This window comes from Desulforhopalus glucosivorans (assembly GCF_054397165.1).
In genome coordinates, this window is the sequence record NZ_AP044854.1 from 2648015 (window position 1) to 2705685 (window position 57671).

General features: G+C 42.7%; 50 protein-coding genes (1 of these 50 cut by a window edge). 29 read left to right on the forward strand and 21 right to left on the reverse strand.

From position 1 onward, the window contains the following. Positions 1-353 precede the first annotated feature (353 nt). Positions 354-2240, forward strand: a complete 1887-nt coding sequence (locus ACX6CI_RS11505) for a GNAT family N-acetyltransferase (RefSeq protein WP_458778301.1) — start codon at positions 354-356, stop codon at positions 2238-2240. Positions 2241-2351: 111 nt separating this feature from the next. On the opposite strand, the gene ACX6CI_RS11510 is transcribed toward ACX6CI_RS11505, so the two are convergent. Then, positions 2352-2759, reverse strand: coding sequence for a bacteriohemerythrin (locus ACX6CI_RS11510; protein WP_458778302.1), 408 nt, complete (start codon positions 2757-2759; stop codon positions 2352-2354). Positions 2760-3099: 340 nt separating this feature from the next. Here ACX6CI_RS11510 and ACX6CI_RS11515 point away from each other — a divergent pair, with 340 nt between their 5' ends. Continuing rightward, a complete protein-coding gene (locus ACX6CI_RS11515) occupies positions 3100-4197 on the forward strand; it encodes an RtcB family protein (RefSeq protein ID WP_458778303.1) in 1098 nt (365 codons plus the stop codon). Between the two features lie 77 nt (positions 4198-4274). Here ACX6CI_RS11515 and ACX6CI_RS11520 read toward each other — a convergent pair whose 3' ends face one another. From ACX6CI_RS11520 to ACX6CI_RS11550, 7 genes are all read right to left on the reverse strand, one after another. Further along, positions 4275-4448 carry a hypothetical protein gene (locus ACX6CI_RS11520; protein ID WP_458778304.1) on the reverse strand — a complete coding sequence of 58 codons (174 nt, stop codon included), beginning with the start codon at positions 4446-4448 and terminating at the stop codon, positions 4275-4277. 71 nt (positions 4449-4519) lie between these two features. Further along, on the reverse strand, positions 4520-4738 hold the full coding sequence (locus ACX6CI_RS11525; RefSeq protein WP_458778305.1) for a DUF1653 domain-containing protein: 219 nt from the start codon (positions 4736-4738) through the stop codon (positions 4520-4522). 77 nt (positions 4739-4815) lie between these two features. Further along, complete coding sequence (locus tag ACX6CI_RS11530) at positions 4816-5814, reverse strand: adenosine deaminase (protein ID WP_458778306.1); 999 nt, start codon at positions 5812-5814, stop codon at positions 4816-4818. A 171-nt stretch (positions 5815-5985) separates the two neighbouring features. After that, the gene (locus ACX6CI_RS11535) at positions 5986-6411 is read right to left on the reverse strand and encodes a C-GCAxxG-C-C family (seleno)protein (protein WP_458778307.1); all 426 of its coding nucleotides are present in this window, start codon (positions 6409-6411) and stop codon (positions 5986-5988) included. A 56-nt stretch (positions 6412-6467) separates the two neighbouring features. Beyond that, positions 6468-7127, reverse strand: coding sequence for a zinc metalloprotease (locus ACX6CI_RS11540; protein ID WP_458778308.1), 660 nt, complete (start codon positions 7125-7127; stop codon positions 6468-6470). Positions 7128-7294: 167 nt separating this feature from the next. After that, positions 7295-9325, reverse strand: a complete 2031-nt coding sequence (gene acs / locus ACX6CI_RS11545; protein ID WP_458778309.1) for an acetate--CoA ligase — start codon at positions 9323-9325, stop codon at positions 7295-7297. A gap of 74 nt (positions 9326-9399) precedes the next feature. Continuing rightward, positions 9400-10716: an L-lactate MFS transporter gene (locus ACX6CI_RS11550; RefSeq protein ID WP_458778310.1), complete on the reverse strand. Its 1317-nt coding sequence runs from the start codon at positions 10714-10716 to the stop codon at positions 9400-9402. Between the two features lie 1157 nt (positions 10717-11873). On the opposite strand from ACX6CI_RS11550, the gene ACX6CI_RS11555 reads away from it, so the two are divergent. Continuing rightward, positions 11874-13346 carry a phospholipase D family protein gene (locus ACX6CI_RS11555; RefSeq protein WP_458778311.1) on the forward strand — a complete coding sequence of 491 codons (1473 nt, stop codon included), beginning with the start codon at positions 11874-11876 and terminating at the stop codon, positions 13344-13346. A 65-nt stretch (positions 13347-13411) separates the two neighbouring features. Here the strand turns inward: ACX6CI_RS11555 and ACX6CI_RS11560 are convergent, their stop codons facing one another. The 3 genes from ACX6CI_RS11560 to ACX6CI_RS11570 are packed head-to-tail and all read right to left on the reverse strand — an operon-like array spanning position 13412 to position 16952. After that, positions 13412-13858 (reverse strand): thioredoxin family protein, encoded by a 447-nt coding sequence (locus ACX6CI_RS11560; RefSeq protein WP_458778312.1) that lies wholly within the window; start codon positions 13856-13858, stop codon positions 13412-13414. Positions 13859-13868: 10 nt separating this feature from the next. After that, positions 13869-16121 (reverse strand): VWA domain-containing protein, encoded by a 2253-nt coding sequence (locus ACX6CI_RS11565; protein WP_458778313.1) that lies wholly within the window; start codon positions 16119-16121, stop codon positions 13869-13871. 15 nt (positions 16122-16136) lie between these two features. Further along, complete coding sequence (locus ACX6CI_RS11570; protein ID WP_458778314.1) at positions 16137-16952, reverse strand: AAA family ATPase; 816 nt, start codon at positions 16950-16952, stop codon at positions 16137-16139. 631 nt (positions 16953-17583) lie between these two features. On the opposite strand from ACX6CI_RS11570, the gene ffh reads away from it, so the two are divergent. The 13 genes from ffh (at position 17584) to ACX6CI_RS11635 (ending at position 27272) form a co-directional block, all read left to right on the forward strand. After that, positions 17584-18939, forward strand: coding sequence for a signal recognition particle protein (ffh, locus tag ACX6CI_RS11575; RefSeq protein ID WP_458778315.1), 1356 nt, complete (start codon positions 17584-17586; stop codon positions 18937-18939). 62 nt (positions 18940-19001) lie between these two features. Further along, the gene (gene rpsP / locus ACX6CI_RS11580; protein ID WP_458778316.1) at positions 19002-19247 is read left to right on the forward strand and encodes a 30S ribosomal protein S16; all 246 of its coding nucleotides are present in this window, start codon (positions 19002-19004) and stop codon (positions 19245-19247) included. Between the two features lie 2 nt (positions 19248-19249). Then, entirely contained in the window at positions 19250-19480 is a 231-nt protein-coding gene (locus tag ACX6CI_RS11585) for a KH domain-containing protein (protein ID WP_458778317.1), read from the forward strand. A gap of 19 nt (positions 19481-19499) precedes the next feature. Then, positions 19500-20045 carry a ribosome maturation factor RimM gene (gene rimM / locus ACX6CI_RS11590; RefSeq protein ID WP_458778318.1) on the forward strand — a complete coding sequence of 182 codons (546 nt, stop codon included), beginning with the start codon at positions 19500-19502 and terminating at the stop codon, positions 20043-20045. A 19-nt stretch (positions 20046-20064) separates the two neighbouring features. Beyond that, the gene (gene trmD / locus ACX6CI_RS11595) at positions 20065-20832 is read left to right on the forward strand and encodes a tRNA (guanosine(37)-N1)-methyltransferase TrmD (RefSeq protein ID WP_458778319.1); all 768 of its coding nucleotides are present in this window, start codon (positions 20065-20067) and stop codon (positions 20830-20832) included. Continuing rightward, the gene (locus tag ACX6CI_RS11600) at positions 20832-21398 is read left to right on the forward strand and encodes an RNA methyltransferase (protein WP_458778320.1); all 567 of its coding nucleotides are present in this window, start codon (positions 20832-20834) and stop codon (positions 21396-21398) included. The genes trmD and ACX6CI_RS11600 overlap by 1 nt, the downstream gene beginning before the upstream one ends. A 183-nt stretch (positions 21399-21581) precedes the next feature. Beyond that, complete coding sequence (gene rplS / locus ACX6CI_RS11605; RefSeq protein ID WP_458778321.1) at positions 21582-21935, forward strand: 50S ribosomal protein L19; 354 nt, start codon at positions 21582-21584, stop codon at positions 21933-21935. A gap of 80 nt (positions 21936-22015) precedes the next feature. Further along, positions 22016-22654: a ribonuclease HII gene (locus tag ACX6CI_RS11610; protein WP_458778322.1), complete on the forward strand. Its 639-nt coding sequence runs from the start codon at positions 22016-22018 to the stop codon at positions 22652-22654. After that, a complete protein-coding gene (locus ACX6CI_RS11615; RefSeq protein ID WP_458778323.1) occupies positions 22647-23018 on the forward strand; it encodes a YraN family protein in 372 nt (123 codons plus the stop codon). Before ACX6CI_RS11610 ends, ACX6CI_RS11615 begins: the two co-directional genes overlap by 8 nt. 105 nt (positions 23019-23123) lie before the next feature. Next, positions 23124-24143, forward strand: a complete 1020-nt coding sequence (gene pdxA / locus ACX6CI_RS11620) for a 4-hydroxythreonine-4-phosphate dehydrogenase PdxA (RefSeq protein WP_458778324.1) — start codon at positions 23124-23126, stop codon at positions 24141-24143. A 4-nt stretch (positions 24144-24147) separates the two neighbouring features. Further along, positions 24148-24771 carry a dTMP kinase gene (gene tmk / locus ACX6CI_RS11625; protein ID WP_458778325.1) on the forward strand — a complete coding sequence of 208 codons (624 nt, stop codon included), beginning with the start codon at positions 24148-24150 and terminating at the stop codon, positions 24769-24771. A gap of 1 nt (position 24772) precedes the next feature. After that, positions 24773-26470 (forward strand): tetratricopeptide repeat protein, encoded by a 1698-nt coding sequence (locus tag ACX6CI_RS11630; protein ID WP_458778326.1) that lies wholly within the window; start codon positions 24773-24775, stop codon positions 26468-26470. Continuing rightward, positions 26451-27272 carry a hypothetical protein gene (locus ACX6CI_RS11635; RefSeq protein ID WP_458778327.1) on the forward strand — a complete coding sequence of 274 codons (822 nt, stop codon included), beginning with the start codon at positions 26451-26453 and terminating at the stop codon, positions 27270-27272. Before ACX6CI_RS11630 ends, ACX6CI_RS11635 begins: the two co-directional genes overlap by 20 nt. 134 nt (positions 27273-27406) lie before the next feature. Here ACX6CI_RS11635 and ACX6CI_RS11640 read toward each other — a convergent pair whose 3' ends face one another. Beyond that, positions 27407-28483, reverse strand: coding sequence for an AMIN domain-containing protein (locus tag ACX6CI_RS11640; RefSeq protein ID WP_458778328.1), 1077 nt, complete (start codon positions 28481-28483; stop codon positions 27407-27409). Positions 28484-28672: 189 nt separating this feature from the next. Here ACX6CI_RS11640 and ACX6CI_RS11645 point away from each other — a divergent pair, with 189 nt between their 5' ends. From ACX6CI_RS11645 to ACX6CI_RS11660, 4 genes are all read left to right on the forward strand, one after another. Further along, a complete protein-coding gene (locus ACX6CI_RS11645) occupies positions 28673-31207 on the forward strand; it encodes a TIGR03960 family B12-binding radical SAM protein (RefSeq protein WP_458778329.1) in 2535 nt (844 codons plus the stop codon). Between the two features lies 1 nt (position 31208). Next, entirely contained in the window at positions 31209-32486 is a 1278-nt protein-coding gene (gene dacB, locus ACX6CI_RS11650) for a D-alanyl-D-alanine carboxypeptidase/D-alanyl-D-alanine endopeptidase (protein ID WP_458778330.1), read from the forward strand. 137 nt (positions 32487-32623) lie between these two features. After that, positions 32624-32947, forward strand: coding sequence for a c-type cytochrome (locus ACX6CI_RS11655; protein ID WP_458778331.1), 324 nt, complete (start codon positions 32624-32626; stop codon positions 32945-32947). Positions 32948-33101: 154 nt separating this feature from the next. Continuing rightward, entirely contained in the window at positions 33102-33764 is a 663-nt protein-coding gene (locus ACX6CI_RS11660; protein ID WP_458778332.1) for a hypothetical protein, read from the forward strand. Positions 33765-33862: 98 nt separating this feature from the next. Here the strand turns inward: ACX6CI_RS11660 and ACX6CI_RS11665 are convergent, their stop codons facing one another. Genes ACX6CI_RS11665 through ACX6CI_RS11680 form a run of 4 tightly spaced genes read right to left on the reverse strand, consistent with a single transcriptional unit; the run spans position 33863 to position 38640 of the window. After that, the gene (locus tag ACX6CI_RS11665) at positions 33863-35104 is read right to left on the reverse strand and encodes an ABC transporter permease (RefSeq protein WP_458778333.1); all 1242 of its coding nucleotides are present in this window, start codon (positions 35102-35104) and stop codon (positions 33863-33865) included. A 1-nt stretch (position 35105) separates the two neighbouring features. After that, positions 35106-35783, reverse strand: a complete 678-nt coding sequence (locus ACX6CI_RS11670; protein WP_458778334.1) for an ABC transporter ATP-binding protein — start codon at positions 35781-35783, stop codon at positions 35106-35108. Then, positions 35783-37216, reverse strand: coding sequence for an efflux RND transporter periplasmic adaptor subunit (locus ACX6CI_RS11675; RefSeq protein ID WP_458778335.1), 1434 nt, complete (start codon positions 37214-37216; stop codon positions 35783-35785). Before ACX6CI_RS11675 ends, ACX6CI_RS11670 begins: the two co-directional genes overlap by 1 nt. Continuing rightward, on the reverse strand, positions 37216-38640 hold the full coding sequence (locus ACX6CI_RS11680; protein ID WP_458778336.1) for a TolC family protein: 1425 nt from the start codon (positions 38638-38640) through the stop codon (positions 37216-37218). The genes ACX6CI_RS11675 and ACX6CI_RS11680 overlap by 1 nt, the downstream gene beginning before the upstream one ends. Positions 38641-39120: 480 nt before the next feature. On the opposite strand from ACX6CI_RS11680, the gene ACX6CI_RS11685 reads away from it, so the two are divergent. The 5 genes from ACX6CI_RS11685 (at position 39121) to ACX6CI_RS11705 (ending at position 49001) form a co-directional block, all read left to right on the forward strand. Beyond that, positions 39121-39351, forward strand: a complete 231-nt coding sequence (locus ACX6CI_RS11685) for a hypothetical protein (protein WP_458778337.1) — start codon at positions 39121-39123, stop codon at positions 39349-39351. A gap of 170 nt (positions 39352-39521) precedes the next feature. Next, positions 39522-40760, forward strand: coding sequence for an exonuclease SbcCD subunit D C-terminal domain-containing protein (locus ACX6CI_RS11690; RefSeq protein ID WP_458778338.1), 1239 nt, complete (start codon positions 39522-39524; stop codon positions 40758-40760). A gap of 188 nt (positions 40761-40948) precedes the next feature. Next, positions 40949-44608, forward strand: a complete 3660-nt coding sequence (locus ACX6CI_RS11695) for an AAA family ATPase (RefSeq protein WP_458778339.1) — start codon at positions 40949-40951, stop codon at positions 44606-44608. Positions 44609-44874: 266 nt separating this feature from the next. Next, on the forward strand, positions 44875-46977 hold the full coding sequence (locus ACX6CI_RS11700; RefSeq protein WP_458778340.1) for an HDOD domain-containing protein: 2103 nt from the start codon (positions 44875-44877) through the stop codon (positions 46975-46977). Between the two features lie 77 nt (positions 46978-47054). After that, a complete protein-coding gene (locus ACX6CI_RS11705) occupies positions 47055-49001 on the forward strand; it encodes a hybrid sensor histidine kinase/response regulator (protein ID WP_458778341.1) in 1947 nt (648 codons plus the stop codon). Between the two features lie 37 nt (positions 49002-49038). Here ACX6CI_RS11705 and ACX6CI_RS11710 read toward each other — a convergent pair whose 3' ends face one another. Genes ACX6CI_RS11710 through rfbB form a run of 3 tightly spaced genes read right to left on the reverse strand, consistent with a single transcriptional unit; the run spans position 49039 to position 50963 of the window. Next, positions 49039-49266, reverse strand: a complete 228-nt coding sequence (locus tag ACX6CI_RS11710) for a hypothetical protein (protein WP_458778342.1) — start codon at positions 49264-49266, stop codon at positions 49039-49041. A 30-nt stretch (positions 49267-49296) separates the two neighbouring features. Next, positions 49297-49842: a dTDP-4-dehydrorhamnose 3,5-epimerase gene (rfbC, locus tag ACX6CI_RS11715; RefSeq protein WP_458778343.1), complete on the reverse strand. Its 546-nt coding sequence runs from the start codon at positions 49840-49842 to the stop codon at positions 49297-49299. A 44-nt stretch (positions 49843-49886) separates the two neighbouring features. After that, positions 49887-50963 carry a dTDP-glucose 4,6-dehydratase gene (gene rfbB, locus ACX6CI_RS11720; RefSeq protein ID WP_458778344.1) on the reverse strand — a complete coding sequence of 359 codons (1077 nt, stop codon included), beginning with the start codon at positions 50961-50963 and terminating at the stop codon, positions 49887-49889. A 109-nt stretch (positions 50964-51072) separates the two neighbouring features. On the opposite strand from rfbB, the gene ACX6CI_RS11725 reads away from it, so the two are divergent. Continuing rightward, positions 51073-52659 carry a peptide chain release factor 3 gene (locus ACX6CI_RS11725; RefSeq protein WP_458778345.1) on the forward strand — a complete coding sequence of 529 codons (1587 nt, stop codon included), beginning with the start codon at positions 51073-51075 and terminating at the stop codon, positions 52657-52659. 51 nt (positions 52660-52710) lie between these two features. Here ACX6CI_RS11725 and ACX6CI_RS11730 read toward each other — a convergent pair whose 3' ends face one another. After that, entirely contained in the window at positions 52711-53001 is a 291-nt protein-coding gene (locus ACX6CI_RS11730) for a DUF134 domain-containing protein (RefSeq protein ID WP_458778346.1), read from the reverse strand. Positions 53002-53435: 434 nt separating this feature from the next. Beyond that, positions 53436-53825 carry a NifB/NifX family molybdenum-iron cluster-binding protein gene (locus ACX6CI_RS11735; protein ID WP_458778347.1) on the reverse strand — a complete coding sequence of 130 codons (390 nt, stop codon included), beginning with the start codon at positions 53823-53825 and terminating at the stop codon, positions 53436-53438. A gap of 345 nt (positions 53826-54170) precedes the next feature. Here ACX6CI_RS11735 and ACX6CI_RS11740 point away from each other — a divergent pair, with 345 nt between their 5' ends. The 3 genes from ACX6CI_RS11740 to ACX6CI_RS11750 form a co-directional block, all read left to right on the forward strand. Beyond that, positions 54171-54746 (forward strand): DUF4390 domain-containing protein, encoded by a 576-nt coding sequence (locus ACX6CI_RS11740; RefSeq protein WP_458778348.1) that lies wholly within the window; start codon positions 54171-54173, stop codon positions 54744-54746. 5 nt (positions 54747-54751) lie between these two features. Beyond that, positions 54752-57034, forward strand: a complete 2283-nt coding sequence (locus tag ACX6CI_RS11745) for a sensor histidine kinase (RefSeq protein WP_458778349.1) — start codon at positions 54752-54754, stop codon at positions 57032-57034. Positions 57035-57114: 80 nt separating this feature from the next. Next, on the forward strand, positions 57115-57671 hold the 5' portion of the coding sequence (locus tag ACX6CI_RS11750) for a sigma-54-dependent transcriptional regulator (protein WP_458778350.1). 814 nt of this gene lie beyond the right edge of the window; the window shows 557 of its 1371 coding nt (coding positions 1-557); it begins with the start codon at positions 57115-57117; its stop codon lies beyond the right edge, outside the window.

Consider the following 57671-nt stretch of genomic DNA (forward strand, 5'->3'; position numbering starts at 1 on the left):
CATCCAACCGACCTGAGTGTGAAGCGACAAGTAACCAGAACGCCCCTTTTTTCAAGACAATCCCGGAATGAAACCCTCCAGTTCATTCCGGGATTTTTTATTTTTTTCCTTTCTCACCATACTTCAACAAGTTGGCAAAAAGGGATTAATGTCAAAACAACTCGACGTCGTGCCGTATATAGTTAAACCTTTTGCAAGTGGCTCAGTTTTGAACTAATCCCCTAAGAGCACCTTACACATCTCCTATTTTCAAAAGAAGTTGTACTTGGAAAATTCCTAAGCTAAGATATAAACATAGCTACATTTTTATCTTACATTCAGCAGTGTAACAATCCCATCACAAGGAGCTGATCATGCCAAATACTGAGTACTGGGCAGATACCTACCTGGAAAAGTCAGTAACAGCCGAAAAAGCAATTTCTACAATCCGTTCTGGTCAGCGTGTCTTTATTGGCTCTGGATGTGGAGAACCGCAAATCCTGATCCAGACACTCGTAGAAAAAACCAACAACTTCAGTGGACTTGAAATCGTTCGTCTCCTGGGTCGTGAAACTGCCTCGCTTACCGCCATTGCAGACAGAACCAAAGATACAAACTTAAACATCCGCTCCATCTATCTGGGGTCAATGCGACCTGAGTCCATTGCTAAACAGCAGCGTTTCATCACTCCGATGAATATGTCTGATGTGCCTATGCTTTTTACCACAAGAAAACTTCCACTCAATGTGGCCCTTATTCAGGTGTCACCTCCAGATGATTTTGGCTGGATGAGCCTTGGGATTTCAGTTGATGTCACTATGGCTGCAGCTAGATCTGCCGACTTTGTCATAGCCCAGGTAAACCCTATGATGCCTAGAGTCATGGGACAGAGTTTTATCCATGTCAACGACGTTAATCTCCTGGTCGAGCACGAAGAGGAAATCCTCGCTATCCCGCCCAAAGAGGTTTCTTCCCCGGCGGCCCTTGAAATTGGCAGACATATTGCAAAACTTATTGAAGACGGTGCCACCTTACAGATTGGCCTTGACGCCGCCTCCCAGGCTACAGTTCAGGCATTGTCCAATAAAAATGATCTCGGTGTACACTCACAGTTTTTCACCGATGATATCATGCACCTCTACGCGACCGGCAATATCAACAATAAAAAAAAGGGCTTAAATGAGGGTAAAATGGTCTCCTCCATGGCCATTGGCAGCAGCAACCTCTACGAATTTCTCAATGACAACCCTGCCATCGACTTTCACCCATCAGATTACGTCAATGATCCATTTATCATTGGTAGACATAACAAAATGGTCTCCATGAACATAGCCAGCACTATGGACCTCACGGGGCAGGTTTCCACAGCGGCATCTGCCGCCACAAGATTTGCTGGCGTCTCCGGAATCCCAGATTTCGTTCGGGGTGCAAGACGATCTCCCGGCGGCAAGTCTATTCTCATGCTCTTTTCAACCTCAGCGACAGAAAACGGAATTCAATCAAACATTGTCCCACAACTCAACAATGAAGTAACTGTGGTTCCCCGAGGCGATGTACAATATGTGATATCTGAATATGGTGCGGTGAATCTTTTTGGAAAAAGCATCCAGGAACGAACCATTGCGATGATCAGTATTGCCCACCCTGACTTTCGTGAGGAACTGTTTGAAGCCGCTAAAGAACAAGGTTTTATTGGCTCAGAGAGAAGCCTTGGCGAGGCTTCAAGGGCGATTTACCCCATTCAACTTGAAGAGACTCTTGATATTGATGGGGAAAAAATCCTCGTCAGACCTGCGAAACCCGTTGATGAGAGACGCATACAGGAACATTACTACAGCTTACCAAAAGAGGATGTTCTCACTCGTTTTTTCTGCCAGAAAACTATCTTCGGCAGAACAGAAATGGAAACACGATCCAATGTTGATTACATCAACGACCTCACCCTGGTCGCAGTTGTCGGAGAGTTTGGATTTGGCAAGGTTGTGGCCGTTGCTGAATCCATGAAACTTGAAGGAAGCAACATTGCAGAGGTTGCTTTTTCTGTTAGTGAGGACTATCAGGGGAAAAGGCTGGGCTCCTACTTTATCAAAAAACTGGCGGCTGTTGCCCGCGAAAGCGGCATCAGTGGTCTGACCGCCTACACATTCCCTTCAAACAAGGCGATGATTGCCCTATTTAAGACTCTTCCATATAAGGTAAAGACCGTATACGAAGATGGAGATCTCGTCTTAAGTTGTATGTTTAACGAATTAGCGGAGTAACCAGCGCCTGCTTTTAATTATCCACTGAGTTCTAAAATCTGCTCTATCAGGACCAGTGGATTGTTGTTTCCCTATCTCTTGTGCTGCTAAAAAGAGCTCCCTTTGGGGCTTTTAGTCAGCCGTTGCAGATACTATGAACTCACCATACTTTTTATCTTCACCAACAATATGCTCCATCCACCACTGACGAAGAAAAATATATGTCGCTTTCATCTGTTTATCCTCTTCCATTCCGGCTCCATCCATGAGGGATTTTACCTTTTCCCGGTAACTCTGGTGTAAAGCTATATGGTTTTCATACCCGGGATAATTATTATCTTTTAGAAGTTTCTCTTCCTCTGCAAAATGGTACTCTGCATATTTACTCATCTCTTCAAGTACATCTTTAATGACTGCTTCCGATTCCCTATCACGCATAACCCTATAGAGCTTATTGATAAGTTCAATAAGCTTTTTATGTTGTTCATCCAAGACACTTACCCCTGTATCATAGGACTCCCGCCATTTGAAAATATCCATGCAGCATCTCCTTAAGTAAAATAACAAAGAGGCTGACAGTTTTACCAGCCCAAAGGAATGTGTAACTATCAAGGGCAGAATTACCCTACTCCACCAACCTATACTACACAGTGTATATCAACGGTAACTCCCATTGCAAATTTACCCGACCATGGAAGACGTGCCGGCTATAAGCCAAAGTCATAATAAATGGCACAAGTCTACATTTAAGGTGACCCAAATTGTTTTTCATCCTTAAATTTTGGTACTATTATACCTAGATATAACTATTCTACTAAGATCAATGCAGAGTCACGACTACTCTATTCAGCAATAGAGGTTTTGAAATATACAAACAGGTATGAAGAAAACAAAGATATTCGCAGATCATCTGGACCCTTCAGCTCTTCAACAATTTACAAGCGCAATGGAACAGAATTTCAGTATTCAGGGCGCTTTGATGCCGGACGCTCACACTGGATATGTGCTTCCAATCGGTGCTGTTATTGCAACGGACGGTGTGGTTATACCCGCCTGGGTTGGTTATGACATAGGATGTGGCATGTGCGCACTTCCCACCTCTTTTGATCCATCCCGAGTAACAAGTAAAAGTAGATCCATCTTCAAAGAGATTTACCAAGCCATTCCGGTCGGTTTTAATGTCAACAAACACCCTGTCGACACGTCACTCAATCCGGACAAACTCACAAATCGAGGATTAAAAGTCTTCAAGAAAAGAAAAGAATTCAGGGCTCTTGGTTCGCTTGGCAGTGGCAATCACTTTATCGAGATAGGCAAAGATGAAAAGTGCAGAACATGGATCATTATACACTCTGGTTCCCGCGGCGTTGGCCATGGAATAGCTTCAGAATATATGCGACTCGCCTCGGATTCCACCAAAGCTAAAGAGGGACACTTTGGCCTTAGAATCGACAGTGATAAAGGTAAGGCATACATCAATGATATGAACTGGGCCTTAGAATTTGCTCTTGCCAACCGTAGAGAAATGATGAAACGGGTAATTAGAGTAATAGCAGAACACTGTGAAGGTGATGCTAACTGGGACCTTCTGATCAACAGAACCCACAACCATGTGGAGAAACGCGAAGACCTGTGGATACACAGAAAAGGTGCCACCCACGCCGAAGATAAGATGATGGGTGTCATACCCGGCAATATGCGTGATGGCTCATTTATTGTCCAGGGTAAAGGAAACCCTCACAGCCTCTACTCAAGTTCCCATGGAGCAGGACGTGTACTTGGACGTAAACAGGCCAAGCGTCAACTTAACACCAATGAGTTCAAGGCAGCCATGCAGGGAATAACTGCAAAGGTGGGCGGGAGCACTCTCGATGAATCACCAATGGCCTATAAAGATATTTTTGACGTTATGTACCTTCAGACCGACCTCATTGACGTAATTCACCATATAAGGCCAATTATTAATGTAAAAGCTTAAAACCCTTTATCCAAGTTGCAGCCCGGCTATACACTAACTCAGATGAATGGGGTAAGAATTTGCTGAGTCGGCTGTATTTATGAGAGACCGAGCTCTTGTTCTATCTGATCAATTTCACTTTGCAATTTTCTCTTATCCGATTCAGATAACTCTGTATTTTTCAATTGCTGACGTATACCAAGAAGTCTCATCTCCGCTCTGTAGTCATCACAGGTGTACTTAGCAGGTTTGGATGTTTTTTTATCGTTCATACATTGATAATTACAGACAAGAGGCAAAAAGGATCATAAGCGGTTACGCTTAACATTATCAGCAGAGATAGTTAAAGATCAGATTCAAACGTAAAGCGCTGAACTTGCTTACCATTTACCTCAACCAACTCGGTGAACATTGATTTTGGTCGAACCCACATGTCAAAATCACCATATAGACACTGATAAACAACCATCTTCTCCTCAGTTTCGGAGTGAGTGGCTTCACAAATAACTTTATACTTTTTGTTCTTATAATGGGTGTAAATTCCTGATTTCAACTCACTCATAACGGCTTATATTCTCTCAATGCTTAGTGGTATGTATGGGCAAACTCTGCCCACTTCACAGTATTCATTTCACCCCATTATTTCAACATATTACGCATTTCTTCTTTCCTATCATCATCTGCAAAACTTGCTTCAACACTATTCAATGTCAGTTGATGGGCTTGAGCCTTCGTCATACCAAGCTCACGGGATAATCCCATAAAGTTTTCGGTCATATAGCCACCAAAATAGGATGGGTCATCCGAGTTAACAGTTACGCAAAGACCAGCATCAAGCATTTCCAGTATAGTATGTTCAGCCATCGTATCAAACACCCGTAGCTTCACATTTGATAATGGGCATACTGTAAGCGGTATTTGGGCCACAGCAAGATGGCTCATCAACTTTGGATCTTCAACAGATCGTACCCCATGATCTACACGTGATACCTGAAGATCATGAATCGATGTCCAGACATTCTCTGCAGGCCCTTCTTCTCCGGCATGTGCAACAGTTAACAAACCTAATTCCCGGGCTCTTAAAAAAACCCGACTAAACTTTTCAGGAGGATGTCCCTGTTCAGAACTATCGAGTCCTACAGCCTCAATTCGATCAAGATATGGTTCGGCCTCTGCCAGGGTTTTGAAGGCATCATCCTCGCTCAGATGCCGCAAAAAACACATGATCAGCTTACTTGTTATGGCAAACGTATCCTCCCCATCTTTTAACGCCCTTGATATACCACCTATAACAACCTCAATGGGAACATTCCGATCAGTATGGGTTTGTGGATCAAAAAACGGCTCGACGTGAACTACATTTTGCTGCTTACACTGCGTCAAATAGGACCAGGTCAGGTCATAAAAATCCTGCTCAGTCCGTAGTACATTTGCTCCCTGATAGTATATATCGAGAAAATCCTGCAGATTACTAAACTCATATGCGCCACGAACTTGCTCCACAGTATCAAAAGGTAACTCAATATTGTTCCTATCAGCCAGTTTAAACATTAACTCTGGCTCAAGGCTCCCTTCCAAATGCAGATGTAACTCCACCTTCGGAAGTGAATTTAACCAATCAAAGGTAACTTCTGACATATAGTTCCTCTTTATTCTTTTTGACTCAAGTACGTTAAGCTGCACAAATTTTACGTTTTCCAATTAACCAGTCAGATGAGCTATAGTAAAACGTTAAAACAGGTCGGCAAAATATCTATTTGATGAGTTCCATGCAGTGCCCCAGCCCCTCCCAATACCCTCCTCAACAAGTCAGGAATACGTCTCCAGCCAGCTTGCAATTTGTTTAATGTTATGACTAATCCCTCTAACTGTTAAATCTTCACAAAGATGAGGAGGATCATCAGCATTAAAGCCGCCGGGACGCAGGTTGCTACAACTAAGACTTGAAAACGCTTTTTCAAACGAGTGGGCCAGTTCCTTGCACAGGTCGATAATACTATCTTCAGGGATGTTTCTTGCTCTACCTATTACACCTACTGACATAAGCGTTCCTTCAACAATACCACACTGGGCTCTATAGCCTCCAGCTCCATGCATACCAATTGCCGCATCAACCACCTGTTTATCAACACTAATATCAAAGTATTCTGAGATAATGAGGATTGCAGTCGTTGCACAATTTAAATCCTGGTCGCCAAAGTATGTCCTCACCCTAGTTTTTACAAAATGATCCATTTTCCTATTCAAACCTTAAAGGATTAACCTAATGTATTGTTACAGTTTCGTGTTGTTCATATATCGAGCGCAAACCCGGTCAACCATAATATGACTGGATTTATGAGCGAAGAAACACCCTCGAAGCCGGTTACTCTAAATAACAAAAACAGTCCTATAATAAGATATGGTCCTGCCATATAGAGGCCACGCCAAATTTTATCAAGCCCACCATCACCCGCCATAACACTTTCAGCAAAAGCGCCTCCAGGCATAGGTGGAATAGGTATGAGGCTATATACAGCCATAGTCACATTAACGAGTACAATTGTGGAAAAGACCTCGTCTACCACACCATACCTACCCAAAATCCAGGATAAGCTCGCTGCAATATTAGCCATAAGTAAATTCGCAACAGGACCAGCCAACCTACTTGTAATCAGCGATAATTTCTGATGATTTTTAAAATTGTCAGCATTGATTTTTATCTCTTTTACCCAACCAAAACCCGCCACAAAAAAACAGAGTGTTCCAAGAAGACTCATGTGTAAAAACACATTGAAGTGATGCCGATCTTTGGCCCCGGGAACGGAGTCACCAAGAAAAGTAGCAGCAAAGCACTGCCCCTCAGCATTTACCACAATTGCCGTAAACATGGCCACACAGAAAATGGCAATATCTTCAACAACCGGTTGTGAATAATTGAGCAGATACGGTAGATACAGTTCCCCTTCCATATGACCTCTTTGGTTATAGGTTTTTACTTTTGTTAGGTTTTTTTTACTGTACCCCATATTGTAACTGTGGTGTAAAAAAAAATGGCGGAAACCATACGGTTTCCGCCATTTTTACAGACACTGATGGATGGAATGTCTGTATTACTTCCCAATAAACTACAGTATTACTAGCCTACCATTTTCTGGATTTCGTCCACAATTTCAGGATTCGCAAGTGTCATAACATTACCCACATCTCCATTATTAGAAATTGCACCTAAAACCCTCCTCATGATCTTACCGGATCTCGTCTTAGGCATATCTGGCACTATCCAAACATTTCTACATTTAGCAATTTTACCGATCTGAAATGTAATAGCATCGGCAATTTTTTGCTGAATTGCTTCTGAGGGTTCAAATCCAGGCTTCAAAGAGACATAAACCTCTGGCTCCTTGCCTTTAATTTCGTGATTAACCGGAACAACAGCTGCTTCAGCAACTTCGTCCACAGTCAGACACACAGACTCAATCTCTTTGGTTCCAAGACGGTGACCGGAGACATTAATTACATCATCTATCCTGCCGAGGATTCTGACATAACCATCGTCTGCAACAACCGCAGCATCACCTGTGAGATATGGCCAATCTCTCCAGTCTTTACTATTTGGGTCCTTATTATACATACCAAAGTAGGTATCGACAAAACGTTGCCTGTCACCCCAGATTGTCTGGAAACAACCTGGCCATGGATTCTGAATACAGATGTTACCTGCCTTTCCTGCGCCAGCTGGAATCTCAGCACCATCTTCATCAAAGACAATCGGGTGAATACCAGGAACTCCAGGCCCTGCACTACCAGGCTTCATTGGCTGCATACCAGGAACAGTGGAGCAGAGAAAACCACCTGTTTCAGTTTGCCAGTAGGTATCAACAACTACAGCCTTTCCTTTACCGACTTCCCTCTCATACCACTTCCATACCTCAGGCTCAATTGGCTCACCAACTGTTGTCATATGCTTGAAGTTGTAGTTGTACTTGGCAGGCTCATCCGGCCCGATCTTTCTGAGAGCTCGAATAGCTGTAGGTGCCGTATGGAAGATATTAACATCGAGTTCCTGAGCAATTCTCCAGGATCTTCCAGCATCCGGATATGTCGGAACACCTTCATAAATTACAGACGAGGCACAAAGTGCCAGCGGTCCATATACAATAAAGGAGTGTCCTGTTATCCAGCCAATATCTGCCATACACCAGTACACATCCTCAGGGTGGATATCCTGAATATACTTTGACATTGCAGTAACATAGGAAAGATATCCGCCAGTACCATGCTGAGCACCTTTTGGTTTTCCTGTGGTTCCACTAGTGTACATTAAAAAGAGAGGCTCTTCAGCTAGCATCTGCTCGGGCTCAACTCTTGCCCCGTAATATTTTTTCAATTCATTATTTACGATGACATCACGGCCTTCCACAAGTTTTGAGTCAGTTGACATCTTACCTGGATAACGCTGCCAGATAAGAAGTTTATCAACATTTTGCCCATCTTTTGCAGCAAGCTCACACGCCTCATCATCAACAGCCTTATGGTTGAGCAATTTACCTGCACGGTAATAAGCATCCATGGTGATGAGAACACGACTATTTGAATCAACAACCCTATCTGCACAGGCACTCGATGAAAAACCACCAAAAACAACTGAGTGAATAACACCAAGACGAGCACAGGCAAGCATGGTGATGGGGAGTTCAGCCGACATAGGCATATGAATTGTAACCCTGTCGCCACGCTTTAATCCTGCAGAATCACGTAAGAGTGCAGCAAACTCATTTACCCGAACATAGAGCTCTTGATACGTAATGTGCTGAACCCGCTCTTCTTCCAATTCTGGCACAAAGTGGATAGCAGTCTTATTTTTGTTATCCTTAAGATGTCTGTCAATGCAGTTATAACTTGCATTTAACTTACCACCCTTAAACCACTTCCAACACGGGGCATCACTGGTATCGAGAACTTCATCCCAGTACTTATACCAGGTAAGAAGGTCCGCGAACTCAGTATAGTAGTCAGGAAAATTATCGAGACTAAATCTTTCAAAGATCTTTTCGTCTGTTAAATTTGCCTGAGCAATAAACGATGGTGATGGATGGTAATACTCTTCTTCTTTCCAGTGTACAGCAATTTCAGCTTCTGAGGTTTCAACTGATTTTTGCTCGCTCATATATTTTTCTCCTCAAAAAGTTCGAAAAATGTGGGACAGCTCACTGTCCCCCCCAGTTAACAACTCAAACTTTATCAGCTCTGAGCTGGTGCAGTTTCTCCCTCGACCTCAGCCGAATGGATCGGACGTGAAGTCATTTGAGCCAGGATAACGCCCGCTACAAGCAGTGCACCTGAAAGATAGAAAGCATAGTTCAAACTACCGGTTACATCTTCAATAGTTCCGGCAAGCCGTGTTACAAAAACACCGAGGCCCCAACCGATAAAGATAAGACCGTAATTCATACCGAGATTTTTCGGTCCAAAGAAATCTGCTGCAAAAGACGGCATAAGTGCAAGTCCACCACCATACTGCCAGTATGCGATACCGACGGCGAGGAACAATAGGCCAACACTTTGTGTTCCAATGATATACGGCAGTGCAAAGAGACAAAGAGCAGAAATACCACAGTTGAGACAATAGGCATTCAGACGACCAATCTTATCTGAATAAAAACCTGTTCCCACTCGACCGGATGCATTAACAAGCCCACCATAGGATACAAGAATCCAGGCATTAGCAGCAAAAAATGGCATATTCTTAGCAGCGGCAACCATCAAACCTTTTGCGTTACCAATAATCAATAAACCGGATTGAGTAGTAAGAATAAACATCACAACCAGCGCATAAAACTGCCAGGTTTTTATAACATCGGCAGGTTCCCAGTTGGTAACAGTTGAGTTGGCAGTAGCTACCCCGGCTCCAGCAACAGTTGGTGCAACATATCCCTCTGGTGGAGACTTCAACATCTGCCCTGCAATGACAACAACTATAGCGAAAAAGCTACCAAGACCTACAAAACTACCTGTAATACCATAATTGTTAATGAGATACTGACCTAGCCCACCAATATACAGTGCTGCACCACCATAACCACCAACAACAATACCTGCGATGAGGCCTCGCTTATGAGGACCAAACCATTTCAGGGCTGCGGGAGTTGGAGCTGCATAGCCAATACCCATACCGAGTCCACCAATAATACCAAAACCGAGCACGATACCTGTATAGCTTTTCATTAAACCCGCAATAATACAACCAGCAGCAAGGGTCAATCCGCCCATAGTGGCTCCAAACTTAGGACTGATCCTATCCTGAATACGCCCACCAGGGATCATCATCAGGGCAAACATAATTACGCATAGTGAGAAAGGTGTAGCGGCTTGCGCATTATTTAGATATGTCCATCCTGCATTGATACCGGTCATCTGTTGACCGGCTAAATCCACATTGACGAGAGCAGATTTCCATATACTCCATGCATATAAGATTCCTAGACATAGATTTATTGCCATACCTGCAAAAACCGTAACCCAAGCTTGGGTCGGTACCGATTGATTTTGTTGCGACATCTGTATCTCCTTATGAAAGAGTGATAACAAGATTGTCAACCATCCGTGCCTGGGCCTGTCTAGCCTTAGTTTTCTGCAGTTTCATCGTTAAAACGGATGACCGAATAAGTTCTCAATGAATTGCAAATTCACATTTTACCTTAGCGCTATGTCCTCCTTAATTAAGATTAATATCTCGACAGGCTTCACAGAAGTGTTCATATGACTTCTCCGCAGAAATGCTATATAAATTCCCCTTATATCAATTTTATTTATCAACAATTCCAGTTTTACTCAAGCATAAAATCGTTTTGAGGTCTATTTAAAATCCACTATCCATTACGACTGTGTCGCACCCACCACAACCACCCCAGCACTCATCCCCCTATTTTTTCGTATTTTAATATATCATACCAATGAATTATGTCATATCCATCTATGTAGCAATTGCTCTTTCTATTACATTTTCCACCATCAAATTTTTTTTAATTATCTATGAATAAATACTATTTTTCATGCACATATTAACGGCAAGACCACTTCATATAGGTTTACTTAAAATACCAGAGTCAATCTTTTTTTAAAAAAATGCTAGTCAACAAGGCACTTTCCCCCCTGGATTCATAACGAGAGAAACATTTTTACTTGAGTTTTCTCGATAGAGCAGCACAACATTCTCCAGACTTACAAGTGTATTTTCAAACACTTACACAAAAAGCCACCAATAAATATTATACAATATAGTATGATATTATATCAAACCTCATACACTATTCCTTTCTCTAATGAATCGCCCTCATCACCACTCACTCTATTGCAAACATTTCCATTCAATAATCTTGCGAAAGAATACTTCAAAAACAACTGAAGCTAACGGATTCCTATCTTGACAGAGAGCTATTATGAAAATATACCTGAGGTATTACCCACGGATACCTTGAAAAATTAGGTAATTGGTTCAAGCCCAAGACTTGCAAAAAGAATTACACCACAGGTATACACCTAATATTCCAGGATAAATACCTGAGTGCAACGATAAAACTGTGCGAATCAACAATTTTTCAAAGTGGCCTTAAAGTAGTGATACAGCCAACTTTCTCTAACCTCTACCCGTGAACCAATTGCCGATGACCTCACCACACAATTCACTCCACAGAATATTTATTGCAGTCACTTTTATGTTTATCATCGTAGGTTTACCTTCAGAAAGAGCTATATCAGCTGAATTGATAAGTCACAAAGACATAAGTCTCCGACAGGCTCTGGAAGCAATCTCTTTCCCTGATGGTGAAAAGAGTGGTGCCTATATCTTTGAAAAGGGTGAGGAAGCCCTACTCTCCAGAGCCTGGTTGACTGAAAAAGCCACAGAAAAAATCGATGTTCAATACTTCATATGGAGTACTGATAATATCGGAATATTAGCAGCTGAAGCTTTACTACGGGCAGCCGATCGGGGAATTAAAGTTCGCGTTATTATCGACGATCTGTTAATCGATGCACCCGACAAATCTATGTTAGCTCTTAATAAACACCCAAATATTGACATCAGGATCTATAATCCAAAACACTCAATGGGGGTTTCAGTACTTGAGCGTGTAAAAAACATTGCTCTCAACTTTCGCTCGTCAAATCAGCGGATGCACGACAAGACCTTTAGTGTTGACGGTCAGGTTGCCATAACTGGCGGAAGAAATATGGCCGATGAGTACTTTGACTTTAACAAAACCTACAATTTTAGAGATCGGGATGTCTTGCTGATCGGCCCCGTAGTCAAAGCTATCGAGAATAATTTTGACACTTTTTGGAATTCTGATTTTGTAGCATCTATTGATGAACTACTCAAAGACCAGACTCCAAGTCTCTCAGCACAAGATCAACAGGACATATATACATATCTGTACAACTACGCTTTAAAACAGGAGAATTTTGAACTATCAATACGAAAGGCAATCTCCAACCTTCCTGAAAAACTCCCCCTACTCAATAAGGCGATGACTTGGGGGGAGATTTCATTTTCCCACGACATTCCAGGGAAAAACAAAACTGGTTCTCTCTCGGGGGGAAGCAAAACATATAACCGCCTCATAAAAGAAGTATCTCAAGCCAAAAAGAGCATCATCATCCAATCCCCCTATCTGATCATACCTGAAGGGGGCATTGAACTTTTTAACGAGCTCACCAGTCGAGGAGTCAAAATTGCTATAAGCACAAACTCACTCGCCTCCACAGACAACCTGCAGGCATTCAGTGGTTATGCAAAACAACGGAGAGCGATCCTCGACGCGGGAGTAGATGTGTTTGAATTTAAACCTTCTCCAGACATTCAGCGCGAACTCATTGAAAGATATAAGGTTCTTGAAAAAGCAGTACCTACATTTGCAATCCACGCAAAAACCATGGTGATAGATGGAGTGACACTCTTCGTTGGGACATTCAACCTCGACCCGCGCTCAGCCCATCTCAATACAGAAGTTGGCGTCCATATAACCAACAAGGATCTTGCCAGAAAAGTCGAGGACGCCATCCGCAAAGATATGCAACCGGGGAATAGTTGGAATAGCCAGAAAGATAACCCAAATCAATACGCATCTCTGAGCAAAAAGATCAAAATGTACTTTTGGAAACTGTGGCCCCTTACCCCGATATTATAACAACACTGTCATCTGGCATTTAAAGGACAAGCTCTACCGTAAACCAAGGGTAATTCAGATATACGTTATTTGCTTGCGTAATACTCTATTTTGGAATCGAGCAGGGACACATCCGGCAAGCCCTCTATCTGATCCACGACGGTACCGTTTTTGAAAAATATCAGAGTCGGTACCCCCTTTATTTTATAATATGCAGGGCAGCCCGGATTCTTAGAAGTATCGACAGTACAAACGATTATCCGTTTAAAGTATTTCCTCGTCATGTTCTTTAAGACAGGAGCAAGTGTACCACAGGGTCCACAGGTTGGTGAGAAAAAGTCGACGAGAACAGGAAGCTTTTCAGCTTTTATAAAACTATCCATTGTACCATCAGTTAGTTCTACGGGGACAACATAATCTTTAAGTTCAAGATCAGATTTACACTTGCCGCACTTTGGTCCCAGGTGCTGCTTCATATCCGGAATTCTACTTTTTACTCCGCACTCAGCACAAGGTACAACAATACTTGCCATAACGTCTCCTTTAGCAGGTTAATAATCTATACATTTCTACAAGTTTCCCCGGAAGGGCTTCAACATTATCAATAAATACAAACTGTCCCAGACCGAACATATGTCCAAGATATTCATGGGCTGACTTATCAATAGTGACACAAAAAACCTGTACCCCCATCCCCCTGGCCTCGAGGATTGCCTTTCTGGTGTCTTCTATGGCGTACTTCCCTTTATAGTCGTCATAATCTTCAGGCTTTCCATCTGAAAAGACAATAAGCAGCCGAACTCGACTGTCAGTCCCCATCATTTTTTTCGTCATATGGCGAATAGGCGGTCCCATTCGGGTATATTCCCTAGGACTAATCCCTGCAATGCGTCCTTTTACTACACTATTATACGGTTCCAGTAGCTCTTTTATGGGATATACCTCATTTTTTGAGCGGCGCATTCCTGAAAACCCATAAATTGAATACGGATCTCCGACAATATCCATTGCTTCAGCCATGAGTACCAGGGATTCTTTAACTGCAGTTCCTACCCACCCTTCAGTTGAATTTGACATATCTACAAGAAAACAGGTGCTAATCTCACGACTATCCCGAAGAAGGCGTAGAAAGAGTCGATCCGATGGAACGAGTCCTGCCTTTGCATCGCCTTGTGCATCTACAAGTGCATCAAAATCTATATCATCACCGTGACGGCGCCTGCGAACAAATCTATTTTGATTACGCAACATCTCAAACTGCCTTCGTATCCTGTGCATCTGCCCCTTATATTTTATGAGCGTATCAGGGATAAATGTAGATTTAACAGGACTCACTGGCTTTTCATATAATGTGCACCAGCCCTGCCTGTATCCCCCTCTCCTATAATCCCATTCATCGTATGGATAACCGACAAGTCCGGGAGGAGTATTGCACCAACTATCGCCTGTTTTTATAGCTTCTCTATCATTGACTCCTCGACCAGCCATACCGGATGCGGCCTGAACATAGGCCTCCGGAAGTTCGCCTACATCGGACTCAATAGATTGAATAATAGTTTTAAGTTCTTCTGAGAGCTCAAATTCACCATTCTCTAACAGGAAATCATCTCGATTCTTTTGATCGTTAATGTTCTCATCAGCAGAGAGGATAAGATGTGTTCCTCCAGATTTTTGTTCACTCTCTGCTACGGACTTATCATTTTTCCTCTCATGCTTTTGTTCAATGGCTTCCGCCAGAAGTGTAAGGAATACATTTTTATCCTTCAGCCTTCGCTTATGAATCAGCGTGAATGCTCTGTCAAAATCAAAGTTGCCCAGGATAATTGAAAACCCTCCAAAATCACAGTCTCCATCAATTCCATGAAACGATCTATACAGATCCGGCAAGACATCAATCACGCCCTCACTACCCAACCTTTCCACAACTGAAATGAAATCATGCCCACGATTTAGGGTGGTCACACCTTGTTCGCTACCATCACCAATTGCATCCCTTAATAGGCCTTTAATAGCTTGAAGGTAATCTGAACAGGCAGAAGCAGTGAGCGTTTCAAGTAACTGGATATAGAGCGGTCTCACACTCCTGATGAGACCGGGCAGATTAGTACGCAACCATCTAATAGAAGAAATACACTGAGCAACTGTAAAGAGTTCTTTGCCACGATCCTGGTCAGACAAACTCTTAAAAAGGGCTGATTCATAAAGAGATACACCAGATACATCCAGGGCAGCTTCAAAGAGCCTGGACTGCACATGGGCCCACTGCAAAGATATGATAAATTTATAAAGAAGGCTATTTCCTGCCTGGTCTGGAAACAGGTCAAGAAACTCAGGAACAAATATTTTTTCGGTGTCAGTCTGAGGTATTGAAGCGATCCCAAGTTCGATATTAACGCCAGAGATTCCGTTCAAGTAGAGTTGCATCTTTTCCTGAATTTCAGAAAACGATAGGCCACATAACCCTTCCATGGGACGAAGAAACAGACGCTTAGGGTCGGCCATAAATTTTCTGGCGGAAACAAGACCGCCAGTTTCGTAGAGACCAAGAATCCTCCTCGTCCATTCAGCAACCAAACTATCAGGGATACAGGAGATACACTTCCCCCCATCCTGTAAAAAAGCAAAACAGAGACTATGGCTGACAGGCCAGATAACTGTAATCTGCGCAAAAAGAGCTTCAATGTGCTTACTGGGCAGATCACAAATATCTGTAAGCACATCCTCAACCTCCCAGTCATTTGGAAGAGATGGTGCGACAATCGTGAAAAACCTTTCTTTGAGTGTCGTGAGCTGCATCCCCTGGAATCCCAACTAAAATAATGAAAGTATCATTTCATCCATTGCCGAGAGAAGTTCAGCATCGTCTGTCAAACTCTCTGTCATCCCGGCACGGCAAGCATCTATTTCAGAGATACCACTTTCAACAAGTCTGGCAGTTTGGATTACAAGCCGCGTAGATGCACCTTCCATAAGACCTGAATCTTTAAGCCCTCTTGTCATCACGGCTAACTGTACGAGCCTGTGGACAAGTGTCTCTTCAGCACCGCATTCACCGATGACAATTTTCTCTTCGAGATCTCTTGGGGGATAACCAAAATTCAGTGAGACAAATCGTTGTCTGGTGGATGGTTTAAGATCTTTTAAAACACTCTGATAGCCGGGGTTATATGAGACAGCGAGCATGAAATCATCAGGTGCTTTAAAGATATGACCTAATTTTTCTATGGGCAACTCCCTCCTGTCATCAGTTAGTGGGTGTATGACCACCGTAGTATCTTTTCTTGCCTCAACCACCTCATCGAGATAACAGAGCCCCCCGGCTTTTACAGCAAGTGTGAGCGGCCCATCCTGCCAGACGGCCTCGTTACCTCTTACCAAAAACCTGCCAACAAGATCCGAGGTAGAAAGATCATCGTGACATGACACAGTTATAAGTGGCAACTGAAAACGCCAGGCGAGATATTGCATAAACCGACTTTTCCCACACCCGGTTGGCCCCTTCAACAACAGCGGCAATTTATTATTTCTTGCCGCCATGGCGATTTCTACTTCATTGCCCTGGGGCATAAAAAAAGGTTCACTAACAATTCTATTTTCATCTATCTTAAACCCTTCACTTAAATCCATTGCAAAGTCCTTTTTGGGCTTTAAAACCAGAAATTCCAATAACTCTTTGTGAGTCTATATTGTATGAGAAATATGAATTATTAACTTGCCACAACACAATTAACCTCAGTGCACATATGCAAAACCAACCATATTGTTGAATAATCCATTTCTTTGTATCAAAAATATGACATATTAAGGCGCGACACAAGTATCTGAGTAATATGTGTAGGATTGGCCAGAATTAGGCAGAATGAAGACCAACATTACAAGCGCGAGACCATATCAAAGACCACAAAAAACCACAGTGAACCAATTTTTTAACTCGATTGCGTTCCTTTCTTGACAACCTTACATATATAAAGTATTTTTCTTCTCTTTTGATCTTTCGCCAACCAAAGGAATACTGCTTATCATATATAGGCTGTTTCCCACAATGTGCGTGGACTTTTAAGAACAAAATGGACAATCATCAGCTCGATACGATCCTATCTACTGAGTGGGATACTTCGAAGCAGGTGACGTAAAAACAATAAATATAATTGACGAGTGCTCCAAAATAATCCCATCCACCGGGTCATGAGCAGAGAGTTTCAGAACTCATATTTTTTGTTTATCGGGGCTAGAAACTATTTAATGGCAAGAAAGTACTATGTTTGAAAATTTATCCGACAGACTTGAAGGCGTATTTAAAAAGCTACGAGGCCATGGCAAGCTCTCTGAGGAGAACATTGCTGAAGCTATGGCTGAGGTCCGTAAGGCCCTCCTTGAAGCAGATGTAAATTTTAAGGTTGCCAAAAATTTCGTCGCCACCGTTACTGAGAAATCTGTCGGTAGAGATGTTTCAAAGAGCCTCTCACCTGGACAGCAGGTCATCAAGATTGTTCACGACGAACTCGTAGAACTTCTTGGCGGTAAAACAGAACAGATAGAGCTTGATGGCCGTCAGCCAGTCACCATCATGATGGCAGGTCTTCAGGGGTCGGGTAAAACTACTACCACTGGAAAGATCGCAAAGCTCTTAAAAGCAAAAGGTAGAAAGCCGTATCTTGTGCCCGCGGATGTGTACAGGCCAGCCGCTATTGAGCAGCTACAGATACTCGGCGAAAAAGTAGGTGTACCAGTTCACCCGTCCACGACAGATGCCAGACCAGTAGATCTCTGTCAGCAGGCCCTTATTGAAGCTGCAAAGCAGAACTGTGACACGATACTCATTGATACTGCAGGTCGCCTGCATGTTGATGAAGCCCTCATGGGCGAGTTGAAAGATATTCAGACTGCAATTCCACTCTCTGAAGTGCTCTTTGTTGCGGACTCCATGACGGGTCAGGATGCGGTCACTGTTGCTGATAAATTTAACAGCGACCTTGAAATTACCGGTGTTGTCCTTACTAAGATGGAGGGTGATGCCAGGGGTGGTGCTGCGTTATCGATTAAAAACGTTACTGGTAAACCAATTAAGTTTGTTGGTATCGGTGAAGGACTCGATGACATTGAAGTGTTCCACCCGGAGCGTGTTGCTTCACGTATTCTTGGTATGGGAGATATTCTCACCCTTATCGAGAAAGCAGAAGCTGTTGTCGATAAAAAAGAAGCTGACAAGATTGCCAAAAAACTGAAGAAGAATCAGTTTACCCTTGAAGATTTTCTCGATCAGATTCAACAGATTAAGAAAATGGGATCGCTCGATCAGATTCTGGAAATGGTTCCCGGCATCAACAAGCTTAAAAAGATGAAGGATGTCCCTAAGCCGGATGAAAAAGAGCTTGCTAAAACTGAAGCTATTATCCGCTCGATGACAGCCAAAGAAAGGAAGAATCATACCATCATCAACCCAAGCAGGCGCAAAAGAATTGCTGCGGGTTCCGGTACTCAGGTCAGCGAAGTAAACAGAGTACTGAAGAGTTACTCTGAAATGCTGAAGATGATGAAAAAAATGCGCGGTAAGCCTGGTGCTATGTCAGGCGTTAAACGTAGGAAGTTGCCTAAGGGCATGAAAAGAAGATAAACTGTTCCTGAAGATCTTTTCAGGAAATTTTAACCGACATATTAACCGGAGGATATACCGGAATGGCAGTACGTATTCGACTAACTCGACTTGGCAGAAAGAAGCAACCCTTCTATCGTATTATCGTTGCTGACAGCGAAAGCAAACGTGATGGAAAATTTCTTGATATTCTTGGAACCTACGATCCACTTCAGGATCCAGTTGTAATCAAGATTGATAACAGTAAGCTCCAGGACTGGATGGGTAAAGGTGCTCTTCCTACCACTACTGTTAAAAGCCTGATCAAAAAAGCTGCTGCTGAAGCGTAAAGATGGAAGAGCTAATAGCCGTTATTGCCAGATCTCTGGTAGATAACCCGGATGATGTAAAGGTTACCCGTAGTGATGAAGAAAATAATGTCACTATCGAGTTGGCTGTAGCTCCAGAAGATCTTGGTAAGGTAATTGGCAAACAGGGAAGAACGGCGCGGGCCTTGCGATCAATTCTTGCGGCAACAGCTGCAAAAGAAGATAAGCGCTCGCGTCTTGAAATAGTAGAATAAGCAGGTAAGTAGTTAGTCCATGGAAAAGACGTACCCAAACGACAAATACCTGCTCGTTGGTAAAACAACGAAGCCTCACGGCCTGCGCGGTGAGATTAAAATATACTGTTTTTCCGGTCAGCCTGAAAATTTTTTAGATTACAAGGAGCTTACGCTTCGAGATCTAAAGAACAGGCTTATCGGTCCCATTGCTATTACTAAATCACGCATTCAGGGGAAAACAGCTGTGGTAAAATTTGCCACTATTGCTGACAGAACTGCAGCTGAACAAATTGAAGGTTTTGAGGTTTTGCTTTTAAAAGAGCATCTCCCTGAAGCTAAGCCTGGAGAATATTACTGGCATCAGTATCAGGGGAAACAACTCGTTGACAAAGATGGTGCAGTTATTGGTACTGTTAAAGAACTGTTCAACAGTGGTGCCCAGGATATTCTAGTAATAGACACAGAGGCAGGCGAAGCAATGATACCAGTTATATCCGACTTTATTGTTGAAGAAACGGATGACATCATCGTTGTGGATCTTCCTCCAGGGCTACTTGAAATAAACGTTGACCCAGCAAAGTGAAAACGGTGCGGGTTGTCGTATGATTTTTGACATATTGACTATTTTCCCAGAACTGCTTGACTCTCCTCTCGAGGAAGGGATCATCAGACGGGCTCTATTACAAAATAAAATAGACGTCAATATCATTAATATCCGGGATTTTGCAACCGGACCTCACTCAATGACCGACGACAGGCCATTCGGTGGTGGAGAGGGTATGGTGATGAAACCTGAACCTCTTGCAAGTGCAGTTAAAAGCAGAAAAACAGACTCCAGCAAAAAAGCTCGAGTTATTTTTCTCAGCCCTCAAGGCAGGACGTATAATCAAAGTCTTGCAAAAGAACTGGCCGCAGAAGAGCATCTTATTCTGGTTTGTGGCAGGTACGAGGGAATAGACGAGAGATTTATCTCTGAATATGTTGATGATGAAATTTCCCTGGGAGATTTCATTCTCACAGGAGGTGAACTTGGGGCAATGATTTTGGTTGACTCCATTACTCGTTTGGTACCTGGTGTACTTGGTTGCCAGGACTCTGTTGATAAAGATACCTTCAGCAGAAGTCTTGTAAAACACGGTCAATACACAAGGCCACGCGAATTTGAGGCCATGGAAGTTCCTGAGGAATTACTCTCGGGAAACCATAAAAAAATTGAAGAGTTCAGGTTTCTAGATTCTGTTAAACGTACACTGAGAAAGCGACCTGACCTTATACAAAACGAATCCTTTTCAAAGGCTGAACGTAAACTGCTTAAATCGTGCGGCTTACTCGAGCAGATTGAACGGGAACAGAAAGCAGGAAAAGATTGATGTATCAAGGTAAGCGTTCTCTTCACATTGCCTTAGTGCATCATCCTGTGGTAAACAAGAAGAAAGAAGTAATCGGTTCCGCTGTTACTAATTTAGATATTCATGATATCGCCAGGACAGCAAGAACATACGGGGTTGGCAGTTATTTTATTTCCACCCCCTACGAAGATCAGCACAAGCTGGTACATGAGCTGTTAGACCACTGGCTGAGCGGATACGGAGCATCGTATAATCCCGCCAGAAAGGAAGCACTTGAAATTGTTCGACCTGTTTATTCTGTGGAGGAGGCAATTGTTGCACTCACCAATGAATACGGCAAACGACCAACTCTTGTGACAACCAGTGCAATCGAGCAGGAGAATACTGTAAGCTACGCAGATCTCGGACAACAAATTAAGGAACAACAGCCGGTTCTATTGTTATTTGGAACCGCACATGGGCTTGCCCAGGAAATTTTAGAGCAGTGTGAGTTCAGTCTTCCACCTATTAAGGGTGGTACAGACTACAACCATCTTTCAGTACGCTCCGCCGCTTCGATCATCATGGATCGTTTGCTCGGATCGTAATAGGTGGCAAGAAAACAGCCCCCGGTAAACGGGAAATAAGGCAGGGTAAGTGCCATGGTTGTTATTTAAAATATTTATTTTCAAAAAATTCTCCAGTTTCTTGTATATAGTACAGGCTGTGGAGCAGGCACTAATTAACCGTTGGATAGTTATCCACTGATACTTCAACCAATAGAAGACGTTATGAGCACAATAATCGACAGAATTAATCAAGAGCAGATGCGTATGGATCACCCAGACTTCCGTCCAGGTGACACCGTTAAGGTTCATATCCGTATCATCGAGGGAAGCAAAGAGCGTGTACAGGTATTCCAGGGCGTATGCATCAAACGCAAAAAAGGAACCATGGACGCAAGCTACACAGTACGCAAAATCTCCCATGGTGTTGGCGTAGAGAAGACTTTTGCTCTTCATAACCCACGTATTGAGAAGATCGAGCTTGTTATGCGCGGACGCGTTCGTCGTTCACGTCTTTACTACCTCCGTAATCTCACTGGTAAAGCTGCACGTATCCGTGAACGCGGACTACCTCGCTAAGCCACTCGCATTATTTACAGCCACTGTTCTCTTTTTTGATGCAGTGGCTGTTTTAGGCAGGCCTTCTCACTGAGCTCAATATGATAGAGCTATTGTCTGAGACCACAATTGGTAAAGATAATTTCATATTTGAGAAAACATTGCGTAAGCACGGCTATAGATCTATTGCCGGATGCGATGAAGTTGGACGTGGTCCCCTTGCCGGACCTGTAGTAGCTGCTGCTGTTGTACTTCCCCCCTCGATTGACCCCACGATTTACCTCGATTCAAAAGTCCTCTCCCACAAAAAAAGAGAACTACTTGCGTCTACGCTTGCAGAAAGCGGTGCCCGTATCGGAATTGCATTTGTTTCTGAACAGGAGATAGATCGCCTTAATATCCTACAAGCATCACTTCTAGCAATGAAGATTGCCACAGAAAGTATTAGTGGTGAACCTGTAGATTTTCTACTGGTGGACGGTAAATTTGCGGCTCCTATACCAATAGAGCAACAGACCTTGATCAAAGGGGAATCAAAAAGTGCCTCCATTGCGGCTGCCAGTATAATTGCCAAGGTGCAACGAGACCAGTTCATGGCCAAAATGCACGAAAAGTATCCCATCTATAACTTTGCCAAGAATAAAGGCTATCCCACAAAAGAACACCGCCTGGCCCTGCAAAAACACGGGCCCTGCCCTATTCATCGTCTGAGCTTTAATGGTGTAATGACTCATGGTTAATCTCAGACAGATTCTCGGTATGGAGGGTGAAGCATCTGCTGCTCGCTTTCTAAAGAGAAAAGGGTATACAATTATTGAGAAAAACTATAGGTGCAGTTACGGAGAGATTGACCTCATAGTGCAAGATGGAGATACCCTCGTGTTTGTCGAAGTGAAGACAAGGACCAGTAAGGATTTTGGTGGTCCTGCAGCAGCTGTTAATCACCGGAAACAGGTACAGATTTCAAAGACTGCCCACAATTTTCTCACAGAACTGAAAAAGGATACCAATGCCAGATTTGATGTGGTCTCTATTCTCATGGAGAAAAACAGAGAAGTACAAATAGACCACCTTACCAACGCATTTGATTTCGTTATATCCTGATCTTCAATTTTCGAAATTGTTTGTGTAATTTCAGATTCAAAATTGTTCAACGGTCTATTCAGCGGCGACTATTGCATATTATATATTTAAAGGTACACTAGAACCATGAGCATAATTGGAATTACAATGGGTTGTCCTGCCAGTATCGGCCCTGAATTAATACTAAAATACTTTTCTCAAGAACCTTGTGAGGATAATCTTACGCCTATTGTTTTAGGTGATAGTGGTGTGCTGACTTACTGTGCCAAAAGTCTTGGGATGAGTGACATACAAATTGTTCCATGGCAAATTGGCGAAAAACCACCTGAGCAAGTACCTAATGTTGTACCTGTACTCAACCTTTCTAAAATAAGTGAAAAAGATATTACATGGGGGAGCCCAAATTTTTCAACAGGTCAGGCAATGGCAGGGTATATTACAAATGGTGTACAACTTGCTCAACAGGGTATTATTGACGGTATCACCACCTGTCCTATCTCTAAATATTCACTCAACGAAGCGGGATATTCATTTCCCGGTCACACTGAGATGCTTGCAGATCTCACCGACAGTCCTGATTTTGCAATGATGATGGCTGGAGATCGTCTTAAGGTCACCCTTGTAACAATACACTGTCCACTTGCAAATATTCCGACACTTCTGACCCAGGATGCCATCAGCCAGATGATCAGTATCACACACCGTGCCCTGACTGTGGATTTAGGTATTACAAACCCTAGAATTGCAGTAGCTGCTCTTAATCCCCATGGCGGTGAAAAACAACTTTTTGGTTCTGAGGAAGAAACTACTATCACTCCTGCAATTGTTAAGGCTTCCATGAGTGGTATAGACGTTACCGGGCCATTTCCTCCCGACACAATATTTTTCAAAGCTGCCCAGGGTGACTATGACGCTGTTGTTTGCATGTATCACGACCAGGGTCTTATTCCATTTAAACTGCTTCACTTTGATGATGGTGTAAATGTCACCCTTGGACTACCCATTGTACGCACCTCCGTTGATCATGGAACAGCATATGATATTGCCGGAAAAGGTATAGCCAACCCGTTAAGCCTTACAGAGGCAGTCAAACTTGCCGGCAGAATAAGTGATAACAGAAAAGCGTATGACACTGATAAAGGATGAGGACATGAATCACGGACGAGGCATACTTATCGTATTTGAAGGTACAGACGGGACAGGGAAGTCCACCCAGTTGTCACTCCTTGCTGAATACCTTCAACAACACTCTTACCCCGTAGTGACAACCCGTGAACCCACTGAAGGCCCATATGGTCAGAAAATTCGTGCGCTATATCAGAACCGGGGGGACTGTACCCCAAGAGAAGAACTTGAGCTTTTCCTGGCTGATAGAAAAGAGCACGTAGATCAACTTATTGAACCTGCTCTTTCCAGTGGTAAAATTGTGTTATGTGATCGCTACTATTTGTCCACAATCGCCTACCAGGGAGCTATTGGTTTTGATATCGAAGAGCTTATTAAGCTGAATAGTTTCGCCCCGATTCCGGATGTGGCCCTTTTATTTCACGCACCCCTTGATACCAGCCAACATCGTATAACTGATGGTCGAGGCGATACCCTCAATGATTTTGAGCAACTCGATAATCTGCAAAAAGTTTCAGATATCTTTGGCTCACTCAATATGCCATTTATACAGAGGATCAATGCCCAAGGCTCCATTGAAACTGTACAAAAGAGAGTCCTTGAACAGATACAACCGATTCTTAAAGAAACACTTGGGAGTGTAGCATAGGATGAAATACTTTCGCCTGCTTATTCTTACCCTGTTGTTTCTGACGAGTTGCAGTGAAAAACAGGCGGAACTCACTCCAACGGTCGCTCCCCCACCTGATCAAGTCGACTTTTCATGTTCCTCCTTCTATTTCCTCTGGGGAACTCATGCAGAATACTCCGAACATTATTCTGAAGCCCTTGAAGCCTATGAAAAAGCACTCATCTGTGATCCCAGCGCTACGTATATTAAAGAGAAACTTCCCATCCTCATGCTTAAGATGGGGGATTTTGACACAGCCGCAGCATGGCTTACTGCTGCAATTGAAGAAGAACCGGAGAATACGACCTATCTGCTCTTTCTAGCCAATATCTATGTACAGCAGGAACGAATACAAGAGGCGGTAAATCTCTATGCAGCAATCCTTACTCTTGAGCCGGATAACGAACCAGTCAACACCCGCCTTGGTATCCTCTACACCCATCTTGGGGATTATGACACGGCTGAAACCATTTTCAGGGACCTCTTAAAGCATAATCCCAACTCCTACTTTACCGCTCTATCCCTTGCCCGCCTACTCAACCAAAATCATGAGTACAATGAATCGAGTGAACTGTATGAGAAGGCCTTATCTCTCAACTGGTCTAAAGAGCTGGCATTTGAAATTGGCTATCTCTACTCAAGCCGTAATGAATATGACAATGCTCTCCGTATATTTACGACCATTACCGACAACGACAGATTTGACGAACGTGCATGGCTCAGCCGTATCCAGAGTCTTCTTGATCTCGAGCGACTCAAAGAGGCGGATGAACAACTTCAACAGGTTCGACTCTTTAGTGAACAACCTGAGAAAATTGATATTATTATCAGTAAGGTGTACCTGCAACAGGAGAGAACTGACGAGGCGCTTGTTATTTTACAACAGCTTGAAATAAACCCTGAAGCCTATGAGGCAAGGTATATGCTGGCACTGCTTGCCTACCAGCAGGGCAACTACCTTGATAGTCTCAGTTATGTCGACAGGATTGCTCCGAGTAGCAGCATGTATGAAGAGGCTGTATATCTCAAGGTAAAGATCTATGGTAAACAGCAAAAAACTGCGGATGCTATCACATTACTCACAAAGAACCTCCAGACAGAAGAGACCAGCAGTCCCCTCTTCTACGCCCTGTTATCATCTATCTATTTAGATGATAACCGTAAGGAGTTGGCCCTCACAACGCTTGAAGAAGGGACAAGAATCTTTTCCAAAAACCATCAACTCCATTTTGAACTCGGCTTGTTACTGGAAAGAAGCGGCCGTACTAATGAGGCTATTGTTGAGATGCAGAAGGTTTTGGAACTGCAGCCCAACCATGCTGATGCGCTTAATTTTATAGGATACAGCTGGGCCGACCAGAATCACAACCTCGATGAGGCACTTACTTATATTCTTCAGGCCATAGAGCTGAAACCTGAAAACGGCTTTATCATCGACAGTCTTGGCTGGGTATACTTTCGTATGGGACGGTTTGAAGATGCAGTAGAAGCCCTTCTGCATGCGGTTGAACTGCAACCCAATGACCCGCACATATTTGAACATCTTGGAGACGCCTATGGTGCTCTAGGGGAAAACACAAAAGCAACCTACGCCTATGAAAAGGCATATGAACTCTTTGAAGATAAAGATAAAAAAACAGTAGTTAAAGAGAAGATTGATGCAACCCGTAAAAAGTAAACAGTTCTCAAAAAAGATTTTCCCTTACCTCCTCCTCTGTGCATCACTTACCATAAGCGGCTGTGCCCACAAACCTTGGGGTAGTTCCTTTGAAGAGAAGGAATATGACGCAGGCTTACAGCTCGTAGAAGAGCTCACTGCACAGGGCGCAAAATGCAACAAAGGGTTTCAATCTGATCTCACCGTTGAGTACTCAACTCCCTTAGGTAAAAGGACATTTGCTGGATTTTTACAATATTCGTCAGGGCCAAACTATAAGTTTGTTGCAAGCAACCCCCTTGGCCAACCTCTGATAATAATAGCTGGTAACCAAAAGTCGTACCAGGTGATTAACACTCTGGAGTCGATCTATAGTTCCGGAGGAATGACCGCCTTTGCCCTTAGAAACAAACTCCCCATCTACTTTTTAAAAGGCAGGTGGGACGACTGGATTACAGGAAGAAACAGTATTGCCACTGAGTACGTCAGCGACATCAGCCCTGACAAGGAACAACGGGGTATGTGGGTGACGCTGCCAGACAACAGAGGGGCTGGAAATATTTCCCACATCCTCATCGATACAGAGAAAAGACTCATTATTGAACGTATAATAGAGACAAGGAAGGAAAAACCACTGGCCACTATTGTTTATAGCGATTTTTATCAGGAAGAGGCCTGTACTCAACCACAGAACATTGCTATTTCAGGCCTGGACTATGGAACATTCATTAATCTGAAATTTTCTGATGTTGAACTTTCCTCTGATTTGAAAAAATTTCATCTCAAACCACCAAAAGGTTATTTGCAGCGTTACCGACCCTAGCCACCTGGTAGCTGAAACTGGAAGAGGGGATTAGATTTTCGTAATAATCCTCGCGTACCACCAGCAGGTAACAATCCACAAAGATTCTTACCTGCTCATGCCATGATGTATAATGTCAATTTTCAAACAAAAAACTATTGAGCTGTATTCTCAGCAGGAAGTTCATTTACAATGAGGACGAACAGGTTATCATTTTTGAAAAACACCTGTTGTAAGTCGTAGTCGCGATCCGGGGAAAGATCGAGGACGACACGAACCTTATCCTTGTCAGCATGATATGCAGTTCTGATTCCTTCTACATATTTTCCTTTGGCATCGATCGTTGTCTGTACATCTCTACTTAAACGCATATTTTTAAAATCGCAGAGTATACGTGGTTTGTTTTTCTCAAGAGCCGAGACAGTTGGGGGAAAGAAATCGTTGAGATGAAAGAGGACCATTTCACCCCTGTTTGAAGAATCATCAAAAGAAACCTCTAGAAGCTGTGGTAATCCAGGCGGTACATCACCAGTATCAGCTACAGTTTGCTCCTCAGCAACTACCATAACCGCTGGTGGAATCGGCTTTTCGTCAACGGGGCGGGAGTCAAGTTCCTTTGCCATGACTTTTTCCATCATAGCAGGAGCCTCTTTAACAACCGGTTCTTCTACAACTTTCGGCGTTTCCACCGCTGCTGGAGTCTTTACTACTGCAGCCTTATCTCCGACAAGCTCACTCTTTACCGGTTCCGATACTACTTCTTTTTTGGCTGGTTCTTTTTTCTCCGCCACTGCTGCTACAGTCTCCAGCTTCTCTCCCCGACGTAACACAACCTCAAGAAGGTTCTCGCTTTCTAGAAAACTATGTTTATAGTCCACAGCGTACGATTTAGAGAGATCGATAACTATTCTGGCTTTACTCTTAGGTTCCTTATGCAATCCGATACGAATAGTATTGGCCAGCTCGCCATCGGCTAGAGCTATAACATTTTGTCCCTTATATATTGCTTCAGGGAAATCTATTACTAAGCGAGGACGATCACCTTTTAAGGCAAACATACGTACAGGAATTTCTGCTGCAAGTTTAAACTGAACTGTCTCCTGCTCTTCTGATTGTTTAGAGTGAGCAATTGATTCAATCTCTACGAGGCTTTCTGATTCTGCCAGCAATAGTGATGGTGAAAAAAGAAACAAACCAATAATTGCTACAGCCAACAGTGACACCAATTTCATCAGATAGATCCTTTTTTTATATTAAAACGTATGCTTATAAGAAGAATTATGTTCAACTTCTTTGATTACCTCATCCATACTTGAAAAGTCAACCAAATTTCAGTAAATGGAAGTGCGTAATTTAAACAATTTCCTCTGAAAGTACAGGCCCTCCGCCTGAGATTCAGTTAACAATCCAACGGACCACCAATGACAGATCGTAGAATCCTATCAGCTATAAACAGACCCGGTCGCTACCTCGGCCATGAATTCAATTCAATCCAGAAAAATTGGACCGAAGCAAGTGCCAGGTTTGCTTTTATATTTCCTGACCTCTATGAAATAGGAATGTCACACCAGGGCTTACAAATACTATATCATCTTTTAAACAAAAAAGACGAATTCCTGGCTGAACGTTGTTATTGCCCTGACACCGATGTTGAAAAATTATTGCGTGAGAAAGGTGCTCCCCTAACCAGCCTTGAAAACGGACGTCCCCTGATCGATTTCGATGTGCTGGGATTCACCTTACCATATGAACTCTGTTATACCAATATTCTGACTGTCCTCGATCTGGCCAATATCCCTTTTTACAGTAAAGACCGGGATGCAACGCACCCAATTTTACTGGCTGGCGGAGCATGTTCACTCAACCCGGAACCAGTGGCTGATTTTTTTGATGCAATCCTTTTAGGTGACGGAGAAGAAGCACTTATTGAGATTGCTGCACTCATAGCCGAAAATAAAAAGACCTGTGACAGTAAAGAAGACCTACTTGATAAACTTGCGAAAGTTGAAGGTGTATATATTCCAAACCACTATCAGGTTGAATACGACACAACCACACCTGAACACCCCATTTCTGCAATTATTCATAAGACTGGGGCCGATAAACGTGTAACACGCCGAATTCTTGCAAGCCTCGATGACATTGAGCACCTTAAAAACCCCCTGGTACCAAATGCAAAAATTGTCCACGACAGACTTGGCATTGAAGTTGCCCGTGGGTGCACCCGTGGATGTAGATTTTGCCAGGCTGGAATAACCTACCGCCCAGTCAGAGAACGCTCCGTAGAGAACGTAATGGCACTGGCTAAAGAGTCCATTGAAAACTCCGGGTTTGATGAACTCGCTCTGCTCTCTCTTTCAACAGGTGATTATTCCTGCCTTGAGCAGGTATTAACTCCTCTGATGGATGAATTTGCCGACAAATATGTTTCTGTGGCTATGCCTTCCATGCGAGTCGGAACCCTGACCCCTTCCATTATGGAGCAGGTGAAGCGCGTTCGTAAAACAGGGTTTACCCTGGCACCTGAGGCCGGAAGTGAACGACTTAGAAGAGTCATCAACAAGGGCATTACTGAAGAGGATCTTCTTAACACTTGCACTGAAGCGTTTGAACTCGGTTGGCGTATCATTAAGTGCTACTTTATGATTGGTCTCCCCACCGAATCCCAGGACGATATCGACGGTATTGTTGACCTTGTTCGCAAGATGCTCGCCACAAGAGGTGGCGGCGCCGGTAAAGGAAAAAAACAGATCAATGTCAGTGTTGGAACCTTTGTCCCTAAACCCCACACCCCATTTCAGTGGGAAAAGCAACTCACCATTGAAGAAAGTACAGCCAATTTCCGGAGTTTAAGCGATAACCTTCCTAAAAAAGGTGCTAATCTCAGATACCACAATCCCAGGGTAAGCTATCTTGAAGGTGTGTTCTCGCGAGGGGACAGAAGACTCGCAGCTCTAATAGAAAATGCATGGAAAAATGGGGCACGGCTCGACGGATGGACAGAACATTTCAATATTGATGTCTGGTATCTTGCAGCTCAAAACTGCGACCTTTCAATGGATACATATTTACGAGCAAGAGACCTCGATGAGATTCTGCCATGGGATCACCTGCAAACAGGAGTTGATACCCAGTTCTTTAAAGATGAACTCGAAAAAGGAAAGGCGGAAGGCTATACACCAGATTGTCGTTATCATGCCTGTCAAAAATGTGGCCTGTGCGATTTTGATACCATCCTTCCAATTGTGCATAATCGTAAGGGTGAAATGGCCCCGCCTGAAAGAGCCGAGGTAACTGTTAAACGTGAGCCAGTTGAAGGGCATTTTAAATATTTGGTCCACTACTCACGTGTTGGTAACATTTGCTACCTTGGACACTTAGAGATTCTTCAGGTTATCTTCAGGGCTCTTCAACGTGCAAACATTGAGACAAATTACAGCCAGGGGTTCAACCCCTCACCCAAGGTGTCCTTTGGTCCTGCTCTTCCTGTTGGCACGGAGAGTTACGGTGAATATTTTATTATGGATTTAAAAGCCCCTTTAAGTGACACTGAGGCGACCAAGAAAAAACTGAACAGTACCCTTGCTCCTGGACTTGAAATAAACGGTATTGAGCTTCATTCTGGAAAGGTCCCCCAGAAAATGAAGGTCTCGTACTCAATACACTTAGACAGGGAGGCGAGCCAGGAGCAGAAAGAGGCTGCGCAATCCTTTATTGCTGCAAGCAGTTTTACAATCAGTAAAACCCGCAAAGGCAAAACTAAAGAAATCAATATTAGACCACTCATAGAAAAAATTGCCTTTACCGGCTCCAACGACATTGAACTTGAAATTATTGCTGAAAGTGCAATGCCTGGCATAAAACCAGTTGAGGCAGTATCAAGCATTCTACAGCTTACAGATGAGGATATTACCCTCATGAAGATTGTCAAAAAAGGTTGGATACAATTGGACTAGGATGAGCCCCAGAAGAAATGACATAAGAAGAAAAAAACAACAGCGAGTAGCAGCCACCGGACTTCTACTCGCTGTTATATCTTTTATGTTCTTTTTTGTACTTGATGTATCAGCCGTATCTCATAGCGAAAAAAATTCATTATCAGAACTAATCACAAACGGTGGTTATCTTCTAGGAACAGAGGACAAAGCACTCGCTTACCAGGAAGACAGGCTATTCCTTCCCGCGTCAACTCTCAAAATTATTACCACCCTCGCATCCTTTGACCTACTTGGACCAGATTTTCGCTTTGAGACCCACCTCTACTTAGATAGCAACCGCAACCTTTATATAAAAGGATTAGGAGATCCATTCTTAACCTCTGAAGAAATCCTGCGCCTCTGCTACTCGCTACAACACTCGCTAAAAGAGTTGGGCGTTACATCTGTGCAGAGCCTTTTTCTTGATTTTAGCGCGTATAGTATTGGTAAGAAAACTCCAGGAAGTCTTGACAGCAACAATCCATATGATGCACCCAATGGAGCCCTTGCTGTTAATTTTAATAGCCTTGCCATCAACAAGCTTTCAGATGGTACCATCATATCGGCTGAACCGCAGACCCCTACCCTTAAGATCATGCAGTTGGCAGCAAAGGATTTACAACCAGGAAAACAACGAATTAACATTAATTCGGTTAAAACCAAGACAGAACTGTCTGCATCTGAACAGTATGTGGGAGAGTTATTTCAAGCACAGCTTCAAATAGCGGGCGTAATCGTTGAAAAAAGATTTGAGAAAAAAACTGTTCCACCAGGTCTTTCCCCCGTTCTTCAATATAAAAACAGCAAAACCTTACAGGAAGTTATGCGGGAATGCCTTCTTTACTCTAATAATTTCATAGCAAACCAGGTCTTTCTTTACTTCAGTAGCAGGCAAGGTACCATCGCCGCTACGTGGGAAAAATCGAGGGACCTGGTACAAAGTTATCTTCTAACCCACCTCGGTCTTTTGTCTGAACAGTTTACAATTTATGATGGGGCCGGCCTCAGTCGCAAAAACCAGATATCTGCCCGTGGACTTGTCAGGGTGTTAGAGAATTTTGCGCCATATAAAAATATTCTCCCACAAAAAAATGGACTCTATGTAAAAAGCGGGACTCTTGATGGAGTATACTGCTATGGTGGCTACCTGAAGATAAATAACCACTCGGTTCCTTTTGCAATTCTCCTCAATCAACAGCGCAACACAAGAGACGATCTACTCCAACAATTAGAACTGCTCTATTTTTCTCAGATGTAGATCTCACTTTTATCTGCCCTCCAAGACTCTTAGATCCGACATTTTCCTTGCCGTGCCTTTCTTCCTCAATTATTCTTGGTGTATATGTGTGTTTTCGTATCAACATTTAATAAACATTCAATAAATGAGACAGTGTGATGACAATGCAGATTAAATCAAGTTGTTGCTTAGCCGCTATTACTCTTTTAGTAACTGTCTGTCTATCGAGCTGTGGAGCACCAGACGGCGAAAGTGAGAATGGTAAACGATGGTACAGTATGCACAACTGCTCTGCGTGCCACGGTATGAATGGAGATGACGGTCGAGCGATCAATATTGCAGGTATTGATATGAGATATAGCAGTTTTGTTCGTATACTTCGACGCACTGATGCTCCTATCATGCCTTATTTCCCAGAATCAAAAATTTCTGATCAGGATGCCGCAGATATCTACGCCTACCTAAAAAGTGTTACCCCATAAAGTGGTATAGTTCTGTTCCCGAACGTCTCCCCTGCAAAACCCTGTATTATTCCAAGACCCAGTGTTTTAGCTTGCATGCTAGAATAGTTGGGTGTAAATGACAGCTACGCCAATTTTAGTGTTATTTTGTCCATTTTTCAGAAGAGAAACCGTCATGCGCAAACGCAGTACATCATGTTTTTTAACAAAGACCATATTATCTACAATTTTAATAACTTTTGTAATGCTACCAATAGCGCCGTTTTCATCCCTGGCAGCTGAAACCAATAATAGTTCCGAAGTTATTATCCTTAAAGATCAGAGTAAATCAGTCTCCAACTCTCCACAAGCAGAACCCCCAGTGGGAAATCAAGTCGTTTCTAAAGAACAATCTTCATCTCAATCAGAACCTGAGACACCAGAGGTTGACGATAAACCGATGTCCACAGGAATGAAGATTGCAATTGGTGTCGGGGCTGGTGCCGTAGCTATTGCTGGAATTGCTGGCCTTGCTGGTGGTAGTTCTTCTGATTCGCCCCCTACTCCACCGACTCTTGATCAAATGGTTGGTACCTGGCAAGCTGAGGCACATTCGGCAGATGGAAGAAACTATACTGGAACGTACACTCTATATGCAGGAGGCTCTCATCAGTATGATGTGTATATCTCAGACGGGAATCATATCGTTGGTAGTGGAGCCTGGAAACTCAATGAGTATTTTCTGGAACTAAGAAATTACAACCATTCTACCTACCAAGGTTCATTCGCAGAAGGTGTGAAAAATACTGTCACTTTAGTAAACACCGCAGGTACATGGAAATTGACAATTACAAAGTAATTGTTTGAAAAAGTTGAGCTGGTATTATGTTTTTCCTGTGTCAGCTCAATTTTTGTTCAAGCTCTTACATGCACTGGCTACTGCCATAGAATGACAAACTAGAGAGATTTAAGCGCATTAATTGGCTCAAGATTAGCCGCTTGCATAGCGGGATACAACCCAAAAAATATACCAGCAAAAATGGCCAAGCCAAAGGGTAGTGCAATAGACAACAATGTCACCTCTACTGCCCAACCGGCAATTCTCTCAATAATTAGAACTACAGCAAAACCTGAAATCAATCCGGCAATGCCTCCAACGAGAGTCAGTAGCACAGACTCAGTCAAAAATTGGAGTACTATGTGGCTCTTTGTAGCTCCAACAGCCCGACGTATGCCTATCTCCCGCTTTCTTTCTGAAACGTTAGCAAGCATAATATTCATAATTCCAATTCCGCCGACAAAAAGAGATATTCCTCCTGTGACAGCGAGAAATATATTAAAAACCGACTGGGTTTTCAGCGACTGATTGAGGAGCTGGCGAGGCACAACCATACTGTAGTCACGAACACTATTATGATTTATATAGAGCAACCGATCAATCGCCTCAGAAGCTTTAATAACATCTACATTTTCTGCTATGTTCACTACAATCTGGTTTAACTGAGAATTCTGATTTGAACTCAAGGAATCATCGCGGCTCATGAAAGAGAGAGGAAAAGATAAGAAAACCATCTCATTACTATCTTCTCTGGCAATCTCTTTAATCTCATCACCAGCATTTTCTGTATCTTCCAATACACCAACGACCTTATAAAGCTGGTTATCTAGACGCAGATATTGTCCAACCTTTCCTGCAGCACCAAGAACCTTTGCAACATCAGCCCCCAGTACACAAACCTGATTGTTTCTTTTTGTATCTTCCGGCACTATCTGACGCCCTAAACCAAGCTCTTTCCCCGTTATATCCATATACGTTGGACTTGCATACACCACCTTGGCACTTACATTTTTTCCCAGTCCAAAAGGCTCTTTGCCGATCTCTTTTATACCAGCAACACGTTCAACATAATCTTGTTTTGTAAGGCGATGAATATCATGCCATGACAGACCATAGCTGCCAGCGGTGGACGTAAGCTGACGCGTATCGCCATTCCCCGTAGACCGGTATACATAGATGTTATCCAAGCCCAGTCCCGCTAATTCAGAGAGCACCTTCTTCTTTGCCCCCTCACCTGTTGAAAGCATTGCCATTACGGCCAGAACTCCACAAACAATGCCGAGAACACTCAATAAGGATCTCAGCTTATGGGTCAAAAGAGAGGTATAGGCCACAGGAATAAATTTGAGTGCACTTAGCATATCAACAGGTTAACCTACCACCTTGCATAGTAAAATTCCTTTTACTCATCGCTGCCACCTGCGGGTCATGGGTCACTAAGATAATTGTGGCGCCTCTAGCATTCAACATTTCAAAAAGAGATAAAATTTCTTTACTGTTACCTTCATCGAGATTACCCGTGGGCTCATCTGCAAGTATAAGTTTGGGCTCAATTGACAGAGCTCTTGCAATAGCAACTCGCTGCATCTCACCACCAGACAGTTCTGCGGGACGGTGATACTTCCTCCCGCTGAGACCAACAATGTCAATTGCAGCTTCAACCTGCCTTTTAACGAGGGTTGAATCAACATCTCTATACAGATATGGAAGAGCTACATTTTGCATTACATTCTGTTCAGATATAAGATCAAAAGTCTGAAACACATAACCAATCCAGTGTGCTCTTATCCAGGACCGCTCACGATCAGAGAGTGTATTTACCTCACGCCCATTCAAAGTATACTGACCACAATCAGGACTGAGAAGCGTTCCAATAATGTGTAACAGAGTTGTCTTTCCCGAACCGGAAGTACCCATTATTGATATGAAATCACCTTCTTGGATATCACAATCTATACCTGACAATACTTCGACACTACTGCCTCCCAGAGTGTAACACTTTTTTATATCAGTCAACTGTACGAGCATATTGTTTGCCATTATGTTGGGTCCTGTTTAACGAGACTAACCTGTTCTTTCTCTGACAATCCTGAAACAATCTGAACAAAGTCTTCATTTTGAGCACCAACAACAACCTTTCTCCGCTCATACCCGACCAGGACGTTACGAACAAAACAATAATCAGTACCCCTGTCATGGAAAATAGCCTGAAGTGGCACAGTTAAAACATTTTCCAGAGACTTGGATACAATTTCGACCTGGCAGGTCATTCCGGGTCTGAATCTTTTATCTTCCTGATTAAGAGTGAATAGTATCTGAAAAAATTTTTCCTGCCCCTCCCTGTCGTCAGTCGTAGTGGCAAGAGCCCCAATGAAGGTCAGATCTCCTGAAACTACAGCATCTGGATAGGCATCAACACGTATCTCTCCCCTCTGCCCTAAAGCAAGTTTATGAAGATCAATTTCACGGGCCTTGGTTTTCACAACCATTTTGGAGATGTCAGGCAGATACAAAATAGGCTGATTAGGAAAAACACCGTCCCCCACCCGCGGTTTACGTTTCTGACCATCCCTGAATGTCTCAAAATGAATAACGATACCATCAAAAGGCGCTCGAATTACCGTATTTGCGAGTTCTTTTTGTGCAAACTCCAAACCATTTTTTTTAGCCTGCATTTTGCTTTCAATCTGTATGAGTGTTGCTTTTGCCTTGGCTATTTTATGTTTCCCCCCCTGAATTGTCTGTTCAACCAACAGATTGCTGTTCTCCTTTTTAGCCAGAGCACTTTGAAGAAGTGCCGGAAGAACATGTTTTTTATAATTCAGATACCTGTCATTTGCAGTAGCAAGCTTATCGCGATATACGGCAATCTTTTCTTTTACCGTGGCCATCTCAGATTTGTTGTCAAAACCATCTTTCTCCATAGCCTGAAGATCAGAAAAAAAGGCCTCATATCGCTGAAGTTCCAGCTTTGCCTTATCTTTTTCTTCTTGCAAAGCAGAAATTTTTAGCGGTCCGTCTCCATCGCGCAGACGGGTATACTCCAGTTCAGCAACCTTGAGGTTATACTTCGCATTAGCTATTTCGCTTTCAACCTGGTTAATTTCATAATTAACGGTCTGCTGGGAAGCCAGAACAGCTGCTTCCAGACCAGTAGCTTCAGCTTTCAACTGTTTAACCATGCTCTCATATGGCCCGGGATCAAGACGCACCAGCACATCACCACTCTTCACCCTGACACCGTCTTCAATAAGATAAATAATCTTACCCTTGGAATCCCTAATCTCAGAGGAGACCATATGAGATTGAGCCGCATCCAGCACTCCGACAACATTTAAATCAATTGTAAAACTTCGCCTGGTTACAGCTGCATCAACGATGTCAATTTTGGGAGCGGCCTCACCGAGGTGAAAATACAACGCTCCTGCAACAGCTGAAACGAGAAGTAGAAAAACCAATGCTACTGTTTTCATTACTGAACACCCTCTCTCTCATTTCGATCTATCAGTGTACCGATAACAGATCGCAGCCTATATGTACCAACGATATAACCAATTCTGTCAAATATGAGGTCCGTCTGGGCTCTCTGGAGCTCACTCTGTGATTCGAGCAGATCAAAATTGCCTGCCATCCCATGGCGAAATTTGCTTTCCGAAAGCCTGAGCTTCCCATGTGCCTGCTTTGCCTGCTCTTTACGTATAGCTATCTGCTTTTCCTGTTTTTCAAGCCGGTTCAATTCAGTTCGTACCTCTTGAATGATATTTTGTTTTGTTTCCTCGAAATTAATAAGAGTTCGACGGTACTGAATATTACTTTCCTGGAAATCATTTTTCTCAACCCTTCTAAAAATGTCAGTATCACTTTTGAGAGAGACGGTCCAACTCTCCTCAGGCAAATCAAAAAGAACCTGCTCTCCAAATTTATTGTAGCCAATTTCCAGGTCGAGGCTTGGCAAAAGATTGTTTTTGGCCACAACAAGCCGACGTTTTGACTCACCAATTGACATCTGCCCTTGTTCTAACTCAATTCTATTGTCAAGAGCAATTTCGATGGTGTCACTTTCAACAAGATCAAGTGGTATTACATCTATGGGCGCTGTAACGGTTAAACTTCCTGTTATTGGTAGTGCCAGTATCTCTTTAAGTTGATCACGGTTATTTTCATACTGCTCTATGGTAATTGTTAACTCATCCTGTACTTCCTGAATTCGAATTTCTGCGCGATAGAGATCAATTGCGGTAATCACTCCGGCTTTTTCTTTCAATTTTGCTAGAGCAAGATGCTTGTTGAGACTTTTTAAATGTCCTTGCAGGAAGTCAACTTTTTGCTGAGTTTGGACAATTGCATAAACTACGGTAACAGTCTGGAGTACAATATTTTTTTGCTGTTTATAGTACTCAAGCTTGGCCTGTTCCAGGGCAAACTGACCACTATAGATAGCATTTCTTGTGTACTGGTCTCCCAGTCCACGTAAAAGCGGAATGCTAAGGGACAAACCAACCCCACTGTTATCTCCATCTTCCCCATTTGATATTTCTGGAATGACGCTTGCCACAATACCTGTAGATGTTTTCTTACTAATTGCCGCCCCCACTCTCCAGGCGTCATCGGCATCTGATGAATATCCAAGCAGCCCTGTTGGCATAACTTTAATATCAAAATCCGACTCGAGACTTTTGAGCGTTAACTCAGTTGATTGAAGCCCTAACTGCTCTCGAACAAGCGATCTGTTTTGTTGCAGGGCAATCTGTATTGCATCACTCAGAGTTATAGTTCCAGATAACACTGCATCAGTATTATCCTGCGGACCTACTAAACCTCCTGCTGCAAGAAGAGAATTTGTTGAACCCACTGATATTGCAAGTGTTAACAACAATAGATAAATAAAGTTATTCATGGAGTAATATACTGCACTTTTATGTCAATATCACAAGCCAGCTCTGCTTTATGTAACGCGGGAGTAACCTTGGTTGGAATAAGTTTGAGAAGACAGGCGAGGGATTTCATTAAACATCACATCACATATGTTTTTCAACAATAATTTATTACCACTTTATACCCTAATAATGCATAGTAGACCGTAAGAATTTTCACCTAAATTATGCAATCACTCTTAATCCCCCTCCTGGCAGTCTGCACCGTATCTTTTAAGTGGGGTACATCCAAAGCCTCTAAACGTTCAGGACCTGGTTTTTATCTCGCCTTCCCAGTTTAAGAGCACTTTTTTTATTTCTTATCTAGCATGACAGTTTTCCATATCAAATCAAATCAAAAAACCTTACCACATCCTTCCCCGTACGGTTTGATTTTATGATTAATATAAAGGAGATAAATATGGTAACAAGAACAATCAACAAGCTCTTAGACAGGAAAATATATGTCAACTGCAATACCCGATACCAACCAGCAATGTGGAGTACATACAACCATATGCCACATACAGCCAGTTACTCTTTGCTCCTTTTGCAATAAAACAAAGGTATCTGAAATGAATTGGCAACACTTTGCCAACAATGACTTCTCTGCAAACGATCCGTTGATTTCCCATGGTTTCTGCCCCGATTGCGCGAGAAAACACTTTCCAACACTTGGTTGGGATTATGTCTAGCCTCTTCTTATCAGCCAGTCACCAACCACCACAGTAACTTCATAACCTCACAGAAAATCCTCAGCTAATTGCAACTCGACTCTTCTTTTTCGAACCTGCGACAAAATATTTCCAAATTAATTATCAACTGTTACTATAGCTTGAGTCATTGATTTTACCAGATAAACTCCATGGACCTGAACGCTATGAAACTGCTCCACACCTCAGACTGGCATCTAGGGCGCGCCCTCTATGGTAGAAAACGAAATGAAGAATTTTCAGGCTTTCTTACCTGGATGATTGATACTCTGAGCCGTGAAAAAATTGACGTCCTCCTCATTGCAGGAGATATATTTGACACAACAACACCTAGTAACTGGGCACAGAATCTCTACTATGAGTTTCTCACCATGGCCCAGCAAACTGGATGCCGACATATTGTCATAACTGCCGGCAATCATGACTCAGCAACTTTCTTAGAAGCCCCCGCCGGAATTTTAAAAACAATGAATATCCATGTTATTGGGGCAATTAGTGATAACATCGACAGGGAAATTATTGCAATTACGAATGACAAAGGTGATTTACAGCTCATAGTTTGTGCAGTCCCCTACCTTCGAGAACGGGATATCAGGTTTACAGGTCCTGGCGAAACGGTGGAAGAAAAGTCTCTGAAGCTGGTTACCGGTGTAGAGGAACACTACACAAACCTCATCAGAAATGCCGTTCATTTACGTGCAGCAGCTCATACTTCAGTCCCCATTATCGCCATGGGCCATCTGTTTGCTGCCGGAGGCCAGAGTGTTACCGGAGACGGGGTTCGGGAATTATACGTTGGCTCGCTTGCCCATGTCCCAGCTTCTATCTTCCCTCAAGAAATTGACTACCTTGCCCTAGGACACCTCCATAGCAGTCAACTCGTCGGTCAAAGGGAAACGATGAGATATTGTGGCAGCCCCTTACCCATGAGTTTTGGGGAGGCAAAAACAACCAAGAAAGTCATAATTGTTGAATATACCTCTAGAGTTAACCAGATCGAGACTCTTGATGTCCCCTCTTTCCAACACCTCGAACAACTATCGGGTAGCCTGGAGCAACTCCTCATGGAATTAGAAAGATTAAAAGAACTCAATAAATCTATTTGGCTCGAAATACAATACACGGGTGAGGAGATTGTACCGTCTCTTCAAGAGGATCTGCGTCAGGCTATTTCAGGAAGTCAGCTTGAAATCCTTCGAATTGTGAACACCCGAATCATCGCCTCCTATCTTACGAGTGAAAAACCCCAGGAAACCCTTGAAGAACTATCTGTCACCGAGGTTTTCAATAGATGTCTGGATCAAAATGAGATCAAAGCCCCTCAATCGAGTGAATTACTATTACGATTCAATATGGCTGTCGATCTCCTACAACAGCAGGAAATTGATTAACCAAACGAGCCTTTTGCAAAAATAGGATTTTCGTTCAAGATTGAGGCATGTGAAAAATTTTACCACAGGCATATCTTTAATATTCCGAGGATAAAATTTTGAACACAACGAAAAGATTGGGCGAAAAGACACTTTTGCAAGCGGCTCAAACGTAAACAAGAGTAAAGTACTTTAAGGCTCCAGGGTAAATGAAAATACATACAGTACGATTTAAAAACTTAAATTCCCTTTCTGGCGAGTGGTTAATTGATTTTAGCGATCCCCACTTCACCTCCAGTGGTATTTTTGCAATTGTTGGTGCCACCGGAGCCGGAAAAACTACAATCTTAGATGCCATTAGCCTTGCCCTCTATGGACGAACTCCTCGCCTGAAACAAATTAGTAAATCGACAAATGAGCTCATGAGTCGCCAAACAGGTGAGTGTTTTGCCGAGGTGGAGTTTTCCTCCATACGAGGCAACTATCGAGTTCACTGGAGTCAACACCGATCTCGTAAAAAAAGTTCAGGAGAACTACAACCCCCAAAACACGAATTTGCTGATGCAAAAACCGGCAAAATCATCGCTTCAAAATTAAAAGATGTTTCTGATGAGGTCATTGATGCCACCGGTATGAACTTTGAACAGTTTACCCGTTCCATGCTGCTGGCTCAGGGGGAGTTCAGTAAGTTTCTTCAGGCAAGCTCTGACCAGCGGGCCCCCATTCTTGAACAAATTACAGGTACCGAAATATACAGTTGTATCTCTAAACAGGTTCATCAGTGTAAGACAGACGAAGAGACTAAGCTTCTTAGCCTTACAAAAGAACTCGAAAGCTTTAAAATCCCGGATAAAGAAGAGTTAATCATAATAAAGAATAAACAAAAAAAGCTCATCACAGCCACTAGTCAGCTTCAAAAAAACATACAACTCACAAACATCAACCTGCACTGGCACGAAAACCTTGTAAAGCTAAGAGATAAAAAAAAGGAACTAGAGCAAGAGACCAATAAACTCAAAGAACAATGGGAAGAAAATTCCCCCAAGAGAAAGCAGCTTGAACTGGCAAATAGCAGCCATCAGCTTCAACTACCTTATAATCACCTCAATCTTCTTCGGCAAAATCAAAAAGACGAACGTCATCAGCTTTCAACACATAAAAATATTTTGCAACAAACCGATCAGAAGCTTGTTCTACTAAAGCAGCAGAGGACCAATGCGAAGGAGTTACTGGACAAACACATAAAAGAGCAACAAAGCACTGCTGGAACAATAACGATAGTCCGACAACTGGATTATGAAAATGAAAAGTCCTCTCAGAATATCGAAACCATAAGAAAGAACATCGCATCTTTGGATGAAGAAATTGATACGTCCAGAAAGAAATTACAGGGGGTTGAAAAAGATATCGCTATCAGCCTTGAGTCTTGCGAAAAAATTAAGGCATACCAGAAGACCAATGCAAAGGATGAATCTCTTATTGAAACCTTTTCTGGAATCGAGGAGAAAACCGCACAGCTAGAACAACTCTTTCAGGTTACACAAAGGCAACAATCCCTGCTTCAATCAACCAGAAAATCACTGGTATCTCAGACCGAAAGTGAAGCCATAAAAATAGCTGCCATTGCAAAAATAGCAGAACAGGAAGGTATAGTCATACAGGCAATAGAAGCCAGAGAGAAACAGGTTACACAACTTGCGCCCCATGGCATACCAGCCAAGTATACCAGGCTTCAAGATCTTCAGATGGATCTATCTTACCTGCGGGAACTTCAAAAAATCACTGAAGAACACACACAACTTACTGGCAAGAAACAGACAGAGCAAACAAACCAAGATACCCTCAAAAAACGGTTGGGAGGGCAGCAGAAAGAGCTCGTGGAGGTGAATAACCTCTTAGAACTCCAAACCACCATTGTAAAGAGTAAGGAAGAGCTTGTTCTTCTTGCAAACAAACTGGAAAGTTTTGAAAAAGAACGGGAGAAACTGCAAGACAACACCCCCTGCCCACTCTGTGGTTCACAGGATCACCCATACAGTTCCAGCGTAAAGCCAGGCAAAGATACAGCTCAGCAGAACCTGGATGCAGAAAAACAAAAACTGCGCGAACTCACAGAAAAAAAACAAGCCACAGAAATAGAACTACACCGCATCCTATATAGTCTTGATAACAGCAAGGCCAGGAGTACAGAACTGAGTGAGAAATTAACCGACTTAGGACAGGCAATTCGAAAAAAACGGTCGAACAAACCACCAATAGAGGACATCACTTCAGAAACGAAATCTTTAGAGGAAAGAATTGTCACCCATCAACAGACTATACAAACCCTGGAGGAATATAATCAGGATCTTGCAAGTCTTGGACAACAACAGAAGGAGCTGAGTAAAGAACTTCAATCCCACAGGGATATCTTACAACAGTTACAGCAGAAAAGAGGAAAACTTGAAAACGAAGTAGACGTTCTGACTGCAACAGTCAACGAAACTCAGCAAGAGGTATCCCAACAGAAAGCAGCTCTTACTGAACTCATTGCCCCCTATACAGGTACAGCAATAACTGATCAAAAATCCTTTACTTCAATCCTTCAGGAACTGAGACAAAAAACACTACTCTGGAAAAAATCCGTTGCCTCTCTGCTAGAACAGCAACAGTTGTTACAACATTATATCTCAGAAAAAGATAAGGCCCTACAGAGTATTGAGTTGCACTCCAAAGAACAGAACAAATTAACAAAGCAGCTCGCAACACTATCCGCTGAACACCAAACGTGCGTAACCAGGAGAACCAGTCTCTTTGGCAAAAAAGATCCCTCACAAGTAGAAAAGGAGATGCAGCTTCAGGTAACAAATAGTGAGAACACTCTAAGAAAAATAGAAGAAGAGTTACAGAATACCGACAAACAACGATCAATCCTCCATGAACGCACTCAACAACTGGAGCACTCAATTGCCAAACGAACAGCAGAACTGATGATTGAAGAAGGAAAGTTTTCTGCAATGCTCGCAGATTCAAATTTTGCATCTGAGGATCTTTTTTTGCAAGCCAGGATGGAAGACAACCAGAGAAATCAGCTCAAGATCTGGCTTGATGCAATGGAAAATAATGTTAACGAAACAACAACAAAGCTTAAAAACCTTGAAGAAACAATTAGTGAAGAAGAAGTAAAACAGCTAACACCCCATAATTATGATACCCTAAAAACTCAGTTGGTTGAACAAACAACTGAGCAGAGCCTGTTGCAGCAGCAACTTGGAGCATTAACCGAACAACTTAGTAGCTACGAAAAAAATATAGCAAACCTCAAAGACAAGCAGGAACTATACGAACGACAAAAGACTGAATGTAACCACTGGGCACAGCTCCATAGCCTCATTGGTTCTGCTGACGGGAAAAAATTCAGAAATTTTGCGCAGGGCCTCACATTTGAGCTCATGGTTAATCACGCCAACCAGACCCTTGAAAAAATGAGCGATCGTTATCTTTTACGACGAACCATTGACGCGCCTCTTGAACTCACAGTAGTAGACGCCTACCAGGCTGGAGAGATCCGTTCGACATCAAACCTCTCTGGAGGGGAAACCTTTATTATCAGCCTGGCGCTTGCTTTGGGGCTTTCTGCAATGGCCAGTCAGAAAGTACAGATAGATTCTCTGTTTTTAGATGAAGGATTCGGCACACTCGATGAGGATTCCCTTGAAATTGCCCTTGAGACCTTGAGCACCCTGCAACAGCGTGGGAAGATAATAGGAATAATATCTCATGTCCCTCTTTTAAAAGATCGAATTGATGTCCAACTCCACCTCCACCCCGGCCTTGATGGAAGAAGTATAATATCCGGTCCCGGAGTAACTCAACCTCACTCTAATTAAAATAAGAGTAAACCTGCAGGACAATTTTCAGTCACCCATACACCTCAATTGCAGCGCGCCCCCCGTAGCTGTAATTGACCCTGTATTATCAATAGCCTCGCCCAATTGACACAATCTTTATGTTAGCTTTTTTTCTAACTGTGATACAATAATAAAAAGTAATTTGACATACTCTGAATCTTTGATACAACTCACTAATAGTATTCATATTTATATTTTCATTGCGAGCGAAGACATTGAATTCCAACAAAACATTAAAAAAGAACTTGAGTGAAATCCCCCTCCCTCATCTCCCTCAGGTTCTGATCCAACTCATTGATATATGCAAATCAGAAGAAGTGGACATTCGTCTTGTTGCTCAGACAGTCGCCCAGGATATTACAGTTACCACTAAAACCCTACAGCTTGCCAACTCTGCCTTTTTAGGCGCACGATCCCAATTCAAAAATATTGATCAGGCGGTTATTTTCCTGGGCGTTGACACAGTACGTAACCTTGCTATCTCAGTTACCGTACATGAAGTTTTTGCAAAAAACTCAAAGCCAAAGGGTTTTAATTGTGAGCAGTTCTGGTATCACAGTCTTCTTACCGCTCTCCTCAGTAAAACCATAGCCCAGAAAAGCGGCTACGACGATCCAGGTGCGGCCTACCTTACAGGACTACTCCACGACACAGGAAAATATCTGCTCTGCCAATACCTTGGTGAACAATACCAGAAACTCCTTACTGAATATAGCCATCATGAACTCGTCGTTGCTGAAAAAGAACATTTTGATTGTTCACATCCCGACGTTGGAAAATGGCTACTGGATAGCTGGAATTTGAGTGAAGAATTAGGGATTGCAGTAAGAGACCATCACAGCATTGCAAGAGAAGAAACAGAGACCAGTGTTCTTGGAAGAATATTACGTCTTGCAAACACCTTAGCTCTAAAGCAAAATATTGCCGACGAACAGACAATTAAGGATGCCTCTATCCTCTGTATTGCTCCCACCGCCCTACCTGCAATAGTTGAAGAGCAGGTGGCCACTCTTGAAGATTTGGCCGGGTCTCTTGGTATCAAGATTGAGGAACCGGAACAAGCCCCGACATCACCACAGGTCGATCAGGAAAACCAGGAACAACTCAAGAATAAAATAGCAATTCGATCACAATTGTATGGTTTTATGGATAATATAATCCAAGCCAAAACAGTTAATCGTGTTTTCCTCACCTTAGAAGAAACTCTTTCCCTGTTATTTAACTGTAATGATCTCGTCTTGCTCTTACCAGAACCTGCTGGTACCACATTCACTTTCCATGGCTCGTTTCGTAATAACATTGCAAAACAGCTTAAAACAACAGGTGTAGTTGTAACCAGTGACACTTGTCTTATTGATGAAAACGGCAGCTCCGCCAGCATCAATGAATTAAACAGAGTTACAGTTATAACACCCCCTGAAAAAGAATCTGTACTAGCCCCATTGGTTAACGCGTTTAACAACGATTCTATACTTGCTGTCCCAGTTAGAATTTCCCCGGAGAGTCAGGGCTTACTGTTTATTTCGCTCACATCTGAAAACAAATTAATTGCCCAAAAAGAAGAAACACTCCAACTCATAAGTAGTCACGTCGGTAATCGTCTCTATCAGGAAACACTTAAGGAAGAATATGCAAGTAATTTTGCACAAGAGAGGATTACGGCTATAGAAGAAATGGCGAGAAGTATCGCCCATGAAATTTCAAATCCACTGGGAGTTATTCAAAATTACATTACTCTCCTCGCCCAAAAAGCAGGTATTGACACCCAGGTCAACCAAGAGCTCTCTATAATCAATAATGAAATCGAAAGAATTGCAAACATCAGCAATCAACTGGGAGATCTATCCCTCGTTTCTGAGGAATCTGCTAATATATACATAGATATTAACAAATTACTTACGGACACAGTTACACTTTATCAACAATCTCTGGCTGCCAATGTAAATATTTCTATTGAATATACTCCTGTTCCACACCTACCAGCACTGTGGGCTGAGGAGAATCCTCTAAAACAGATCCTCGGAAACCTTATTACAAACAGTGTGGAGAGTTTGGAAAAAAACGGTACTATTGAAATCCTCTGCCGCCATATTCCTGAGTCAAAATCACAAGAAGTCGGAGAAATTGTAATCGTCGTATCTGATAATGGTGTCGGGGTACCTCCATCCATTGCCAATACAATATTTCGTGCCGGAACTACAACAAAAGGCAACGGCCATGCGGGACTTGGTCTTGCCATAGTAAGCAAACTCACAAAGGACCTGTCAGGACGTATTGCTCACAGCAGCGGCCAACAGGGGAGTACCCAGTTCACTCTTCACCTTCCATTGTTAAAACCTATTCCATAATCTACGCTAATCTTTATTCTCAGGAAATCCTATGCAGTCCAAGCCAGCCACTATTTATCACATTACACAGGACTGCCATGTCAGATAAAATACTAATAGTAGATGATGACTCCCTGTTTCGTAATTCCCTGGAACGGTTACTACAGAGACACCATTCAGATATCGAATCTGCCGCAACAGGAGCTGAGGCCATTGCAAAGCTGAGAAGTAACACTTTTGCTGCTGTCGTACTTGACCTTAAACTATCCGACATCGAAGGAATGGATATTGCTCAGTTTATTCGGGAGCACGATCCCCATTGCGCAGTCATTATACTCACAGGCCAGAGCTCGATTATACCTGCCAAACAGGCGATACGCATTGGCTGCTTTGACTACCTGACCAAACCGTGCCATGCCGATCAGGTCAGCCGTGTTCTCACCAATGCCATTGAAAACAGACGGCTTAAAATTGAACTCGAATCTGTAACCATCAGAAATCAGCAACTTGCTGAAGCCAGTTGGGAGTCCATTGCGTTCTTTAGTAAAAACGGAATACGTGAGGTAAACAGACAATTCTGCAGCCTCTTTGGTGTGTCTGAAGACAAAGCCCGGGATTACAAAATATTTGATTTTTTACCTGAGCTATCTCTTTTACTGACCCCCGGAAATGAAAATGCCGGTCAACCAGCATCTATCATAAAAACTGAAGCAATCCATCTCAATGGCACCATCCTGCCCGTGGAATTGCGCCTTGCTCCCCTTAATAGTGATGATGAGCTGCAATGGGTGGTTGTAATACGTGATCTTAGCCAATTCTACATGGAAGAACGCGCACGAAAAAGTCTTGAGAAAAAACTGAGCCAAGCTCAAAGAATGGAGTCAATTGGATTAATGGCCGGCAGTGTAGCCCATGATCTCAACAACCTGCTCAGCAGTATGGTCACCCTGCCAGAACTTTTGCTTTTGGACATGCCTGCAAATGCCAAATACAGACATGATATTAACAACATTCAAAAGGCTGGTAAACAGGCTGCTGCAGTGGTGAGTGACTTGCTCACTATCACCCGGGGGTCAACATCACCAAAAGAAATAAATAATCTTAACAATGTGGTTGATGAGTATAGAAAATCCCAGGAATTTTCTTATCTCAAAAAATCAAACCCTGATATTTCCATAGAAGTGGACCCTTCCCTTAAGGTGAGCAATAGCAGACTTTCTGCCATTCAGGTCTTAAAATCAATCATCAACCTCGTCAGGAATGGAATTGAAGCCATCGAGACAAGTGGTGCGGTGACAATCCATACCAGCAATCAGCGATTTTCTACCAATTATCATGGTTTTGAAACTATTCCACCAGGGGAGTATGCTGTTCTGACCGTCGCTGATACCGGTGTGGGCATCGAAAAGCATCACCTGGAACACATATTCAAACCCTTTTATACCAATAAAAATCCTAATGGCACCAGAGGAACAGGCCTGGGCCTCACCGTTATTGAGCACACCATGAGGGATCATTACGGATATATTGATATTCGTAATGGCTCAGTGGGGACAATATTTGAGCTCTATTTCCCTGTCATTGCGCAACAGGAACCTGCTTTCACACCAAACCTATCCCTTGAAAACATGCTTGGTCAGGGAGAAACAATCCTCGTTGTTGATGATGAGCGGGAACAGAGGGAGATCATTGGAGCGGTACTCAAAAGACTCGGTTACAACACAAAAACTGTCGATAGCGGCGAGCAGGCAATAGAATACCTGAAAGAAAACCCGGTGGACCTCATCATTCTGGATATGATCATGGCACCCGGAATAAACGGTTACCAGACTCTCAAAGCCATTCGAACCATCAACCCCGAGCAAAAAGCCGTCATCACCTCAGGTCAGTTCAACCACCCTGATAGAGACAAAACAGAAGCTCTGGGGATCAGTCAATATTTAGCAAAACCTGTAACCATGAGTAAACTCGCTCAAACCATACAGGAAGAAATGAGGAGTACAGAGGGGATACTGCTCACGACTACGCCGTATCCAAATCAATAACAATGCTTTGTGGAAAAAAAAGAGTCACAAAAAACTATCAGCGTTCAGCCCAGATAACGTAGCCCTGGCTTTGGTAATCATTCACACACTGATCATTTTTGGCAAAAGACTTCTTTGTTCCCCACTGATCAACATCACACTTCACAAATTCCATGGTTTCTGGATTTTGCAGGATGACTGATACAGATTCATCGGACATTCTAGCGCAACTGCAAGCAACAAAAAGAGTCACAACGGCAAGAAATACAACAGTCGGCATTTTCATATTCCCCTCCAAATATAAATCGAAGAGACATCAGGCATAGAGTTCAGCATCTTTCAAAAAGGACCCCAAAGAATCTTTTTCTGATAGTCTCGGCTGAACCTCGCCCGGCCAATCGATAGCAAGGCCAGGATCATTCCATATAATACAACGCTCGTGTTCTGGGGCATAATAATCAGTGGTTCTATAAAGAAATTCAGCAACCTCTGACAGTACAAAAAAACCGTGGGCAAAACCTTCGGGCACCCAGAGCTGTTTTTTATTTTCTCCACTGAGATGCACACCAACCCATTTGCCAAAGGTTGGAGAAGATTTCCGTATATCTACAGCTACATCATACACTTCGCCTGCAACAACACGAACCAGCTTTCCCTGGGACTGCTTAATCTGATAATGCAGACCACGCAAGACCCCCTGCACAGAACGGGAATGATTGTCCTGTACAAATGTTCTGGTCAGACCAGTTTTTTCAAGCCATACCTGTTGATTAAAGCTTTCGAAAAAGAAACCTCTTTCGTCACCAAAAACAGTGGGTTCAACAATCAACACTTCAGGAATTGCGGTTTTCGTCACTTTCATAATTAATTCAACTCTATGTTTTTCAAGACTTCCATAGCGAAAGACTAGCCACGGCTATACATTGTATCGTAGTAGTTCTGGTACTCGCCATTAACGATAGTATCTATCCACGTGCGATTGGCAAGGTACCAGTCAACAGTCTTATCCATCCCCTGCTCAAAGGTCATTTTCGGCTGCCAGTTTAAATGATCTTTAATTTTAGATGCATCGATAGCGTAACGACGATCATGGCCTAATCGATCATCCACATAGGTGATAAGCGAACGCCGAGGATCTCCTGAGGGTGCAAGGCCAACTTTTTTATCCAGTAGGTCACAGACAACATGAACCACCTCAAGATTCTGCTTTTCATTGTTACCACCGATATTATAACAATGGCCAAACTGTCCACCTATAATCACTTCCAGAATGGCCTCGCAGTGATCCTGAACATACAACCAATCACGAACATTTTTTCCATCACCGTATACAGGAAGGCTTTTTCCATGGAGAGCGTTATTAAAAATCAGAGGAATCAGTTTTTCTGGAAACTGGTATGGACCGTAGTTGTTAGAACAGTTGGTAATCTTAACCGGCAGACCATAGGTGTGAAAATACGCACTGGCTAAATGATCCGATGATGCCTTTGAGGCCGAGTAGGGAGAACGGGGATCAAAAGGAGTTTTTTCTGTGAAAAATCCGGTTTCTCCAAGAGAGCCGTACACCTCATCGGTACTCACATGGAGAAAGCATTTATTATCTATGTCTTCTTTAGCTCCAAGCCAATGTTTCTTAGCCGCTTCAAGAAGTGTAAAAGACCCCACAATATTTGTTTGAATAAAGTCGGCAGGACCTGTGATTGACCTGTCAACGTGGGATTCAGCTGCAAAATGAACAACGGTATCTATATTTTCTTCAGCAAAAAGCGATTCAATCAGCGCGCTATCGCAGATATCACCTTTTACAAACCGGTAGGATTCACACGTGTCGATACCAGCCAGATTATTTAAATTTCCCGCGTAGGTTAATTTGTCGAGGTTAATTACTCGCCAGTCTTTACACACATTATTGACAAGGCGGACAAAGTTTGCACCTATAAAGCCGGCACCTCCGGTGACCAGGACCGTACGTTTATTTTTCATGATTATCAGTTTTCTATTTGCATTATTGGAAAAAGACCATATTCTAGAAGGTTTTCTGGCTATTCTTATAATAACTTCACCGAATAATTCAAAGTCATATTTTCCTATAATGAGCAAACAACAAGATCTTGAAATTGCCAAAAGACGGACCTTTGGTATTATCAGCCACCCTGACGCAGGCAAAACTACCCTCACTGAAAAACTCTTATTGTTTGGTGGCGCTATTAATATGGCAGGGGCCGTTAAATCCAGAAAGGTTGAGCGTCATGCAACAAGTGACTGGATGGCCATTGAGCAGGAACGTGGAATCTCTGTTACCACCTCGGTAATGAAATTTACCTACCGTGACTTTGAGATAAACCTCCTCGATACCCCTGGTCACCAGGATTTCTCTGAAGATACATACAGGGTTCTCACCGCTGTGGATTCTGCGGTCATGGTAATCGACAGTGCCAAGGGTGTTGAAGCGCAGACTGAAAAACTAATGGAGGTGTGTCGGATGCGTAACACACCTATCATAACCTTTATCAATAAACTTGACCGTGAAGGCCAATCTCCCCTCGATATCATGGCTGAGGTTGAGGAAAAGCTACAGATCGAGTGCACCCCACTCTCCTGGCCTATAGGCATGGGTAAGACCTTTAAGGGCGTCTACAACCTCTTTCATAAAACATTACATCTTTTTAACCCTGGTCAGACCATCAGTGATGCAGAAAGAATTGTCATTGAAGACTTAAATGACCCTAAAGTTGATGAGCTCCTTGGAATTCAGGCAGATGACCTCCGTGAAGACATTGAACTCCTCGAAGGTGCCGCTAATCCATTTGAGTACGATCACTATCTCCAGGCAAGCCAGACACCTGTGTTTTTTGGTAGTGCTATCAACAACTTTGGTGTTCAGGAGATGCTCGACTGTTTTGTGGAGATGGCTCCGCCACCGAGTCCCCGGGAAACTGTTTCACGAGAAGTTGCTCCCAGCGAGGAAAACTTTTCTGGATTTGTTTTTAAGATTCAGGCCAATATGAACCCCGCCCACCGTGATCGAATTGCCTTTTTCAGAATTTGTTCGGGAAAATTCACCCGGGGAATGAAGGTAAAACATCACAGGCTCGGCAAAGACATTACCCTTTCCAATGCAACCATTTTCATGGCCCAGGAGCGCGCCCATGTGGATGAAGCATGGCCTGGAGACATTATCGGTCTACACAACCATGGAACAATTAAAATCGGAGACACCTTTACTCCGAAAGAAGAATTAAAGTTCACGGGTATTCCCAATTTTGCACCGGAGCACTTCAGAAGGGTTATCCTAAAAGATCCTCTCAAAATGAAGCAATTACAGAAAGGACTCCTCCAACTTGCAGAAGAAGGAGCGATCCAGGTTTTTCGTCCTCTTATCGGCTCAGACTATGTTATGGGAGCGGTCGGTGTACTGCAGTTTGAGGTCACCATGGCCAGACTTAAAAATGAATACAGTGTGAACGCAATCTATGAACCCATAGATTACCAGGCAGCCAGGTGGGTTCACTGTGACGACAAAAAGGCACTTGCAGAATTTGAGCGAAAGAATCAGGCCGCTCTTGCCTTTGACTCTGAGGGGTTTCTAACCTACCTTGCCCAAAGTGAATGGATGTTGAATTACTTTATGGAAAAGTGGCCAGGTATTGAATTTAGCAAAACTCGCGAAAACCTGTAAAAAAATACCTGCGGTCATAGTCTAACCGCAGGTATAGTTAACAACCCAAAATCATTCGTCTTCATCATCAACAAACACAATAGCATATCCTTCAGTTAAGGCTGTTGAGGTCTTTTTTCGTGCAACAGTTATAATTCTTTGAATCGTTCCGCGGGAAACTCCCATACTCTGGCCAGCTTCCTCCTGGGTCATTCCTTCGGCATCACAGAGGCGTAAGGCCTCAAGTTCATCTCGGTGCAACTCTACTTGTCTAAGTTCTGTCAGCGGTGTGCCTGTAGGCTTAAATGCTTTCCCACAGAAACTCCCCTCACATTTACGGATCTTTTTTGGACGTGGAGACATTTTTTTTTATTCAATTACTCACAGATAAGATTATCTATGAATTAACGGCTTAAACAATTCAACCAGTAACGACCTGTTGAATGCTGTTATTATCCTATGAACAAAAATACCACATCTGTCCACAAATAGCCTAGTATATTCGTGGATAATATCCTATATATTCTACCTGAGTACGTAATGAAACTTTACACAAAATATATTTTTCAAGTATTATTCTAAATACTTACCGCCATAAACACCGATCTGAAAATATATGCTGGATTACTTAAACTCAAAAAATTATTGCCCACATCCGCTAAACCCAATCGCTAGAAATATTCTTTCATCAATACTGTATCAGGAAGACATGCACCAAAGTTTGCATTACAATGTACCCTTTTATTCCACAGCCAGTAACGATGAAACACATGAAAAGGACGTGTTCAGACACACGCTTAATGCTGACAATTACCAGATCCCTTGCACACCTGATCTGCATTCATAACTGGAAGCTGTCCTGCAGAGAATTGAGTAACCGCCTCACCCACCGTTTCGATACTGCTTCTATCTGCGAAATAGACATTAATGCCGACGCCTGCAAAACCCTGCATCGGTCTTGCACCCATGCCGCCAACAACGATTGCTTCTGCCCCAGCTTCCTCTAGAATCTTAACTGGCACCATACACCCACCAGCCTTATGGTCACCATTTGCTATTGTTGACACTTTCTCGACTTCATTGTTTTCATCCAGATCTACGATGGTAAAAATATCACAATGACCGAAATGATCTGAACGGCCAGCATCAAGGCCACCGGGCTTATTACTTGGTATCGCTATACGCATGGGAGTTTTCCTTACTGTAAATTTAATTTATTTTTCACAAACAACATTATGTGCATATAAACACTATCTTATTATCACGCTTTCGTTGACGTTGAAAAGACCACCTAAAAAAGAGAAGAGAGAAGTATTCTTGAGGCGGAACCACATGGACAACAAAGAAGAGATCAAGTAGATTGCAAATAAACACATTCAAGCATACAATTTGACATAGTTAACCTTAAAAGGCTATCCATTACAAGTGTTTCGATACTCAGATTGTAGATAGTTCAAGTCTATTAACAACAAGTACCGTATTACAGTTAAGATATATACATTTTTTTACATATTCATATAGCGACACCAACTATGACCACGATTTTCAAACGTATCATTATTTCCATCATAGCTCTTCTTATAACCGGGACCACCCCAGTACAGGCTGACAGTAATCGTCAGGCAACCATCAAAGAACTCACAGCAACTACTTCAGAAACCCATCTTATCATGTTTGGAACTCTGGTTAATAGTTTTACCTCCGAAATGATTGAGATCCTCAACAGTGGTATTCCACTACATTTTTCATTTTTTGTTGAATTGCACAAAATCGAAAAAAACTGGCCTGAAGAACAGATAGCATCTCTCAACTTTCAACATATTATGATCTTTGACACCCTAAAGGAAATGTACAGGGTAACGACCGAGGAAAATTACAATAAAGAACAGAGTTTCAAGTCACTCTTTGAAGCGCAAAAAGTAATCAATGAAATCAACGGTGCTCAGGTTGTCAAACTCAAACAACTGGTACCTGATACACATTATAAGCTTAGGATTAAAGCTGAATTATTAAAGAAAACCTTACCGCTCAGCCTGCATTCGATATTCCCCTTTCTATCATGGTGGGACATTGAGACAGAATGGCATTCAATTGAGTTCAAATACTAGCTCCCATGACTGAGCCTATCACCCCACACAAACCTGCTCTTTCAAAACCCGATAAAGAGCAACTAGTACGCCAAAAACGTCGTCTGGTACGACGAGCAATATTTTTCTGTATCCTCCTTATCCCGGTCTTTATCTGGATACAGAGCCAGCTTTTCAAGAGCAATCTTCAACTACCCTTTAACAATAACATTCTCATATTCGCTCTTATCAATGTGAATGTTCTTCTCGTTCTTTTCGTTCTTTTCCTTGTCTTAAGAAATCTGGCCGAACTCCTTTTTGAACGTAAGGTTAATAAACTTGGGAACAAGCTTAAAACAAAACTGATTGCCTCTTTTCTCTCCCTTACACTAATCCCGACCATTCTTCTGTTTTTTGTATCCCTTCAGTTTGTCTCAACAAGTATGGACTACTGGTTTAATTCTTCCATTGAGGATTCTCTCACAGAGTCTCTCAAACTTGCCCAGTCCCTTCTCCATGAGAAAGAGGAACAGGCAATTTTAATGAGTGAAACCATAGGTAAACAGCTTGATGGTCTAGACCTTGAGGTATCTGGATTTGAAGAAATCCAGAGAGAACTTGAGAATATTCTTCGTTTTAATCCCATCAATGGCCCTGATGGGATAAAAATTATCACTGAGGATAAAAATTATGAAATCAGTGTTTCAGGCCCACAACTACGCAACATTATCATCCCCCAAATACCTCCAAGCGTATATGAAAGAATTGTTACCACCGGTAAACGCGAAAACCTGCTACAGGAGTTAAAAAATGGTGATCTGGTCAACTGTATAAGTAAAATATCCGTTGGAAAGCTGCAGAAAGATTCTGCAATCCTCATTACATCTTTGTTAATCGGCAAGGATCAACGAAACCGGATGACGACAATCTCAGGGGGAATAGAGGGCTACAGACAACTGAAACACTTTAAAGAACCTTTTAAATTCTGGCTGTTGATTATCCTCCTCATCGTTACCCTTCTGGTGATTTTTGCAGCCATCTGGTTTGGGCTTTATATCTCACGGGGTATTACGGAGCCTCTAGAGAATCTTGTTCTGGCAACGGGCCGCGTGGCCGACGGTGACCTGGCTTTTACCATGGAACGAGAATCTAACGATGAGATGGGCCTTCTCGTGGATTCTTTTAACCGGATGACGGCAAATCTTAATTTAAGTAATAAAAGACTCGAAGAAACCCATACAGCACTTGAACTCAGTTCACAGGAATCTGAACAGAGAAGACGCTATACAGAAATCATTCTCCACAACGTTTCTGCAGGAGTTATCTCCCTTGATGAAAGCGGCAAAATAACCACCATTAATCGCTTTGCAGAGTCCTTACTAAATATTGACAAGTCCCTGTTTATCGGTCTGAAGTTTGATAATGTTCTACCGCCTTATCAGGCTGATATCGTGAATGGTTTTATTGAAGAACTGAGAATAACAGGAAAAAATACCGTAGAGCAGCATATTAAGCTCAATGTCCTTGGTAAAAACTATTCCCTATTGATAAATTTTACCCGCCTGGAAGATGAAGAGAAACAACCGGTAGGTTTTGTTCTCGTTTTTGATAATTTGACGAAACTTGAAAAAATGCAAAGGATGGCTGCCTGGAGAGAGGTTGCACGGCGTATCGCCCATGAAATTAAAAATCCTCTCACACCTATACAGCTCTCGGCCCAGAGGCTCAGAAGACGCTATCCTGAAATCCTTAACGAAAAAAATAGTGTCTTTGACCAGTGTACCAATACAATTATCACCCAGGTGGATGAATTAAAAACCCTCGTGAGTGAGTTTTCTCAATTTGCGCGGATGCCCAAGGTGCAAAAATCCACAGGCAATCTCACTGAGCTTACCCATAAAACACTTTTTCTTTACAAAGAAGCACATAAGGATATCAACTTCACCTGCACGGAAAAAGAATCGATACCTCCATTTAGTTTTGATGGAGAGCAGATCAAACGCTGTATCATCAACCTGCTTGATAATGCAGCCGCCGTGTTACCTGAAGGTGGCAAGATAGATATTGAATTAAGTCTTGATGAGGAGCAGGAAAGTGTCTTTTTAAAAATTGCTGATAACGGACCTGGAATTAGTCAAGAGCATAAACTCCGACTCTTTGAGCCCTATTTTTCCACAAAGAAAACAGGAACCGGACTCGGCCTTGCCATAGTATCTACTATTATTGCTGACCATAACGGCTACATCAGGGTACAGGACAGCGAACCAACAGGCACCATATTCATAATAGAATTACCACTCAAAAGCCAGATTGTCTTCGGCGCAACGTAAACTACCTATTTTCACATCGTATTTATCGGAGCACGCTATTCAGCCGGACCCAGAAGTTATTGCATATTTGAGTACACCATATGAACAAACGCATATTAATAATAGATGATGAAGTACGTATTCTTGAGTCTCTTTCAGGCATCCTTGAAGATGAGGGGTTTACACCTGTCACTGCAGTTTCGGCCGAAAAAGGTCTTCGTATCATCGATGAAAGTCACATTGATCTCATTCTTCTTGATATCTGGCTCGGCAACAATATGGATGGCCTTACTGCACTTGAACAGATTACAGCCAATCACAACATCCCTGTAATCATGATTTCCGGGCACGGCAATATAGAAACCGCTGTCCAGGCAACCCGCAAGGGAGCCTTTGATTTTATAGAAAAACCGCTTTCCTATGACAAGGTCATTCTCTCGATCACCAACGGTTTACGCTTTGCCCACCTTGAACAGGAAAACAGGATTCTCAAACAGGGAGTAAGACCACAATCAATTTTAACAGGTGAAACTCCTGTTATCATTGCTCTAAAAAAACAGATAGAGATGGTAGCTCCAACCGATGCCTGGGTCCTTATCCGGGGGGACCACGGCACAGGCAAAGAACTTGTTGCTCAATCTATCCATAGGTCTTCACG

Coding starts and splice junctions, on each gene's coding strand:
- ACX6CI_RS11740 (WP_458778348.1), top strand. CDS start 54,171: ATGACCACGATTTTCAAACGTATCATTATTTCCATCATAGCTCTTCTT.
- ACX6CI_RS11615 (WP_458778323.1), top strand. CDS start 22,647: ATGGTTAATCTCAGACAGATTCTCGGTATGGAGGGTGAAGCATCTGCT.
- ACX6CI_RS11685 (WP_458778337.1), top strand. CDS start 39,121: ATGTCAACTGCAATACCCGATACCAACCAGCAATGTGGAGTACATACA.
- ACX6CI_RS11585 (WP_458778317.1), top strand. CDS start 19,250: ATGGAAGAGCTAATAGCCGTTATTGCCAGATCTCTGGTAGATAACCCG.
- ACX6CI_RS11505 (WP_458778301.1), top strand. CDS start 354: ATGCCAAATACTGAGTACTGGGCAGATACCTACCTGGAAAAGTCAGTA.
- ACX6CI_RS11745 (WP_458778349.1), top strand. CDS start 54,752: ATGACTGAGCCTATCACCCCACACAAACCTGCTCTTTCAAAACCCGAT.
- ACX6CI_RS11530 (WP_458778306.1), bottom strand. CDS start 5,814: ATGTCAGAAGTTACCTTTGATTGGTTAAATTCACTTCCGAAGGTGGAG.
- ACX6CI_RS11640 (WP_458778328.1), bottom strand. CDS start 28,483: ATGAAATTGGTGTCACTGTTGGCTGTAGCAATTATTGGTTTGTTTCTT.
- acs (WP_458778309.1), bottom strand. CDS start 9,325: ATGAGCGAGCAAAAATCAGTTGAAACCTCAGAAGCTGAAATTGCTGTA.
- ACX6CI_RS11690 (WP_458778338.1), top strand. CDS start 39,522: ATGGACCTGAACGCTATGAAACTGCTCCACACCTCAGACTGGCATCTA.
- rpsP (WP_458778316.1), top strand. CDS start 19,002: ATGGCAGTACGTATTCGACTAACTCGACTTGGCAGAAAGAAGCAACCC.
- ACX6CI_RS11675 (WP_458778335.1), bottom strand. CDS start 37,216: ATGAAAACAGTAGCATTGGTTTTTCTACTTCTCGTTTCAGCTGTTGCA.
- ACX6CI_RS11660 (WP_458778332.1), top strand. CDS start 33,102: ATGCGCAAACGCAGTACATCATGTTTTTTAACAAAGACCATATTATCT.
- ACX6CI_RS11555 (WP_458778311.1), top strand. CDS start 11,874: ATGTTTATCATCGTAGGTTTACCTTCAGAAAGAGCTATATCAGCTGAA.
- ACX6CI_RS11710 (WP_458778342.1), bottom strand. CDS start 49,266: ATGAAAATGCCGACTGTTGTATTTCTTGCCGTTGTGACTCTTTTTGTT.
- ACX6CI_RS11520 (WP_458778304.1), bottom strand. CDS start 4,448: ATGAACGATAAAAAAACATCCAAACCTGCTAAGTACACCTGTGATGAC.
- ACX6CI_RS11730 (WP_458778346.1), bottom strand. CDS start 53,001: ATGTCTCCACGTCCAAAAAAGATCCGTAAATGTGAGGGGAGTTTCTGT.
- trmD (WP_458778319.1), top strand. CDS start 20,065: ATGATTTTTGACATATTGACTATTTTCCCAGAACTGCTTGACTCTCCT.
- ACX6CI_RS11645 (WP_458778329.1), top strand. CDS start 28,673: ATGACAGATCGTAGAATCCTATCAGCTATAAACAGACCCGGTCGCTAC.
- ACX6CI_RS11525 (WP_458778305.1), bottom strand. CDS start 4,738: ATGAGTGAGTTGAAATCAGGAATTTACACCCATTATAAGAACAAAAAG.
- ACX6CI_RS11725 (WP_458778345.1), top strand. CDS start 51,073: ATGAGCAAACAACAAGATCTTGAAATTGCCAAAAGACGGACCTTTGGT.
- ACX6CI_RS11680 (WP_458778336.1), bottom strand. CDS start 38,640: ATGAATAACTTTATTTATCTATTGTTGTTAACACTTGCAATATCAGTG.
- ACX6CI_RS11535 (WP_458778307.1), bottom strand. CDS start 6,411: ATGGATCATTTTGTAAAAACTAGGGTGAGGACATACTTTGGCGACCAG.
- ACX6CI_RS11570 (WP_458778314.1), bottom strand. CDS start 16,952: ATGGATTTAAGTGAAGGGTTTAAGATAGATGAAAATAGAATTGTTAGT.
- ACX6CI_RS11735 (WP_458778347.1), bottom strand. CDS start 53,825: ATGCGTATAGCGATACCAAGTAATAAGCCCGGTGGCCTTGATGCTGGC.
- ACX6CI_RS11510 (WP_458778302.1), bottom strand. CDS start 2,759: ATGGATATTTTCAAATGGCGGGAGTCCTATGATACAGGGGTAAGTGTC.
- rfbC (WP_458778343.1), bottom strand. CDS start 49,842: ATGAAAGTGACGAAAACCGCAATTCCTGAAGTGTTGATTGTTGAACCC.
- ACX6CI_RS11655 (WP_458778331.1), top strand. CDS start 32,624: ATGACAATGCAGATTAAATCAAGTTGTTGCTTAGCCGCTATTACTCTT.
- ACX6CI_RS11515 (WP_458778303.1), top strand. CDS start 3,100: ATGAAGAAAACAAAGATATTCGCAGATCATCTGGACCCTTCAGCTCTT.
- ACX6CI_RS11635 (WP_458778327.1), top strand. CDS start 26,451: ATGCAACCCGTAAAAAGTAAACAGTTCTCAAAAAAGATTTTCCCTTAC.
- ACX6CI_RS11695 (WP_458778339.1), top strand. CDS start 40,949: ATGAAAATACATACAGTACGATTTAAAAACTTAAATTCCCTTTCTGGC.
- ACX6CI_RS11670 (WP_458778334.1), bottom strand. CDS start 35,783: ATGGCAAACAATATGCTCGTACAGTTGACTGATATAAAAAAGTGTTAC.
- ACX6CI_RS11540 (WP_458778308.1), bottom strand. CDS start 7,127: ATGGAAGGGGAACTGTATCTACCGTATCTGCTCAATTATTCACAACCG.
- ACX6CI_RS11565 (WP_458778313.1), bottom strand. CDS start 16,121: ATGCAGCTCACGACACTCAAAGAAAGGTTTTTCACGATTGTCGCACCA.
- ffh (WP_458778315.1), top strand. CDS start 17,584: ATGTTTGAAAATTTATCCGACAGACTTGAAGGCGTATTTAAAAAGCTA.
- rfbB (WP_458778344.1), bottom strand. CDS start 50,963: ATGAAAAATAAACGTACGGTCCTGGTCACCGGAGGTGCCGGCTTTATA.
- rplS (WP_458778321.1), top strand. CDS start 21,582: ATGAGCACAATAATCGACAGAATTAATCAAGAGCAGATGCGTATGGAT.
- ACX6CI_RS11610 (WP_458778322.1), top strand. CDS start 22,016: ATGATAGAGCTATTGTCTGAGACCACAATTGGTAAAGATAATTTCATA.
- dacB (WP_458778330.1), top strand. CDS start 31,209: ATGAGCCCCAGAAGAAATGACATAAGAAGAAAAAAACAACAGCGAGTA.
- tmk (WP_458778325.1), top strand. CDS start 24,148: ATGAATCACGGACGAGGCATACTTATCGTATTTGAAGGTACAGACGGG.
- ACX6CI_RS11665 (WP_458778333.1), bottom strand. CDS start 35,104: ATGCTAAGTGCACTCAAATTTATTCCTGTGGCCTATACCTCTCTTTTG.
- ACX6CI_RS11705 (WP_458778341.1), top strand. CDS start 47,055: ATGTCAGATAAAATACTAATAGTAGATGATGACTCCCTGTTTCGTAAT.
- ACX6CI_RS11550 (WP_458778310.1), bottom strand. CDS start 10,716: ATGTCGCAACAAAATCAATCGGTACCGACCCAAGCTTGGGTTACGGTT.
- ACX6CI_RS11560 (WP_458778312.1), bottom strand. CDS start 13,858: ATGGCAAGTATTGTTGTACCTTGTGCTGAGTGCGGAGTAAAAAGTAGA.
- ACX6CI_RS11600 (WP_458778320.1), top strand. CDS start 20,832: ATGTATCAAGGTAAGCGTTCTCTTCACATTGCCTTAGTGCATCATCCT.
- ACX6CI_RS11630 (WP_458778326.1), top strand. CDS start 24,773: ATGAAATACTTTCGCCTGCTTATTCTTACCCTGTTGTTTCTGACGAGT.
- pdxA (WP_458778324.1), top strand. CDS start 23,124: ATGAGCATAATTGGAATTACAATGGGTTGTCCTGCCAGTATCGGCCCT.
- rimM (WP_458778318.1), top strand. CDS start 19,500: ATGGAAAAGACGTACCCAAACGACAAATACCTGCTCGTTGGTAAAACA.